The following is a 57,671-nucleotide window of genomic DNA, read 5'->3' on the forward strand; positions in this document are numbered from 1 at the left end:
ATCGCCAAATGATATATTCAAATCTTCCTTGGACTTTTTGTGCTAATTTGGCAGCTAACGAAGTTTTCCCAATTCCACCCATTCCTAAAATTGCTATCACGCGACGGCGTTCTTGGCACAGCCATTGCTCTAATAAAGCAAGCTCATTGGTGCGCCCATAAAACACCGATACATCAACCATTTCTCCCCAATCAATACGTTTGGGATATTTTGGGACTGGTTCTGTTTTTAAATCTGAATCTGCACTTATATAATCGCTTTTGTCTAATTCTAAATTAAACATCATAAACAAGCGCACCAGTGTGCGCTTGTCCACACCTGTTTCACGGGTAAGTACCTTTCTAAAGGTGACAGGAGTTATACCTGCTTGTTCGCTTAATTCTTCTAATGTTGATTTGGAACCATTGTTTTCCTTAAATTCCCATTCAAGCTTGGCATTCTGAAGCTTGTGCCAACCTTCCCTAGTCAATATCAGCCCGCGATGACGTTTGGGTTTCTCCGTTTTCATAATGTTTTAATTAAGAATTGGATGTTGGAGTAGTAAACTTCTAATGCTGGCTTGGGTAAAACACGAGCAGTTGATGAGATTGGTTACAAAGCTAATTAATTTAGAAAAATTACACCGCCTGTCAGTATTTATAAATCTGATTTTATATCACTAAAACTAAAAACCTACAATAGCTGGCAATATTTGAGTAATTTTTAAGTAAAAATTGAGCAATATAATCATCACAATTACTCATCAATTGTGATTGAAATTGTATGTATTAGAAAATTCAATATTTTTTTATTTATTGAGATTAAATAAAAATTTAATATTTTAGTTGGATGTTTTGAATGATTTTTCTTATTTAGAAGATTACATGAAGAATTGTTAAAAGTCAATTGTCAAGCCGATAATAAATATAAATACTAATAGTTAAAAAATTAAGTTATTTCTAAAGACAGCAATAATTTTGTCCCAAATCATGTTTGACATTGAAACTCCCAAAATGTAGTTTCTCAGTTAATAAATCAGGAGTTCAATATTAATTGATTTCAGCACTTATAAGAAAGTTAAATCGTCAGAATTCAGTACCCAGGAGCCAGAAGTCAGAATTGATAAGGAATTTAATCTGATTTATATATTTAGTCACCACATATTATTCAGATTCTTGAATTATTCTGAATTCTGAATTCTGACGGATGTATCCTTACGTTAAATCCACAAGTGATTGTGTATCTTTCAGCTTTCAATTGCGCCTAAAACTTTTAAAGATGCAATAGTTGTTGCGGTTAAACCAGTAACATCAGTAATGTTCATCCCTTCATAAGGTCTTTCATTTCTTAGGGTTTTGAGGCATTCACTGGTACTAACTTGCCATAATTTCACGGTTTCATCTTCGCTGCCACTGACTAAAGTTTGGCTATCTGGACTAAAGGCAACTGATCTGACCCAGTGAGTATGACCAGACAAAGTTTTGACACATTGATAAGATTGGCGGATATCCCACAACTTTAATGTTTGATCTACGCTGCCGCTAGCTAGAAGTTTACCGTCAGGACTAAAAGCAATGGATAAGACCCAACTGGTGTGTCCCTGCAAAACTTGGAGACATTTACCTGTATTCACATCCCAAAGTTTGATGGTTTTGTCTTTACTGCTACTGGCTAATGTCTTTCCGTCTGGACTAAAAGCGACGGATAAGACCCAACTGGTGTGTCCTTGCAAAACTTGGAGACATTCACCTGTATTTACATCCCAAAGCTTGATTGTTTGGTCATCACTACCACTAGCTAAAATTTGACCTTTGGGACTGAAAGCAACTGACCAGACTCCATGAGTATGTGCCAAAGTTTTGACAACTTGACCAGTGTGGACATCCCAAAGCTTGACTGTTTTATCGTCACTACCACTAGCCAGGATGTTTCCGCCTGGGGCAAAGGCGATGGATTTTACCCAGCCAGTATGGCCTTGGAGAATGTTGCAGCATTGACAGGTGGTGCTATCCCACAGTTTCACGAGGCGATCGTAACCGCTGCTTGCTAAGATGTTACCTTGAGGACTAAAGGCTATGGTTCGGACGCGATGGGGGTGGGCTGACAAAGTTTTGTAGCACTTGCCTTCTGTCACATCCCAAAGTTGAATGCTTTGGTGATTGTTGCTGCTAATTATGGTTTGACCGCCAAGGGCAAAGGCAACTGACTGTACTCCGTTGCTGTATCCTTGTAAGTTGATTAAGGCTTGGCCTGTGTTGACATCCCAAAATCTGACGCTGTGGTCTTCACTACCACTGACTAGGGTTTGACCGTCTGGACTGAATACCACCGAACAGACGGAACTTTTGTGTGCTGGCAATGTTTTCAGACATTCTCCTGTGCGCAGATGCCAGAGTTTGATAGTGTGGTCATCGCTACCGCTAGCTAAAATATCACTGTGCGGTGCTAAGGCAACAGTGCTAACTCTGTCGCTATGCCCGTGAAAGGTTCTTAAACATTTGCCTTCTGGAATACTCCAAAGTTTAATCGTCTGGTCTTCACTACCACTCACCAAAAGATGACCGTTGTGATGGAAAGCTAGTGAGTCAACCGAATCTGTATGTCCTTGTAAAGTTGCGAGGCATTTCCCTTTGTGGAAATTCCATAGTTTGATGGTTTTATCGCTACTGGCACTAGCAAGAATTTTACCTTGGGGACTAAACACTACGGATAATATGGAACCTTGATGTGCCTGTAATTGTTGATGGTATTTGCTGTCTGCCATAGTCCACAAGTGTATAACCCAATCGTCGCTACCGATAGCGAGAATATCTCCTTGGGGACTAAAAGCAAGGGATTTGACTCGCTCAGGATGTTCTGTCAAAGTTTTTAGACATTGACCTGTATCTACATCCCAAAGTTTTACGTTCTGGTCATTACCGCCACTGGCAAGAATGGTACTGTTGGGATTAAAGGCGATCGCTTGTACACCATCAATGTGGCCGATACAGGTCAAAAGCTGTTCCTCTGCGGCAAAATCTCGCCACAAGCAAATTTTACCATTTGCATCACTCATGGCTAAGGTTTTGCCATTGGGGCTGAATGCTAAAGCAGAAATGTGACTAAAATCTTTAGTAAAAGTTGATTTGGATAAATCAGCTTTTTGAAAGTTGACTTGCGGTAATCTCACACCCCGCATATCTACTTGCCACACATTAAGATGAGAAAAATCATACCCTTTTAAATCTGTCTTTAAATGCAGCAGCAAATTGAGAATATTTCCACTTGTATATCCAGGTTCTAAGGGTGATTCTTTTTGCAACTTGACTAAAATTGCATTTAAATGTTTTTCTAAGTTTTTTGGGGTCGAGAAAGTAGTTAAAAGTTTATCGATAACTGGCTGAATAATGCCGCTAATTTGAGATTCTCTGATGTAATCTTTAGCTTGAGATTTACTTAAAGCATAATACTTCAGTAGAGAAATATTTTGAGTGGCAATTTCTTGAAATGTTTGCTGAATTAATTTTTTGGTCACATACTCTAGAAGTACAGAGTTTAATGTATAGCATAATCCAGCTTGTTTGTTTGGTGTTGGATGAATTTTATCAACTAAACTACGATTAATTAAAGATTCTAGAGCTTCGATTAATTTGGGTGGTGATACTAATAAATGTAAATCTGCTTGTAAATTGTAGAGTGCCATTGGCTCACGATTAATTGCCAGCCAGTACAAAACTACACGCTCTAAATTAGCTAAACGTTCAAACTGCCGCTCTAAAACAGTAGAAATATCCCGACAAATAGTGATATTTTGCTGCAAAAACTGAGCAATATCACCATTAAAGACATCTTGAATAGTTGCGGTAACTATGTTTAAAGCTAATGGATTTCCACAGTAAATCTCGATCAAAGCTTTTTTTTGTGACTCTGTACCAAACAGACCTTTGAGATCAAAAATCTTTTTGCCGGCTTCGGTTGTCAAGCCTGCTAGTTGTAGGAAACGCACAGGTAATGCTTGTCCTGCTTGTAACCCTAAATCTTTGGGTTTTTCACGAGAAGTTAATAATACAGAACTTTGATGTATAACTTGCCCTAATCTTTGGATGAGTAAACCATAATCTTCATAACCTTTTTGATAACACCCAGCATAAGCTCCAGGTTGCAAAATTGTCTCTAGATTATCTAAGACAATCAGACATCGCTGTTGTTGCAAATATTTAATCAGTTGGGATATTCTGCCCTCAACGGTGTTGGCTAAATCAGTTGTGAATACTTCTTGTTTGGTAAAACACTCAATTAAATTGGCAAGCAATTCAAATAAAGGGGGAGCATGATGAAGCGATCGCCAAATTACATATTCAAAACATCCTTGCACTGTTTGTACTAGTTTAGCAGCTAAAGCTGTTTTACCAATGCCGCCGATTCCCAATAATGCGATGACTCGACAGTGTTCTTGACATAGCCATTGCTCTAAGAGCGTGAGTTCGCTGGTGCGTCCATAAAAAATCGATACATCTATCATCTGTTCCCAATCAACATATTGGGATGATTTTGCAGCTGAAAGCTTTGCTGCATCAGAATTTAACTTGCAATAGTCTTGGGGATTTAGCTCTAAATTAAACGCCATAAATAAGTAAACCAGCGTTCGTTTATCCACTCCTTCTTGATTAGTTAATATCTTTGCAATTGTGTTAGAAGATAACCCAGTGCGTTCACATATTTCTTCGAGTGTGTATTTAGAGCCAGATTTTTCTTGCAGTTCTGCTGCAAGTTTAGCTGTTTGAAGCTTTTGCCAACCTTGGCGAGTGAGTATAACACTACGATTGCGTTTGGATTTGTGCCGATTCATAAACTATGAATACCTACTTTTTTTAGTAAAAGTTCACGATCAGCTTTTGAAAACTAGTACAACAAGGCAAAAGTAAAAAGTCAAAAGTAAAAAGAAAGAATCGTGATACTACAGGCCTTTTAGCAATTTTTGCTGGTCTGTTTATTTACGCCAACCTGTACTAGTAATAACATTGTAACTTTTAACTCCAAATCTCTTGATTGGAACAGGGTGTAGGGGATTCTCATCCCTTCCTGAAAAAGGCGTGGTTTATGACTCGCGCTTTTGTTGGGGCTGTATTTTCCTTACATCCCTAAATCCCACACCCCGCCCCAACAGGGCTTGGTCATAAATTAGGGCTAAAAATATCTTAAGAGGCGATCGCGCTAACAACGCACCACAAAACAAGTGAATAAATACTCACTGAATTTATCACTAGTTGTTTAAATATTTATGCAATTTAGAGGTTTTAGGTTTTGATATGCTTCATAAGCGGGCTTTTCAGCATTTTCTGTCGCCAGTTCCCCAGACAATGGAGCTAAACCAATGCTTTGAGTAATGCTTGGAGCTTGAGTTGGACTTCGGCAAATTCTTTATCGGGATCAGAACCGGCAACGATACCTGCACCTGCGTAAAGTCTAGCGCGATCGCCATCAATTAAAGCTGAACGAATCCCAACAATAAATTCGCAGTTACCTTGAGAGTCTATCCAACCTAAAGGTGCTGCATATAACCCTCGCTCAAAGTTTTCGTAACGGCGAATTTCGGCGCAAGCTACATCTCTCGCTGCACCTGCAACAGCTGGAGTGGGATGTAGTTGAGCGACTATTTTTAATGGATGGACATTCGCCGGCACCATAGCATGAATTGGTGTCCACAAATGTTGGATATTAGATAGCTGGCGTAAACGTGCTGGTAATACCTGGGGTAACAACCCTAACTGTGAGAGGCGTTGAGTAATAAAATCAATCACTAAAGAGTGTTCGTGTCTTTCTTTTTCGCTGTTGAGCAAACGATTGGCATTGGCCGCATCTTCTGTGGGTGTAGTACCGCGTGGTGCAGAGCCAGCTAAAGCATCTGTAATCAACTGTTGATTATGAATACTAATTAATCTTTCTGGGCTTGCTCCAATAAAATTTTGTCCTTTACCATTACTTGTAGAAAAAATATAACAATTAGGATGGATTTTTCTCAGATTATCTAATGATTTATATAAATCAAACTGATGGTTTAACCTAACATCTAAGGCATCAGCGAGGACAATTTTACTTAAATGGCTAGCTTGAATTTTTTCTAAAGCTGAGACAACAGAGCGTTTAAATTCTGTACCTTGAGATACAGATTGCTGACAAAAGCTGGTTGATAGAATATCGAGTTGGGGAGAAAAATAGTCTAAAGAATTAATAAACTCAATTTTATTCCATAAACTCTGCCAAATTTTTTGGACATTTGTGTTGCCAGAGATTAGTATATTGGTTACTAGTGTGCAGTGTTGGTGTTTAACAGAGACTTGCCAACGCGGCAGAAAAATTGTTGCCGAGGGAAATGGATAGTCGGCTTGGTTGTTGTCAGGAAAAAAACTAAAGTAACAAAAAAAGTGCGGCCCAGAAAAATTTTTAGGACTTATATTAAAATTAATTATATTTTTTTGGCAATTTTTGATAAAATATTCAGCTTGATTAAAACGGTCTTGTCCATTAATTTGTAATTTTTCTACAGCGTCAATTGCGGCGATCGCTTCACCTTTACCTCTGTTCTCAAAGTAAAAATTTATTTCATTTGCTTGCGTTAGTTTAGCTAATACAACTAAAGGATCAACCCAATCAAGCTCCAGAGAAATACTGGCAATTTGCCGACAATTATTGTTAAGGCAATTTTGTTGTACTGCTAACAGAAATTGATGAATGTCTTTGTGATTGACAAAGAAGTTGCTGCGACATGGTGAAACTGTCATGGATCTAGCAATAGTAAATTTTTTTTAAGTTATCTTCCTAAAGTGTAATTAAACATGGTCTATTTCTACAGGTAGCATATTCAGTCACCATTTCACCAGAGTATAGTTTGCTGTGTTTAGGGTATTACTAAACTAAGACAAGCTGTCCTCTGTTTTGACCTGCAATTGAAAAATAAGTTTTACTAAGAGAAGTATGAAAAAGCATAAAAAAGTGCTGAGTGCTATTTGCTAAAAACGTTACTGAACAGTATGCTAATTGCTGAGTACAATAGATAAAAATAAGAATTATTAATCGCTTAAATAGAGCAACAATCATCATTATGGTTAAAGTTGTGGAATAATTTAATTAATAATAATTAATTAGCTACTAATTTTGTTAAAAAATGCGCTTAGGCGCAATAAATAATCACAAATAGTAGCAAGATTGAGCGCAGATTCACTAAGAAAAGGTATGACCACCAAGCCAATTTCTCGTTCTAAAAGTAAGCTATGGATGGCGGCCATAAAACCGCCAATGTATAGTGTAGCTATTATGCCGATTTGGATAGGAACAGTAGTAGCTTTTGCGGAAACTAAGATTTTGAATTGGCAAGTATTCTTGACTTTTTTAGCAGCAGCAATCTTAATTTTGGCATGGGAAAATATTAGTAATGATGTTTTTGATTCGGAAACAGGAATTGATAAAAATAAGCATCATTCCTTAGTGAATTTGACAGGTAATAAATCGCTAATATTTTGGCTAGGAAATCTTTGCTTAGTCACAGGCTTGTTGGGTATATTGGCGATTGCTCTTTGGCAAAAAGACCCAACTGTGATTGGGATCATACTTTTTTGCTGTTTTTTGGGCTATATGTACCAAGGGCCGCCGTTTCGCCTGGGATATCAAGGGTTAGGCGAGATTCTGTGCTTTTTTGCCTTCGGCCCTTTAGGAGTAGCAGCCGCCTATTACAGCCAAACTCAAGCTTGGTCGATGAAGAGTTTAGCAGCTTCAGTGATTGTTGGCATTGTTACTAGCTTAATTTTGTTTTGTTCACACTTTCACCAAGTTAAAGATGACATAGCCGCAGGGAAGCGCTCGCCCATTGTTCGTTTAGGGACAGCAAATGGCGCGAAAGTGTTGATTTGGTTTACCGCCAGCATCTATCCTCTAACTTTGTTGTTAGTAATTTTGGGATTTTTCCCCTTTTGGACAATTTTAAGTTGGTTGAGTTTACCTTACGCCGTTAAATTATGTCGTCACGTCCATCAAAATCACAACCATCCAGAAAAAGTTAGCAACTGTAAATTCATTGCTGTGAATGTCCATTTTTGGAGTTGCTTGTTATTAGGTGTGGGATTTTTGCTAGGCGGCTGATGGTTTATCAGTTTGAATTTCGTCCCTATAAACGTAGATTTGCCCAACCATTAACTACTCATCATGGCGTTTGGCATCACCGCGAAGGGATTATCCTCCGCCTAATTGATGTCAGTGGAAATATTGGTTGGGGAGAAATCGCCCCTATTAGCTGGTTTGGTTCCGAAACCTTAGAACAAGCTTTAGATTTTTGTCACCAACTACCCAGAGAAATTACATCGGAGATGATTTTCTCGATATCTGATAATTTAAGTGCTTGTCAATTTGGGTTTGAATCAGCCATTGCAGGATTAAAGAGTGAGGAGAAGGAATTAGCTGCAACGGTTCTTCCTTGTAGTGGCTTACTCTCGGCTGGGGAAGCAGCTTTACAGCAATGGCAAACTTTATGGCAACAAGGTTATCGAACATTTAAATGGAAAATTGGAGTTGATGCGATCGCTACAGAGTTAGCAATATTTGATACACTGTGTCATAGTTTACCCACCTCAGCGAAACTGCGCCTAGATGCGAATGGGGGACTCAGCTACGCACAGGCCGAGTTATGGCTGTGGACTTGCGACAGTATGCAAGCACAATTACCCATAGAAATTGAATTTATCGAACAACCGCTACCAATTAGCGAATTTGCCCAAATGTTGGAGTTGAGTATATCTTACACAACTGCGATCGCCTTAGATGAATCTATCGCCACACTCCAGCAACTCATCACCTGTTATGAAAAAGGCTGGCGAGAAATTTTTGTCATCAAACCAGGAATCATCGGTTCACCATCACGGCTGCGTCAATTTTGCCAACAGCATGAAATTGATGCCGTCTTTTCATCCGTCTTTGAAACTGCCATCGGGAGACAACCTGCACTGCAATTAGCAGCAGAATTATCTCGCAAAAATCGGGCAGTTGGTTTTGGAATTGATCATTTTTTTGCCCAAACAGCCACAGCTAGTCCTCAAAATATATGGAACAGCCTTTAGCTTATCTACAAAACTTACCGCAAAATGATTGGCTAATTTGTGACCACAGCCAACAATTTTCTGCACTAGCAAAACAACTGTATTCAGAATTAACAGAAATCTCCAAAAACCAGAAAACCAACCCCAAAATTATCTTAGCTGAACGCCAACCAGTTAAATTTTTAGCCAGCTTCCTCGCCGCCTGTGCAGCCAATTGTCCAGTCTTTCTTTGTAACCCCGACTGGGGAATACAAGAATGGCAACAAGTATTTGAATTAGTCCAACCAGATATTATTTGGGGAGTAGGGATAGAAAAAGCAGGGGAAAAATATCTGACTCAAAAACACCCCTTTTTACAAGTCAACAGAACCACCCCACACAGTGCGCTGCCTCTTCAACATTCCTGCCAAATTATGATCCCCACAGGTGGTTCATCAGGTAAAATCAAATTTGCCATCCATACATGGCAAACTCTTACAGCATCTGTACAAGGCTTTAAGGAATATTTTCAGTTACAAAAAATTAATTCTTTTTGTGTTTTACCGATATATCATGTCAGTGGCTTAATGCAGTTTATCCGTTCTTTTACAACTAACGGTCAACTAGTCATTCTGCCTTTCAAAGGCTTAGAATCTGCCCAAATACCTTCTATTCATGCATCAGAATTTTTCCTTTCCTTAGTCCCAACGCAGTTAGAAAGCCTATTACAAAATGCAGAATTAACTACATGGTTAGCTCAATTTCAAACTGTGATGTTAGGAGGCGCACCAGCTTGGCAAGAATTATTAGCGAAAGCTCGATTTAACAACATTAGAATAGCACCAACCTATGGCATGACAGAAACTGCCTCGCAAATTGCTACACTCAAACCCGATGATTTTCTCCAAGGTAAAACTAACAGTGGTCGCATCTTACCTCATGCTCAAGTAACAATTTGCAATCAACAAGGCAAAGTTTTAAATGCTAATCAAATTGGCAATATTACCATTCAAGCTAAATCTTTAACCCTTGGTTATTATCCGCATGTTTGGGAAAATCAAGATTATATCCAAGTAGATGATTTAGGCTTTTTAGATGAACAAGGATATTTACACATTATCGGACGCAGCAGTGACAAAATCATTACAGGTGGAGAAAATGTTTATCCACTAGAAATTGAAGCTGCTATCCGTGAAACAAACATGGTTACTGATGTTTGTGTAATTGGCATACCTGATAAACATTGGGGACAAGCGTTAACAGCTATATATGTTTTGCAAGATATAAATACATCTTATTTAGAAATTCAATCTTTACTTAAACATAAACTCAGTAAATTTAAAATACCGAAACATTGGATTTGTCTAGAAAGTTTACCACGCAATTCTCAAGGTAAAGTCAATCGTCAAGCATTGCAAAAAATAGCAACAGAATATCTGAGCGTGACTAAATAATTCAACACAATTTGCAGGGTTGCAATCTTATTAGCACTATTAAGACAGCAAAGGGGCCCGCTTCGGGGCAAAAGAGCAGGGAAGAGGTTACTATCCAATCTGCTCCTGCTCCCTTGCTTGCTTTAGTCCTGGTCTTTAAACAACCACAAAATTGTTTTCGGTGAGTGAAACTCCACTAGATAATTGTGCGAATTGTACCTGACTAAATCCACCAGCACTGCCATCTTGGTCAAAATATAGCGCACCTGTAGTCGAGTCATAAACGAATCGCTGCTCGGTTGTCGTTGCCGATGCTCCTAAAATAAACTGACTAGCTGAGAGTGAACCTGCTAACAAATCACCGCCAAAACCAGTCGCAGATACCTGAATCAATTCATTTGTTGCGTCAAAGTCATAAAGAGTATCAATGCCTTCATTGAAACTATTGAAGACAAAGATATCATCGCCGCCATATCCATAGATGGCATCATTACCAGCACCACCATTGAGGATATCACCAACAACACCACCATAAAGAATGTCATCGCCAGCACCACCATTGAGGGTGTTATCGCCTGACGCACTAAGGGCGGAGAGAGTATCATCGCCATCACCGCCATCTAGCAGGTTCGTACCTGAGGAATAGTTAATAACTAAGTTGTCATCACCAGCACCACCGTTGAGGGTGTTATTCCCTGACCCACCAATTCCTCTATATACTCCAGAGTTGTAGTCGTAGTAGCTGTAGCCAGACACGGAAAGAGTATCATTACCATCACCGCCATCAAGTAGATTATCACCTGTTGAATAGTCAGCATTCAAGTTGTCATCACCAGCACCACCGTTGAGGATGTTATTCCCTGACCCACCGACAAGACTATAATTGTTGTAACCGGAGTAGTAGCTGTAGCTGGAGTAGACATAGCCAGAAGCGGAAAGAGTATCATTACCATCACCGCCATCAAGTAGGTTATTACCTGTTGAATAGTTAGCATTCAAGTTGTCATCACCAGTGCCACCGTTGAGGGTGTTATTCCCTGACCCACCGACAACGCTATAACTATATGAGTTGGTGTAGGAGTTGTAGCTCTTTAAGTAGACGTAGCCAGAAGCGGAGAGAGTATCATCGCCATCACCGCTATCAAGTAGGTTATTACCTATTGAATAGTCAGCATCCAAGTTGTCATCTCCAGCACCACCGTTGAGGGTGTTATTTCCTGACCCACCAAAAATGCTGTAATAATGAACGTATAAGCCGATTTTGGCGTAGACGTAGCCAGAAGCGGAGAGAGTATCATCGCCATCGCCGCCATCAAGTAGGTTATTACCTTTTGAATAGTCAACATTCAACTTGTCATCACCAGCCCCACCGTTGAGCGTGTTATTCCCTGATGTGAGAAATATATCACCATACCAGCGTGGGTTGAGCAAGCCAGAAGCGGAGAGAGTATCATCGCCATCGCCGCCATCAAGTAGGTTATTACCTTTTGAATAGTCAACATTCAACTTGTCATCACCAGCCCCACCGTTGAGCGTGTTATTGCCGGTAGTCGCAGAGCCGCGAAGATATCCGGAGTAGTAGTAATTACCAGAAATGGAGAGAGTATCATTGCCATCGCCACCATCAAGTAGGTTATCACCTGTTGAATAGTTAGCATTTAAGTTGTCATCACCAGCTCCGCCGTTGAGCGTGTTATTGCCGGTAGCCGCAGAGCCGCTACGATAGTTGGACAAAGAGTTTTCGTAGTAACCAGCAGAACCAGAAACGGAGAGAGTATCATTACCATCGTCACCATTAAGTAGGTTATCACCTGTTGAATAGTCAGCATTCAACTTGTCATCACCATCGCCACCGTTGAGCGTGTTATTGCCGGTAGCCCCAGAGGTGCTAACATATCCCTCAAAGTCGTAAAAAAGGGAATCAGAAGCGTAGAGAGTATCATTGCCATCGCCACCATCAAGTAGGTTATCACCTGTTGAGGAGTTAGCATTCAACTGGTCATCACCATCGCCACCATCAAGTAGGTTATCACCTGTTGAGGAATTAGCATTCAACTTGTCATCACCAGCACTGCCATTAAGTAGGTTATCACCTGTTGAGGAATTAGCATTCAACTGGTCATCACCATCGCCACCATCAAGTAGGTTATCACTTGTTGAGGAGTTAGCATTCAACTTGTCATCACCATCGCCACCGTTGAGGGTGTTATTGCCGCCACTACCAGCAACAAGATAGTCATCGTAGGCTGTACCTATGATGTTTAATTGTTCGATATTTTGGTAGCTAACCTGATTTGTACCTGCTGTAATCAAGCCTTGGCTAGTATTTGCATCAAAACTGGAGGTGATTCCACTGATAGCATAGCTATAATCAACAAACAAGTAATCTTCACCAGTTCCTCCATCTACCTTTTGAGTTACCAAGTTGGAGGATGTTGTTGAGTAATTAACATTCAAGTTATCGTCACCAGCACCGCCAACAAGCGTATCATTGCCAAGAGTACCACCAGAGAGGGTATCGTTACCATTAGTCCCAACAATATAGTCATCGTAGGCTGTACCTATGATGTTTAATCGTTCGATATTCCTGTAGCTGACTCGATTTGTACCTGCTGTAATCGAGCCTTGGTTATTGCTGACATTAAAAGTTGAGGTGATTCCTGCATTAGAATTGCTGTAATCAACATATAAGAGATCGTTACCTGTGTCCCCATTCACCGTTTGAGTCACTAAGGAAGAAGGTGCAGTCAACGAGCTACTGATACGGAAATTGTCATCGCCATCGCCGCCATTGAGGGTGTTAGCACCCTGGACTTCATAAGCATATATGTAATCGCTACCACCACCACCAGAAACTGTATTCTTGCCAGTAGAAAAGCTAATCACCAGATAGTCATTACCAGCATCTCCACTTAGGGTGTTATTCCCAGAAGAATAGGAGATATTTAAATTATCATTCTCACTACCTCCCTTGAAGGTATTGTTCCCAGAAGAGTAGGAAGCATTCAGGTTGTCGCTCCCAGCACCACCTTCTAGGGTATCGTTACCTCCGTTACCATTTATAGAATCATCCCCACCAAAGCCTTTAATAAGGTCATTTTCAGTTGTGCCAATGAGCTGATCATTACCATTAGTACCATTGATATTAGCCATGATTTCTACCTAAATAAATGGATTGTTTCAGTGATAGTTAAAGTTTGCCGATAGCAGTCGATACTGCTTTAAGACCCTAACAAACAGCTAAGAATTGAGGCTTTTGACATACTTTGTGTGAGTCTCAAAAAAGCTGTGTGTCAAGTCTTTTTTTCAACCCGAAGTTGTGCAGATTGGATGAATCAAAGTGAAATCCAACTTACATCTAGAGTTAAAAAATAATCATTAGAGAGCTAGTCTGCGCAGTAATTTATGATGTTTTGTGTATTGGATTGATCTGAGCCTTGTCAAGGAAAAGAAAGGCTGCGGTAAACAATACTAATTTGAGTTTATTGGCAACAGACATAGCAGTTCCTACTTCAATTAGGTGAACTACTAGCTTCTAGCTTTTAACTTTTCTAGCCTCTGACATCAAAGAAATGTACCTGATAACAAGGGAAACGCCATAAGTTGATTGTTGACAAGAGCAATCACTGAAGCAGTGTCGAACAAATCAAGCTTTCAGGTACTTACAAAAAATCTCCTCTTAACTGTAATGAGACAATTAATAATGCTTAAGTACAACTTCTGCTGGAAATTGTTGTGTTTAATTTTTTACCACACATATAAAGACTATCTTTAGGGTAGTAGCCTAAAGCAATAAGGATGAGTAAAATCCTTAAACATCTTGTAAAATCAGCAAACAAGTGCTTTAAAGTAAGCTTTTAACTTTGGGGTAGCCCAAAGTTTCCAGAAAATACAGCACTAGTAAATTTACCTAGGTGTAAATGCTGATTGAATGTTTTGTTTATGCGTCAACCAACTTGGGGCCCAATTGTTAAAGACCGAGTTAAGGCGATATGCAACTTATTGTTTCTTTACACAAGGTTTGTGTATGAACAATTGAAAAGAAAATTCCCTCCTTCGAGTCACTGAAGTGAGAAAATCGTTACCAGTGACTGGAATGAGGGAAAAATGTTTTCTAGAGAAGAGTACGCCTTATGTGAGTTAAATGCTGAAACAGCGTACTATCGTTAATCAGGCTAGAGCTTGAGATTTGAGCTAATGCTGAAATCTTGGATATTGCTTGATAATTTTTAATTCACTCTAGAGACAGAAAAACTTCAGGCAACATTTAAACTTCATACAGCACTTGAGTTTGAAGTTTTATTTTCTAACATTATGGTAAAAATTATGTATTTTGCCTGAAAATATTGCGTAGCAAGAATTATAGGCTTTTACTCTGGTGAGAGTGATGAAAGAGCGTTATGTAGTAGTGAATTTTCTTCGCCCCATTAGTTCTAATTTTATGAATGATTGAAGGTGGCGATATTTCCTTCAAACTCAATCAAGCGTGAAGATTTGCTTGTTCTTGCAGCCAAGGATCTACAGGTTGTCCATCTTTGCGGCGCAATTCAATTTCTACAACCATCACTTCTTTAGAGCCAGGAGGAGCAGGTTTTTGATGAAATATAATGTCAAAATCTAAGGGATTTTGATTGCGTTCTTTGAGCCATTCTTGCACTTTGGTTGTGGCGAAAAATGATTGCCCTTGGTCAAACATTCGGGTAATCTGCATTTGTAGCGTGTAGGGATTGATGCGTCCCATTTTCCACCGCCTTTGTAAAGTAATTTAAAGTTAATGTATTGTCTACTCTATGTTATACCTGCTGTTATGTTTTGCGAGTCACAGCATCGCCTCAAAACTGCTGAGTGAAAAAATTGCCTAGTTTACTTGAGCAAAAACACCAATGCGTTTACTCAGTGGTCACAATTGCGGCAAACTAAACATCAGAGCAATTAGGAGAGGAACCTGAATGAGTTGGACTAAAGTTCTTGCCGCTGATGCCCTTGCCCCTGGTGCTAGAGAAGTTGTAAACGTGGGCAAGCGCAAAATTCTCTTGTTGAACCACGAAAATCAGCTATATGCAGTAGATAATGTCTGCCCCCATTTAAAATTGCCGCTGAAGAGTGGGAAAATTGAAGATGGTGCGATCGTTTGTCCTGCCCATCGTAGTGCGTTTGATTTGCAGACTGGTGAGGTAAATACTTGGTGTCCTTGGCCACCTGGAGTCGGTAAAGTATTTTCTCTGATTTCACAACAAAAAACATTACCTGTTTTTCCTGTGCGTGTGGAAGAAGGCAATATTTTGGTTGATATACCAGAATAAGCAATAAACATATATAGGAATCTGGTGTGATTTGGGAAATTATTTGTACAAGCTGGGAGTAGGGAATAGGAAAGAGAATTTTTGGATGTCCCGTATTTTTTTCCAAATCAAATATGAGTCCCACATAGCAATTCTATTTGATTACTGCACCTACTTGTGTAGGCATTTTTTTCTCTGTTACCTGTTCCCTGCTCTAACTCTGAGCCAGATGTGCAAATGAAAAGGGTGTAGGGTGTAGGGAAACCCATATTTAAAAATAGGGGTTTGACAAATCAGGACACTGTATTTCTCGCACTAATTTGTCTGGAAATACATCTAAATTCTTTTTCCATAATTCAAATCAGGGGCTTGTACCTTGTAGGGTGTGGGAGGGGCGTTTTTCCTTGACACCCCACACCCTGTTCTTAGTCATAGTCAAAAAATTGCAACATATTTTAATCATTTCACATAATTTTTTCACCGCTAATTCTCATGAGTAATAAACCAAAAATAATTGTTTTGGATGATGACCCTACAGGTTCGCAAACAGTTCATAGCTGCTTGTTGTTAATGCGGTGGGATGTAGATACTTTACGCATCGGCTTGCGTGATGAGTCACCGATTTTTTTTGTATTAACAAATACGCGTGCTTTGCCACCAGAATCAGCCGCAGCTATCACTAAAGAAGTTTGTCAGAATTTAAAACAAGCAATAGCCGCTGAAGGAATTGGCGATTTTTTAGTGGTTAGTCGTTCTGATTCTACCTTGCGGGGGCATTATCCAATTGAAACTGATGCGATCGCCACGGAACTCGGCCCCTTCGATGCTCATTTTCTTGTTCCAGCATTTTTTGAAGGCGGACGCATCACCCGTGACAGCATCCATTACTTAATCGTTGACGGTGTACCTACCCCAGTCCACGAAACTGAATTTGCCCGTGATTCTGTCTTTGGCTATCATCACAGTTACTTACCCAAGTATGTAGAAGAAAAAACCAAAGGACGCATTCGTGCCGAGTCTGTCACCAGATTTTTACTCAATGATATTCGTGCTGGAAGCTTAGAACGGTTGCTCAAACTGACAGATAATCAGTGTGCCGTCGTTGATGGCGAAACCCAAACTGACCTCAACACCTTTGCTCAAGACTTATTAGCAGCCGCCTCTCAAGGTAAACGCTTTTTATTTCGCAGTGCAGCTAGCATTTTAACAGCCTTAGCCGCCTTACCTCCCCAACCCATCGCCGCCGAAAACATGGCAGAATATGTGCGGCAAGGCAAACCTGGCGCAGTCATTGTGGGTTCCCATGTGAAAAAAACTACTCAACAACTAGAAGCCTTGTTGCAAACCCAGGGGACAGCAGGAATTGAAGTTGAGGTAAAAAGATTACTTGAGCAACCTGAGCAATCCGCTACACTATTAGCCGAAGTCTTAGAAAACATTGACACTGTACATAAAGCTGGCAAAACACCTGTAATTTATACCAGCCGTCAAGAACTTACCTTTGATGATGTTAAAACACGTCTAGATTTTGGCATCAAAGTTTCGAGTTTATTGATGGATATTGTGCGCGGTTTACCTGCGGACATTGGTTTTTTAATTAGCAAAGGTGGAATTACATCAAATGATGTCTTGAGTACAGGTTTAGCCTTAAGAACAGCACGCTTATTAGGACAAATTCTGGCTGGTTGTTCAATGGTAACAACACCATCTGATCACCCGCAATTTGCCAATTTACCAGTCGTCTTGTTCCCTGGGAATGTTGGTGATGCTCAGGCCTTGGCGACAGTTTACAAAAGGTTAATTAAAAAGTATGAAGTGTGAAGTATAAAGTAGAAGATTTTATACTTCATCCTTTATGCTGCAAGTGTCATTTGTCATTAGATGTTGATAAAAAACCTTGGACGATTGACGATTGACTATTGACCAATGGCTAATGACAATCCACAAAAAACAGTGCAATATGTATGCCTAATAGCTGTTTGCATCTGTAGTTAAGAATAATAAATCAAGGTTGATAGAAAATGGTTTGTTCTGGAATACTTCAGAAACATCAGTCTGATGAACATCTCCCAATTTGTGAGCATCGACTGTTAGTGCATCCCCAGGGAAGCAAAGGAAGCGTTTAGATCACTCAGCAAGAAGTCAAAGCATTCTTTGAGGCGGCTTTGACTTCAGTTACTCATAACTTTCTTGGGTGAGAATTGTTGTTGCGTTGTGCAACTAATTTAATATAAGTAATTACCCGGAGTTTCCGTCGTGTTTATGGCTGGTGTTGCATGACTTCTGATTTTGCTATCCCTAATCCAGAGTCAAATTCTGCACTTCCTGAGGCAGAGTCAATCACTCACCTATCGGATGTAGAAATAAATCCTATCGTTGCTGATATTGATCATGAGTTGAATTCTGCCACGAATGAAACAGATCCCCATGCTGTGATTCCTGATGCGGAATTATCATCTGTACTTCTCTATTTAAAGACCAATTCTCCTTCTTTGGTGTTAAATCCAGATTCTGTTCCTCAAGAATTAGAATCAAGCTCTCAACATCAAGATATACAGTTAAATTCTGCCCCTAGGGAATTGGAGTTAACATTGACTAACGACGTAGAAACTAATGCGGAAAACCCAGAGGTAGATTTGAGTGCTGCGCTTTGGGATAATGTACCAGAAATCGATAGTCGGCTGAAAAACAGCATCCAAGTTCAGTTTAAAAATGAAGCTGGCAGATTGTTAGTGATTTTGCCGTCAGAATCTCAATTACCAGCCTCAGACATAGCTTGGGCGGAAATTTGGCAACAATTGAAGGTGCGATTAAACGCAGGCGATCGCTTACGGGTGGCGAATACACCAGTCCATTTGGTTGCCCATGACCGTTTATTAGATGGGCGACAACTGCAAGATTTAGCCGATAGTTTTAGTGAAGTACAACTCCAGCTAAAATCTGTCGCCACTAGTCGCAGACAAACTGCGATCGCGGCTGTGACATCGGGCTATTCCGTAGAACAATTACAGCCCCACACTTCCCTCAATTCCGAAGCCCAAGCCACGGCTACAACCCAAGCAGACGCGCTATATCTGGAAATGACCGTCCGTTCAGGAGTCGAAATTCGGCATCCAGGAACAGTAATTTTGCTAGGAGATGTCAATCCAGGTGGTATCGTAGTTGCAGAAGGAGATATTTTAGTGTGGGGGCGTTTACGTGGAATTGCTCATGCTGGTGCTGGCGGGAACCGTGAGTGCCTGATTATGGCTTTACAAATGGAACCTACTCAATTGCGAATCGCCGATGCTGTAGCCAGAGCGCCAGAAAAGCTACCATCGCAATTTTCTCCCGAAGTGGCACATATCACGCCACAAGGTATTCGCATCGCTAGAGCTACTGATTTTTCTCGAAATCAATTAGCTAGGATTAATCCAGTACCATAAATATTTATTATATAATTCCTGAACCCTCATCGCTCGCAACTCTGAACATGACTCGCATTATTGTGATTACCTCCGGCAAAGGAGGGGTGGGTAAAACTACAGTATCAGCAAACCTAGGAATGGCCCTGGCTAAAATGGGTCGTCAAATTGCCTTGGTTGACGCAGATTTTGGTCTGAGAAATTTGGACTTGCTGTTAGGACTGGAAAACCGCATCGTTTATACAGCCGTAGAAGTTCTTTCTAGAGAGTGTCGCCTAGAACAAGCTTTAGTTAAAGACAAGCGCCAAACCAACCTCGTACTTCTACCAGCAGCCCAAAACCGTTCTAAAGATGCAGTCACCCCCGAACAAATGAAGTTACTGGTGAATGCACTAGCCCAAAAATATCAGTATGTGATTATTGATAGTCCGGCGGGAATTGAAAACGGATTTAAAAATGCGATCGCCCCAGCCAAAGAAGCCTTGATTGTCACCACGCCAGAAATCTCCGCCGTTCGGGATGCTGATCGGGTAGTTGGGTTACTAGAAGCACAAGGCATTAAGCGTGTACACTTAATAATCAACCGAATCAGACCAGCAATGGTACAGGCAAATGATATGATGTCTGTTCAAGATGTTCAAGAACTTCTGGCAATTCCCTTGATTGGCGTGATCCCGGACGATGAGCGTGTGATTGTCTCGACCAATCGCGGCGAACCTTTGGTATTAGGTGATACTCCCTCTTTAGCGGCCCTAGCGGTGGAAAATATTGCTCGCAGATTAGAAGGAGAAACCGTCGAATTCTTGGATCTCGACGCACCCCCAGATAACATCTTCGCCCGGTTGCGTAAGTTGTTGTGGACAAAGATTGTTTAATGTTTCAGTCTCCTGACATCTATTAGCAATGATCATTGAACTTATCGAAAGACTTTTTTCTCGACCTCCAGAAAACAGTCGCAATCAAGTTAAACGTCGCCTACAAGTCGTCATAGCCCACGACCGAGCCGATCTAGATGCTCAGACGTTAGAAAAAATGCGTCAAGAAATTCTAGATATCGTCTGCCGCTACGTGGAAATCGACACTGAAGGCTTAGAATTTTCTTTAGAAAGCAATCAAAGAACAACAGCTTTGATTGCTAATTTACCCATCCGTAGGGTGAAAGATTCTATGTCTTTGTTAGAAAGTGGTGATAAGTCACAGTAAATGACAAAAAGTACTGAGTGTTGAGTACTAAGTAAAAATCATATTAGTCTCTAGTCCCCATTTTCTTTAAAGTGGTGAAGTTTTTGCGTTGAAACTGTTATGTAAAATTATTTAAGCGATCGCCCTCAGCCCATAATATATACAGGCTAAACTCCCAACTATATAAACAAACCAAGTAAGAAAAAAGCCAATAGCCCTCCCTGGTGAAGGGCCATAGGTTTTGATTAAACCCCAAGCATGAGCAATTCGCGCTAAAGTTAGACTCCCTCCCAACAGCCACAATAGCCAAGTTGGTACTTGCATTAGCTCTAAAGCAAGTAAAAACAATAATGCTTGAGGTACATACTCAGCAAAATTTCCATGTGCGCGCACCTTGCGTTGCAGCAAGCCATTATCTTGATTTTGCGGGGTCAATAAATTTTGCGTGCTTTTATCCACAAAAGCCGCCCAAGCACTAGGATTGATTAATGGGTCGGGTTGTTGGGCTACATCTTCATGAGACTCACCATGCCAAACTCGTGTTTTTACCCGTTCAAAGGTCGCAATATAAGAGAGAACAAAAGCTGTTAGACCATTAAGCCCAATAAAAAGGGTGGAGATGGGAACAGAATTTTCGAGCATTTTTCTTGAGTTATAGGGTTATCCAAGGTAGTGAGAACATCGATGAACAGGGTGTAGGGACACCTGCTTTAAAGAAGGAGTTTCAAATATGCAAGTTAAAAAATACTTTTAGGGCATCATACAGCTATTTGCTAACTTATTGACCAAAAAAATTTCCCGCCATCAGCTGTGCCAACAACGGGAAGCAATCGGATTGTTGATAAACTTAACTATCGAGTCGCTACTTGCGGCCCTGCCCAAACTTCCGACACTTTATCCCCGAAAGTGACAGGTTGATCGGAATCTGTGGGATTTACGGTTTTACCATCAGTAGCAACTTGGACTAAAGGCCATTCTTCTTCGCCCATTTCTCCCGCCCGAAACAGCACGCGATCGGGTTGGTTTTTACTCCAACCAAGAAGTACCGCAATCTTTTCATGCTCATCTTCGTTACGGGTAGGAGCGACAGTGTTAGTGTGGTTTTTTTGACGATCCCAAATGACTGCATGGTCTGTAGCATCGCCTGTATTGAATACACCTTCAAACTTGCGTGCTAAAAAGCGATCGCTCTTTTCTGACCAGCTAACAGGAACTAACACGCCAATTTGGCCATTTTCACTGGTCTGTTCTGGCTGTGACCCCTGAGTATGTAATAGCGGATCATTTGTTTGAGAAGTAGAAGCCATCACCCGCAGATTCTTGGTTTGTCTATCTTCCACAAACATCACACTAGTCACACGGCTATTGTACATTTCGGGTTTAATTTCCATTGTCACCCGACTGTAAACAGCATACTTACCATCAGGGGAAATCACAGGCACACTACGGTAATAACGTACACCAGAAATTCCCTTAGAGCCAACAGCCTCTTGAGTGGCTACAATCCATTTCCAAGGAATAGGATGAGGGCTACCGATGGGATCTAATTGCTCGGCTTCCTCCTCGCTGGGTGCGGCCATCGCTGGCGGTTCAGTGGTCGAATCTGGTGCTGACTCTTGGGGAATTGGGGCGATGGCGGGAATTCGATTTGATGCCGATAAACCGACTAGAGCATTTTTGTTTGCCGCAAAATCATGATCCCGCATCAAAGATTCAATTGCCGCAGATGGCAATTTTCCATGAGTTATGGATGCTTGAGGTATAGGAGCTAATTCCACCGCAGCCAAAGGATCGACTGTTTTTAAATCCTTGCTGATGTGATTAGTCGGTATTGAATAATCTGTTACTACTAGAGAATCAATTTTTTGTGCTTCTATAACTGGTTTTTCCCCAACTCCAGCTATTTTTTGGGGTAATAAGCCAGATTTCTCAATAGAGGAGTTGTTAGCACCATCGTGAAACATTCCCGCTAAATCAGACTCAGCTATAGAAGCCGTTTGGTCTGGTACAGTTTCCGATTCTCCGCTTTCAGGAGTAATTTTTGCTACTACTTTGGATTGTTTAGCAGAGGTAGAGTGGCCTGATGCTGCAATTAAAGGAGCAATCAGCATCACTACGACAACAGAATTGAGAAATGGTTGCACACGGAACCATCCTGACAGCAAGAGGGGTTTGAGCATGGTGGACTCTCTAGAAGTGCGGGTGCTGTGTGAGGAGCAATAGAAGCCTATGCAGCGAGAGGAAAGGTGATGACTACAGGTATAACAACAAACTCAAAGTTTGAATGAGTTGCCAAAGATAATTTTTTTAAACTTGCAGAGTGTGACAAAAATTTAGTATCATTACTACACCTTTTGCTTACTAAATACTGTTTATTTGCTTGCAGCAACTATGCCAGCACAAACTGATGCAGATGGACTAACAAATTACTGCATAAAAAGTTGTTTAGCCACCACTAATACTCAACCGCACCAAAAACTGGTACTCGGTTCAAGAGTACTAAACGTATCATGTAGGCTACAGATACAGGCAGCCTAGAGGTAGAGCAAATAGCTGAACTGTTGGGATGGACTTGAGCAGTGAATTACTAAGCCGCAGGAGGCTCCCCTATTTATACCTGCTACAACAGCGCAGACCCCGATAACGGTAGAAGTGAGTGAGGCGTTTTTTTAAAAGCTAGGAAAGCTGACGCACAACACATAATACTCGAAAATTATAGTTAGTATCCACCTTTAGAAAGAAATTGATATCTAACTGTAACAATTGCGAGATCGCAACTTCACTTATAACCGTAATTGAGTAAAAATAGTCAAGCAGGTTAGGTAAACCTAACAAGGCTTATTGTGTATGATATGTAGCTGAATCAGCCTCATAAAAAGGTATCAAGTTAATATCAGTTTATCAAGCTGTTGAGTTAAATTATATCCAGTTTATCAAGAAAATCTGGATTTCGCCAAGAGAATGTGAGGAATAGAAACAGAAAGTTTAAAGATGGTAATTAAAAGTAACTAAGTAAAAAAAGGCAAAAGTAACAAGTGAAAAGTGAAAATAAAGAAATATACGTACAGTAGATTTTGCCGATTTTATCTAGTAGGTTTTGAAGAATATAGCTTTTTTGGCGATTTTAGCAACTCTCAAATCTTGACTAATGAAAATTGTATTTTTTGGTACTCCAGAATTTGCGGTTCCTACTCTCGAAAAATTACTGAACCACCCGGAATTTGAAGTTTTAGCTGTTGTTACCCAACCAGATAAACGTCGGGAACGAGGAAATAAACTAACTCCTTCGCCAGTCAAAACAGTTGCTCTCCATCACAATTTGCCTGTTTGGCAACCCGAAAGAGTCAAAAAAGATGGGGAAACATTGACAAACTTACAAAACACTCATGCTGATGCCTTTGTAGTCGTAGCCTATGGACAGATTTTGTCAAAAAAAATCTTGAATATGCCCAAATTAGGTTGTATTAACGTGCATGGTTCAATTTTACCGAAATATCGCGGTGCGGCTCCGATTCAGTGGTGTATTTATCACGGTGAACCAGAAACAGGAATTACCACGATGTTGATGGATGCTGGGATGGATACAGGGGCGATGTTATTAAAAGCAACCACACCGATTAATTTGTTAGATAATGCTGACAATTTAGCGGCAAGATTAGCCACAATTGGTGGAGATTTATTAATAGAAACTTTGTTAAAGCTCAAGCATCAAGAAATTGAAGCAATTCCTCAAGATAACTCAGAGGCTACGTATGCATCTTTGATTCAAAAGCCAGATTACGAATTAGATTGGTCAAAGAGTGCCATACAGTTACATAATCAAATTCGGGGTTTTTATCCCCATTGTTTTACGACTTTTCGTCAGCAAACTCTCAAAATTACAGCCTCCTTTCCCCTTGGTACTACTTACGTGGCGGAACTACCACCAGAATTAGAAAAGTTACGTCCAAAATTTGCTGAGTTATCCACTATATCTGGGAGTCCAGGTGAAATAGTAAGCATTGCCAAGGGAATAGGAGCGATCGCCCAAACTGGTGAAGGTTTATTATTATTACGAGAAGTTCAGCTAGCAGGTAAACGTCCCCAGTCGGGATGGGATTTTGTTAATGGTATGCGGTTAACAGTAGGGGAAATGCTGAAGTCGGAATTGTGAAGTCTGAAGTCGAAAATAATTCATACTTCATAATTCATGCTTGTTCATAGTAGCGACAGTCTTGACAGGGGCCGTGCGGGTTAACTGCACAGCGCACAATTTCTGAATGGGCGTTAAACACACAAGTAGCATCACCAACTATCCAACGCCCATCTACTAAGCTTTTTTCTGCTGGTCTTTGAGCAGACTGGACGTAAAGGGCGATATTATACAACCGATAACGCCCAGATTTAAATTGATATCTATGGCGACGTTCTAAAACAGCGTAGGTTTTACCTTGAAAATCGAGATAGTTTCCTGGTTGGGGTGTCCAGTCGAGTTGGACTTTACCGAGGGACTGACGCGGGTGCGTCAGAATAACCTCGGTTGGTAGAGAGTCTGGCTCCATAAGTAATGGGTGATATGGTTTACATTATAAAAATAGTATCGCAGGAGCCTACTATTACTAATCCAACTTAGATTATAATTAATGATTCACGTTATTTTGGCTCAGGCGATCGCGCACAGCTACAGCAAGATCGGCAAAGTCACTAAATACGCCATCAACACCTAAATTGAAAAATAGTTCGGCTTCTTTTTCGGGATCACCTAAAAAATCTAAAGGTAAAAAGCAATCTTCATTGCGAAAAGTCCAAATATGTACTTGTAACCCAACTGCATGGGCATCCTGCACTAAATTTGTGGCAGCTTGTAACTTACCTGTACTATCTTTCGGCACTAAAATATCTTTATGAATGCCTATTGCTTGAGCATATTCAGCGATTGATTCTAAACCTGATGTGGTGATTAAATCCGCATAGGTCTGACTTTCACCACGTAAAATCACATCATAAGGTTGACCCGTTAAATTAATCAGTTGGACTAACGGTAAATTAGTTTTCTGTGCTAAATATTGCAAATTTGCGACTTCAAAAGACTGAATAAAAACAGATGCATTTGCGCCTTGATAATCGTTGGTGATGAGAGTAGTAAGTAAATTATCTTCTAAGGGCAAACCTATAGATTGAAAATAACTAGGATGTTTTGTCTCTGGGTAAATCCCAATCTTTCTTCCCAGAGTAGCAGTTTTGTGTTTAGCTAAATCAATAATTTCTTGTAGGGTAGGAATTTCCCACAGCCCATTATATTTTGTATTTGCCAGGCGTATTTGGGGAATCCGTTCTGTGGCTTTGAGAGTTTTAATTTCTGCTAGGGTAAAGTCTTCGGTAAACCAGCCCGTTTTGGTTTCACCATCAATGATTTTAGTAGTGTGTAAATGGGCAAATTCACGATGATGAGCAACATCTGTAGTTTGGGAAATTTCATTTTCGTGACGCGCAATTAAAACCCCATCTTTAGTAGCAACTAAATCGGGTTCAATATAGTCAGCCCCTAAATTAATAGCTAATTCATAGGCGGCTAAGGTATGCTCTGGAAGATAGCCACTAGCACCACGATGGGCAATTACAATAGGGATTTTGGTGTTCAAGGCAAGTGTGCAGTCGGCAACTATTTAAGTCATATATTTGATATTGCCACATTAAACCACCTGGCGGATGCCAATATAGAGGTAACAGCGAGTACTCTAGAGGGGTGTGTCTGATTTATCTAAATTATTTGTGATAATTATCAATTGACTCACAAAATTTAAATATTATCTTTAACTTCTATTCGCCTAGGTATTCCGTAATCAATCCCATGACACAGATTCAAACTGAGGTAAAACGCGTAGAAGAACTACGCCAACTTTTGCAACGAGCTAGTTACGCTTATTATGTTTTAGACGCGCCAATTATGGAAGATGCGGTCTATGACAAGTTTTATCGAGAATTGCAGGATTTGGAAATTCAGTATCCCGAATTAATCGCACCGGATAGTCCGACGCAGCGCGTAGGTGAAAGGCCAGCAACACATTTTACTTCGGTACGGCATCACATCCCCTTGTATAGTTTGGAGAATGCTTTTAATGTTGATGAGTTGCAAGCTTGGGATCAACGGTGGCGGCGACAACTACCTACAATAGACTCGGTAGAATATGTCTCGGAACTGAAAATTGATGGTTCGGCTTTGGCACTTACCTATGAAAATGGAGTTTTGGTTAGGGGTGCGACTAGAGGTGATGGGGTAGCAGGTGAAGACATTACCCAAAATGTGAAAACAATTCGCTCTATTCCTTTACGCTTAAATTTTGGTGCGATTGAACCAATAGAAAGGGTAGAAGTGCGTGGTGAAGCATTTTTACCTTTAGAAGTATTTAAACAAATTAATGAGGAACGCCAAAAAGCAGGTGAACAATTATTTGCGAACCCGCGCAACGCCGCAGCTGGAACACTTCGACAGCTAGACTCGCGTATTGTGGCACAACGACGGCTAGATTTTTTTGCTTATACGCTGCATATTCCGGGGATGGATGATGCGAGTATTGCCAATACTCAGTGGGAAGCGTTGGAATTGCTGCAAAAGATGGGTTTTCGCGTCAACCCCAATCATAAATTGTGTGCCGCCTTGGCGGAAGTTGGTGAATACTACGAGTATTGGGATACGGAACGGCTGAATTTACCCTATATGACGGATGGGGTAGTGGTGAAGTTGAACTCTTTTAAGTTGCAAGAACAGCTGGGGTTCACACAAAAATTTCCGCGGTGGGCGGTGGCGTTGAAATATCCGGCGGAAGAAGCACCGACGCGTGTGGAAAATATTGCGGTGAATGTGGGTAGAACTGGGGCGTTAACACCGTTAGCCCAAATGCGTCCAGTCCAGTTAGCGGGGACAACAGTTTCGCGCGCTACTTTACATAATAGCGATCGCATCGCTCAATTAGACATCCGCATCGGTGATACTGTCATTGTTCGTAAAGCCGGAGAAATCATCCCCGAAGTGGTACGCGTCATTAAAGAATTGCGTCCCGATGACACCGAACCTTTTGTCATGCCTTCTTATTGTCCAGTTTGCGGTCAGTCAGTGGTGCGAGAATCAGGGGAGGCTGTGACTCGTTGTGTAAATGCTTCTTGTGCAGCAATTCTCAAGGGTTCCATTGAACATTGGGTCAGCCGTGATGCTTTAGATATTAAAGGTGTGGGTGAAAAGTTAGTACATCAACTTGTAGATAAAGGTTTAGTCCATTCTGTGGCTGATTTGTATGAGTTGACCGCCGAGAAATTATGTACCTTAGAAAGAATGGGGCAAAAATCGGCAGAAAAATTAGTGATGGCGATCGCTCAATCAAAAAATCAACCTTGGTCTCGGGTATTATATGGTTTAGGCATTCGTCATGTCGGCAGCGTCAATGCCCAACTCATCACCGAAAAGTACCCCACCGTAGAAAAATTAGAGACAGCCAAGCAATCAGATATTGCAGGTATTTATGGCATTGGTGCTGAAATCGCCCAGTCTGTTTATCAGTGGTTTCAGATTGAAGCCAATCAAATTTTAATTGAGCGTTTACAAGCCACAGGTATAAAATTGGCGGCGGAAGAAACATCATTAGTCAGTTCTGGTGAGCAAAAGTTTGCCGGAAAAACTTTTGTAATTACAGGGACACTGCCTACCTTAAAACGAGATGAAGCCAAAGCTTTAATTCAAAAGGCTGGCGGTAAAGTCACTGATTCTGTGAGTAAAAAGACTGACTATTTAGTAGTAGGAGAAGATGCTGGTTCCAAATTAGAAAAAGCCCAAGCCTTAGGCATTTCTCAGATGTCAGAAGCACAACTATTAGAAATATTGGCGGAGGAATAAAAACATCAACCTAAAAACTGCATAAGTAGAGACGTTATATACAACGTCTCTATTCATATCTTGCACGCCTGCGACTGAAGTCGCGGCTACACAGGCAAAACCCGCCTGCGCGGGTTTCAAACCCTAGACTTTTCGTCAGTCCGTGTGGTGCGCCAAGCGCAGCGCAAGCGCGATAGGCGGACGCACGTTTGTATAGCCGCGAATTCCATTCGCTGGGGCTAGGTGCAAGATGTGTGTCTACAAAATTATCTGGACTTTTGAGTTGTATAGTGCGACTATGTAATTCAAGCAATCTATTGTGTGATGTATAAAGTTTTACCTAAACAAACTGCATCAATGTATACCCGTGATGGCACACGTCTAGATGCAGATATCTATCGCCCGGATGCTACGGAAAACTTTCCGGTGTTATTAATGCGACAACCCTATGCTAGAGCGATCGCATCTACTGTTGTCTATGCCCATCCGAGTTGGTATGCTGCCCACGGCTATATTGTCGTGATTCAAGATGTTCGGGGACGCGGTACTTCTGGCGGAGAATTTAAATTATTTGCCCATGAAATTGCTGATGGTGAAGATACCATTTATTGGGCAGCCCATCTACCCGGGAGTAATGGCAAAGTTGGGATGTATGGTTTTTCCTATCAAGGAATGACACAATTATATGCCGCATCTGCTAAACCTACTGCCTTAAAAACCATCTGCCCGGCGATGATTGGCTATGATTTATATACAGATTGGGCTTATGAAGGTGGCGCATTTTGTTTGCAAACAAATCTCGCCTGGGCAATTCAATTAGCCACAGAAACAGCAAGGTTGCGGGGCGATAACACAGCGTATCAAAAATTATTTGCGGCAGCGCGCAATTTACCATTAAATCATCCCGAAATTCTGCAACAGCTGGCCTCTGATTCCTTTTATCATGACTGGGCAACCCGTCCTCAATTAGATAGTTACTGGGCAGAACTATCACCTAAACAGCACTTACAGACGGTTGACTTGCCTATGTTCCATATTGGGGGCTGGTTTGATACTTACCTGCGCGGTACACTGCATTTGTATCAAGATATGCTAGCCCGCAGCACTCAAGCTCAACATTTATTAGTTGGGCCTTGGGCGCATTTACCTTGGGGGCGTAAAGTCGGGGAGATGGATTTTGGTGCAAAAGCCGCCAGCCCTGTAGATAAAATGCAAATTCGTTGGTTTGATCAATTTCTCAAAGATATTGATACAGGCTTGCTGTCGGAGTCGTCTATTTGCCTGTTTGAAATGGGAAGTAATATTTGGCGCACTTTCCCTAACTTAAATATAGCTAATCAGAAATCCTATTTTTTGTCAACTACCGGGTTAGCGACCATCCGTGAAGACTCAGCACTCAGCACTCAGCACTCAGCACTCCTTACTCAAGACGTATTAGTTCACGACCCTTGGCGGCCTGTACCTTCCTTGGGTGGTCATGCCGGCATACCTGCGGGTGTATTTGAGCGATCGCATATCGATTGCCGTGCTGATGTTTTAACTTATACTAGCCAGCCGTTAACCGCAGACTTACATTTATTAGGCAATGTCATCGTAGAAATTGATTGTCGTGCCGATCAACCAAGTTATGATATGTGTGCGGTGTTATCTCAAGTGCAGCCTGATGGACGTGTATTTAACTTGACCCAAGGTTATTTGCATTGTCAACAACAAACACCTCTACCGCTAAAAATTCAATTACAAACTACTTGTGTACGTATTAACAAAGGTAGTGCTTTACGTTTAAGTTTAAGTGCAGCGTGTTTTCCTGCCTATGCCATGAACTCTGGTAATGGCCCCATTATGAGTAGTGATAGTTTACTTCAGGCTCAAATTATCACTTTAACCATCAATTGTGGTGGCGATACAAGTTCTCAAGTACTGTTACCTGTAGTCGAAATTTGAGAAATCAGCTAAATATTACTATCTAATCTTTTTGACTTTGTTCAAAAGTCATTCTAATTAACTTCATAATGGTTTCAAACTGAAATTCCTGAGCCAAATCTAATAAATATTGTTTGATATTGTGATTATTAATGAATGGTTCTGCCATTAAATTTAAAATTAAATCATCACTGCATTGAGCGGCGGCATGATATATGCGGGAAAGCCAAGTATTGGGCATTTGTGATAACCAATTAACTAAGTCTTTTTCGGTAACTAAAGGCTGCACATTATCTGGTAAATTATCTGAGGGAATTTGATTGTCTTCTTGATAAAGATAGTTAACACCTAAATATTCATTGATTTTTTCTAAGATGAGCTTTTCTCGAAACGGTTTGTTAATCAAATCGTGACAACCTGCTGTTAATATTGCTTCTCTTTGTTCTTCAAAGGCATTAGCAGTCAAGGCAATAATAATAGGAGAATTATGAGCAGAGCTTTCTAGATTATTTGTAGATTTAATTACTCGCGTGGCTGCATAACCATCCATGACAGGCATTCGCATATCCATAAAAATTAGGTGGGGTTGCCATTTTTGCCAGAGTGCGATCGCTTCTTTTCCATTTGTTGCTTCCTGGACAGAAAAACCAATTAATTGTAGTAATTTCACGAGTGGCCAACGACTTTCACAGACATCATCCACCACCAAAATTCGATACTCATTTTGTCCTGGTGCTAAACCAATCACCCGATGTTGATTTTTTTGGATCGGAACTTTATGAACAGTCGCTAAACTCACCTCAATATTGAAAGTAAATGTACTCCCCATACCTACACTACTGCTAACAGTAATATCCCCTCCCATCAGTTGCACATATTTGCGACTAATTGCTAAACCTAACCCAGTTCCCTGTTGCGATTTCTTGCCGATTTCAGTTTGTCCAAAAGCTTGAAATAACAAACCCATTTCTTGAGAGTTAATCCCGACACCTGTATCTTGTACTGCAAATATGAGAGAGTAGCAAGGACACTCAGGAGACAATGTTTCTCTTTGTCCATGAACACTTAGCTTGACACTGCCAGTATTGGTAAATTTAATCGCATTCCCCAAAAGGTTGAGTAAAACTTGTCGCAGTTTACTTTCGTCTGTTTGGACATACTGCGGTATTTCTGATGCATATTCAAATATCAATTCTAAACCTTTAGAAATAGCGCGTAAACGCAACATTTCTTGGAGATTATCTAATAATGCTATCAGGTCAAAACTACTGATATTTAATGTAGTTCTACCAGCTTCAATTTTAGACATTTCTAAAATGTCATTAATTAAGTTGAGTAAATGTTCGCCAGCCCGATTAATAATTGCTAAATTTTGCTGATGTTCATAGCAAAGTGTATTGTCGTAGTTCATCACTTGGGCAAAGCCAAGAATAGCATTAAGAGGTGTACGCAATTCGTGACTCATGTTGGCAAGAAACTCACTTTTAGCGCGGTTAGCAGCATCAGCAGCCACGACGGCTTTTTGCAAAGCTTGTGACTGTTGTTGAGTTTGTGTCAGCAATTGCGCTTGCTGCAAGGCTACGCCTAAATGATTGCCAATCTGCACAGCAATGTTAATTTCTCCCGTTTTCCATTGGCGGGAACTGGAATTTTGGAAACTGGCTAATAATCCCCACAGTTGACTACCACAAAAAATTGGCACGATAACATAAGCTTTGGCTTGGAGATGTTCTAATAAGTTGATGTAACACTCATCAAAACCAGCTTCATAAATGTCTGTAACACAGCGAAAACTTGTACCTAGGTTGTAAAAACCTCCTTGGGTGGCTTGTAGATAAGTGTCTTGAATTGTCGGGTTTTTATATCCGATCATCGACACTAGACAGTTACTATGTTCTAAGACGTTTTCTGTGAGTAAGGGATCGAATGTCTGTTTGTCTATGAGTGAATTCCATCCGTCTGTGACTGACTCAGCAACAAATTCACCACTCCAGTCAGGTTGAAAACGATAGACAACAACCCGATCGCAATTGAGAACTTCGCGTAATTCGGCGGTGGTGGCGGCAAAAATTGTCTCTAAATCAAGAGTCTGGCGCATTCGTTGAATGACTTGGGCGATCGCTTTTTCTCGTTCGGCACTTTCGCGCAAGGCTTCTTCGGCGAATTTTCTTTCGGTAATATCTGTAATTGTGCCGACGTGTCCTTTAATTTCTCCGTTTTCATCTAGTTCTGGTACAGCTTGGCAAATCACCCAGATTGTTTTACCATCAGGACGCAAAAAACGATGCTCACACATGAATTGAGATTTGGTGGCTGCTGCCTGAGACCATGTAGCAAAGACAAGCTCGAAATCTTCAGGATGTAGAACTTTTGTCCAACCTGTGCCTAAACCTTCTGTTTGGCTTAAGCCAGTAATTTCACACCAGCGTTGATTAAGATAAACACAATTGCTGAAGCGATCAGTATGATATATCCCTACTGGTGAAGCTTCGGCTAAGGTTTGATAGCGCAAGCGATTTTCTTGTAAGGCTAGTTCAGCACGCTTGCGATCGCTGATTTCTACCACTACTGTACCTACTCCAGAACTGCTACCCACACAAGGAATCGGAAAATAAGAAACTAAGAAATAACGCAGAATTTCTGGGTATTGAGGGGTAGGGGTAGTGATTTCGACATTCAGCATCGGTTGACCAGTCGATAGCACTTGTTGGTATTGTGGTTCTACCAAAACTGCGATTTGGGGTATAACTTCATGTATTTTTTTGCCAATATGCTCTTGTTGGGAAGTGCCATTAATATCTGCTAAAACTTCATTAATCTGCACAAACCGCAATTGATTATCTAAAATGCTCATCCCAACAGGTGCATTACTAAAAAATGCGTTGAAATGAGCTTCTCGTCTTGCTAGTTCTTGTTCTAATGTTTTGCGTTCAGTGATATCTTTATGAGTGCCTGTCATTCGTAGTGGCTGACCGAAATCATCACGTTCGACAATTTTCCCGCGAGATTGTATCCACTTCCATTCACCAGAGGCACAGCACATCCGAAATTCTACTTCATAAACAGCTTTCATATCTTGAAAATGCTCATTTAAAGCAGACATGACGGCTGGTAAATCTTGTGGGTGGACTAGTTGCTCAAAGGATTGTAGATTATCTTCCAGTTCGTTTTCTGCATAGCCTAGCATTTGACACCACTGCCAATCACGGTAAATTTTGCCAGTTTGAATATTCCAATCCCACAAACCTAAGTTGCTGGCTGCTAGGGCTAGTTGCAATCTTTCTTCACTTATTCTGTGGGCAGCTTCGATGAGTTTGCGTTGAATTAAACTACCCAACTGAGTAGCCACAGTCCCCACTAACATCAACAAACGCTTATCAACGGCGACACAAGTGCGTTTAAAAAAAACTAATACAGCTAAAACTTCGCCATCTGCCACAATTGGCACAGCAAAGCCAGCTTTTAAGCCGACTTTAGCAGCAGCTGGCGATCGCCAAAAAGTTGGATGGGCAGTTGCAGAAACATCTGCAATCCATTCTGGTTGCTTTGTTTGCCAAACTCTTCCTGGTAAAGCCTCTCCTGGGGCAAATTTCATGGTTTGGCTAGCTTGACAAAATGCTTCTAAACCGCTTTCGGCTTCGTACCAGCTTAAACTATGCTCTAAAACCTGACCATCATCACTCAACAACCATGCTTCACCAAAATCCCAGCTAATCGAGTGGCAGATTAAGCGCAATACTAGTTTTAAAGCACTTTTCACATCAACTGTGCGGGTAATAGCTTGTGATGTTAACAGCAACAATCTGCTTTCATTTTCTGCTTGCTTACGTTCCGTAATATCTTTTGCTGTACCTAAAAAATACTTCTGCCCATCAATTTCAATCAGTTCGGCACTTAACAGCATTGTTTTGATTTCCCCATTAGCGGTACGGAAATCAACTTCATAGTTGCGTAGAGCTTTGGTTTGTGGCAAGATTTTAGCCAGCAAAACAGATTCTTCCGGATTAGCCCAAATATTTAATTCTTCGGCTGTACAACCAATTACCTGACTGCGAGCATAACCAAACAATCGACAAAAACTATCGTTAACTTCGATATAATGCCCTTGAGGAAAGGTAGACAAAGCAATCGGGTCAGGAGAGGATCTAAAAGCCGAAGCTAACTTTTCTTCCGAAGCGCGGCGTGCGGCTTCGGCTCGTTGACGTTCGCGTGCCTCTAGTGCTAAGGAAATTAAATTGCACAAAGAACGCGTAAAGTTTTGGTCTTCCAGTGTCCAAGAACGCACCTTACCTAAGGCTTCTAGACACAAAACACCTACTGTTTTTCCGCCCAATCGCACAGGGGTATCTAAGATAGAACTGATGTTTAAGGCTAAGTAAGGTTGAGAAAATTCTTGGGTGCGCGGGTCTGTGTGGGCATCCTCCACTGCTATGACTTCTTCTTGCTGTAAAGCTTGAAAATATTGAGGATAGTCGACAACTGATAGGGAACGTCCTTGAGTGTGTTTGTGGTGAAGTTGCTCAAATAAATCAACACACTGAATATGAGTAGCCTTGGTGTTATATAGCCAGATGCTGGCTCTTTCTACTTCGATATTTTTTGTAGCAGCTTCTGTAATTGCTTGAAAGGCCGCTGTGAGGTTGCCTTGATAAAATACTGGATTTTTTGCTAGTTCTGTTAATACTAAGTTATGGTTGCGGAGTTTGATAGTAATGGCTGTTAAGGCTTGTTCAATCCGTTTGTATTCTGTAATGTTACTAGCTGTACCTGTGACTCCTATGACTTGATTATTTTCATTACGTAAAGCGATCGCTTGCACAACCAGATAAATTAGACTACCATCTTTCGCCACGCAAGTAATTTCAAACCGAAAAACTGACTCTCCCTGAAGTAGTTGCTGGAAAATTTCTTGCAGATTGTCTAATTCTTTACTCACGACAAAATCTACCCAGTGACAGCCGATCATTTCGGCGATTTCGTAGCCATAAACTTGTTGGGTAGCCGCTTTCACAAAGGTAATTTTACCTTTGATATCAACTGACCAAATAATGTCTTGGGATGTCTCGACTAAATGACGATATTTTTTTTCGCTATTTTTTAAGGCAGCTTCTACTAATAAGCGTTCTTGAATCTCCTGCTGTAGTTGTAGATTTTGTTGATTGAGTGCTGCGCAAGCTTGTTTTTCTTGTTCTAATAACTGTGTTTGGTAGGAAGCAAATTTTAATGGTGCGGTGATAGATTCACATCTTTCAACTGATTTGAAATCACAGTTTCTTTGTTTATCGTACTGATGCCAAACAATAATTTCATTAGTTATAGGCTGATTGATTGGGTGTTGGTTGAATTGAATGTGACTTTTGATTCTGACTAAAATTTCCTCAGTGCATAATGGTTTACTAATATAGTCAACAGCACCTAGTTGAAAAAATTTATGTTTTTCTGTTAAATTTTCTATTGGACTCAAAAAAATTATGGGAATATGTTGAGTATGGGGATTAGTTTGCAGCCACTGACAAATGGCATAACTATCCATGTTTGGTAATAAAATATCAACTAAAATTAAATCAGGTTGTGCTTTAATTACTGCATTAATAGCATTTTTAGCAGACGTAAATTTTTCTACCAGATAATTTTGAGCTTCAAGAATTTGAGAGAGCAAAATTAAATCTTCTTGATGATCATCAACTAAGAGAATCTTTATTTGTTTATTAAACATTTTGTTATTATTAAAGTTCACAAGTTGATCAAATTACTAGTTGATATTTAAAACACCCATTAAACTTTCTAGATTTTGTGTCTGATTTTCTGGTCTATATGAAAAAAATTGTCACTACACCAGAATTTTTTCAATTGCATTAGATGGCATATTAGCGATAATAATATATGTACTGAAGTCAGAGTGTTATTAATAAATATAACGTAACCCGAAATATTTACGTAAATGCCTATAATCTCTTCATCTAGCTCAAATTATCGAGAAGTACTTTTTTAGTATATGAGCAAGCGACATTCAGAGTTTGTTGAGAGCAACTTTGATTGACGCAGAGTTGACTCTTCACAAATTCCTCATCTTTGAGTGTTAAATTTTGGTGTGAGATTGACTCTGGAGGATCGCCGATGCCGATTAATGTAAACTCAATCCAGTTTCGTCAAATTAATTGCAGCGCATCCATCAACTTACATTGACAATTAATTTACTCAATAACTTGGCTGACAAAATTCCTAGAGGAATGATCTATGAAAACGCAAAATCAAGGGTTTGGCGAAGCAAGCGAGCAGGGGTAAGCTCAAGTCGAGCCAGGAACCAAAATTGTAGCCGCTAACTTTCCTCAACCCAGTTTCAACAGAGAATCATTGTGCGTCAATCCTATCCCAGTCATATCTCAATTGCATCGTTATAGTTTCACTAAGAAAAAACAGATGGAAACTAAACCAATTCTTCCGGAAATTCCCCCTGGCCACCTCAACATTATGGGCTACGTTGACGAATCAGAAGTGAATGGCCCTGGTTGTCGTGCTGTGATTTGGGTGCAAGGTTGTCTGCGTGAGTGTCCTGGTTGTTTTAATCTTGAGTCTTGGCCATTTGAGATTAAGCAACTCATTTCTGTAGATAGCCTGGCTGAACAAATCCTCAGTAAACCGAAAAATACGGGTGTTACCTTCTCTGGTGGCGAACCGTTTTGGCAAGCACCTGCACTAGCAGCCTTGGCAAAAAAACTCAAAGCGGCTGGACTAAATGTTATGTCTTTTAGTGGGTTCACCCTCAAACAACTGCAATCTGAATCTGCACCTCCTGGTTCGCAAGCATTATTAGAACAACTAGATATTTTAATTGATGGCCCCTTTGTAGAATCTTTAGCAATTAATTCGCCTAATTCTCCTGTTTCTTCTAGCAATCAACGAGTGAATGTCTTTAACCCCGCTTTAGCCGACCAAATTACTTGGGCTAGTGACCAAATAGAAATCCATATTCTCAAGGATGGTAGCCGTATTGTTACTGGCTATAGAGGACGGCTGGAGTTAAGTGATTAATGTTTTGTTTGACACTCCCTCGACTGTTTAAATTTCGCTACGCTCATTTAAACGAAAAGTCGGGGGATTCTTCAGAGTCCACACACGAACTCTGAATGGCGTAGTCCTCTTTTGTTCAAAAACTAAATATGAGTCTTATAGTAATAATTTAAGTTATTCATAATTTTATTCAGCAGATTTCAAAACTAACTTAAAAATCTACTAAGGTCAAATTCTTCATCTATAGGTTCTTTATGATCTTTTTCGGCAATTAAGAATAAAAGAATACGCTCTGAATAATCTACTGCTCCACGTAATTCAGTTTGTAAAATTTCTAGCCCGCCATTGGCGTATTCTTCAAAAATTTGGGTACGTTTATCTTCATATTCTTCCTCACGGGAAGAAAGAATTTCTATATCTTGTGTTTCATTAATTGCCAACAATTTAATAATAAGTTCGTGTCCCAGAGAAACAAAGTTTTCTTGGGGAATGGGATAAGGTTCTCTTTTATTCGTCTCACCTAAAGGTATACGCTTTTTATATTTCACACCCAAGGCTGCGGCAAACACCATCACTTCTACATAGGTTTGAAAAGGCCCTGTGGTATCTTTTGATGCGACTAAAGATTTGACTAACTCGGCTTTATCTTTTGCAACCTTGATTCTATTCGCAGCCATTGATTTGAAGATTTACGTTGTAGCTATGATAACCGAAAGCTAAAAGCGATCGCATCTTATAGCAATCCTAAATGAGTCGTGAAAAACATAGATATAGAAACGTAGACGCGTAAGCGGCTTGCCGCAGGCTACCGCCAAGAACGCCAAGGACGCAAAGGTAAGAAAGAAGAAAAAGATATAGAAATTTTACAAATGATTTAGGACTGCTATATATCTTCAATATATATAAATTAGCCCAAAAACACATCTTCATATATTAAAGATAGAGGAAACCGAAAATCTACCGTCTGTAAATAAACCTCATCACCTTCTTCGTAAGATTGTAACTCCCAAATTCCTTTTTCATTTAGCTGAAAATAATCTAAACTAATTTTTTCTCCATCAATCAGGACATATTCTTGTAAAGTTTCAATACGGCGATATTGTTTGAATTTAGTACCTCTGTCGTAAGCTTCGGTACTAGGAGAAAGAACTTCTACAATTAAACAAGGATACTGAAGAAATTTAATCGCTTGTCTATCGCGTTCATCACAGCTTACTACAACATCAGGGTAGTAAAAAGGCCCATTCTCAGATACAGCTACTTTTGCATCAGACATAAATGCACGACATAAACCGCCCCGTAGATGAGTTTTTAATGCTGATGCTAAGTTGAGAGCGATACTAGTATGAGGTAACGTTCCCCCAGTCATGGAGAAAACTTCACCATTGACATATTCATATTTAATATTTTGGCGTTCTTCCCATTCTAAATATTCTTGAGGAGACAGATAATTTGTGTCTGGACTCGCAACCATAACCTACTCCCTTTTTCTTAACTGTAACCCTTCACCGCCAAAACCAGTGGCGTTGTAAAATCAGGGTGATAGGAAAAGTTTAGCTGAATTAGTCACTGATGCGATCGCCTTCCCAATATCCGTAAAATCTTATTTTGATATCTGCGCTAGATTAAATCTGCACAGAATTGGAAGTATTCAAGATAAATGAGCGATGTTACCTAGAAAACATCGCTATATTTGGTAACAGTTGATAAGACTCGCTTTTAATTAAAATAGAACATCCCAAGTAAATCAAGACAAAGGGAAAAACTTTGCGGGCATGGCGTGTTAAAATCGGAGCCATGAGGGGATTACGGACTAAATAGTAAGATAAAAAACACCAGACTCCCACTGCGCAATAGCAAATACTAATAATTACAGCTAAATTGGGCAGATTACTACTAGCAAACAATGGTACATAGATGCCGATATTGTTACCGCCATTAGCAATAGTTACTGCGGAGACACGATAAGTTTGGCGATCGCGTAAGATATTCCATAAGGACTTTTTACGGCGTTTATCTGTGTTAGAAGCGTGAAAGTCAATTGAAACATCCTGCACTGTTTCTTCTTGCTGTTCTTTAGTCAATAAATGGTTAATGCCAATAGCAATTGGTAAGAAACCGAGTAAGCCCACCCAAGAGGCTGGTAAAATCAAACCACCAAAAAAACCAGGCAGGCTAGCAATTACTAAAAATGTGAACCCTAAAATTTCACCAATGATAATATTTTGCGGGCGAAAGGTGCGATTGACTTTACCAAAAAAAGCTGTCAAATATAAATTGTCGTCAAACGTAGTTGCAAAAGCAACGGAAATGCCAATAATTATTGTACTAGTTAACCAATTCATAATTTATTACCTAAGGTAAACTAAGCCACTAAAACCTCTAAGGTTATGTGGGAATTGCCATCAATGAAGTTGATATTTTGTGTCAGCAAGGAACCTTAGCTGTGTATGAAGTAAATATTATGGCTAGCACCTAGATAGAAGCAAATAGTCTTTTTTCTTAAAACGATAAATAAAATTTATCAATTAAAAACTCAGGAGTCAGAAGCCAGAATTCAGTATGGGTATTATGTGCAAAGTAGTAGATACCCAAATTATTTAAGAAATCGGGTATCTTGTTGTTTAAGAATGATTGAAGATTGCTATAGATTATGTAGCTACAATCAATTACCAATTGCGTTCAACAGCAATCACTTCCGTATATTCAAACTCGTTAGGACTTTGCTTGACTAAAGGATATCTTTCTCCGTTTAATTCAACATAATCTTGCTCACAATCTGGTTTTGAGGAATAGTAAACTAGCACATATTCTCTCCCAATTCTATCGCCTATTTCGGCTTCAACTTCACCACGCCATTGAGTTTTAGTCACTAAAATTATTAGTTGATTTGCTAATTGGGGTAGTGTTTGAGCGATGCGGCGACGGTAAGTTTCATCTAAACTGCCAAAGGGTGAATCCATGATAATGGGAAAAGTGCTGCTATTAGGTATTGTTAAGATTTTGCGCTTTTCGCTCCATTCACGGACTCTATCAATAATGCTGGCAATAAAAGATAAACTGAGAATTTGATTTTCGCCTGTAGATGCTGCAACAAGTGATTCTATCCCTGCTGTATTTTCTACCAAAGTTAATTCATATTTATCGCTAATTTTAGGTAAATACGGTGCGAAAGATATTGCTGTAAATATTTCTTGTAAGCGTTTTTCTAACTGTAAGCGAAACTGTTTTTCTTGGCGGTTTCTGACTTCAGTTAACCTTTCAATTGCATCTTGAGTGGCGTTAATGCGTCTTTGGGCTAGTAACTGCTTTTCTTCGTTAAGTTTTTGTTTAGCTATTTGTTTAACTAAAACATCAATTTCAGCTTTTAAGTGGATAATTTGCTGTTGATTTGCACCTTGTTCTCTGTGCAGTTCATCAATTTTACTTTCAATTTCATCTAAGCGTTTTTGCAAACTGCTAATTTCTTCGTTAGCATCTTTACGCAAGCGTTCATGAATATTATCTAATTCACTTTCTATTTGAGAAATATTTTGACGTAACTGATTAATTCTGGCTTGTTCTCTGTCTACTTCTTCCCAAAAAGCCAATGCTTGTTTGTCGATTTCGTCTACTTGCGCGCTCATACGAATTGCTGTTTCTTCAACAATTGAAGAACCTGCTTGATTTAACCAGAGGCTGACATTTGTATGGCTATGATTTCCCTCATTTAATTCTGCACCACAAATACAGCGTTTACCTTTGAGTAGTTCATTAATAAATTCTCGGGAAATTCCAGCAGTTAATTCGCCGCGTTGTTTTAAATCATGGAGAATTGTCCGAAATTGAGTTGTCGTCTCGGATAATAAAACTGTATAACCGCGCGCCGAAATTATTTTCTTCAGTGCTTCTTTAGTTTGTCGCCAAGATTCTTGATAAGATGCTTTTTGATTTTCTAATTCTTGTCGCCTTTCTTGTAGTTCTTTAGCTGCACTTAGTTCACGTAAATGATTACCTGTTTCTTTTTTAAAGGTTTGCTGATATTCTAACTCTTGTTTGATTTCGGTTTGTCGTGTATTGATCGTGGAAATTTCTTGTTCTAGTTTTTCTTGTTCTTTTAAAAGCTTTTTAATTTCGGAGTCACCGATAGCTTTTAACTCATTTTCTAAGCTTTTTTTAGCTTCACCTAGATGTTTGATGGAACGATTAATAACTTCCACACCTAAGAAAATTTTAATGGCTTCAGCAATTTCGGCTTTTTTGTCAGTACGGACTATTTCTTCGATTCTTTCACCATCAAAAAAGAAGTATTGATGTAAACTGGCCGGTAAAATCTGTCCAATTATTTCTTCTGGTTTTTGCAAGGGGAAATACCATCTCCCATCATCCCCAGCAACTTGCATGAATAATTCAGTTTTGAGTAAATCGAAGTCAGTTTTATCTTTATAAATCCGACATTGGCGTTTGGCGTTGTAGCGTTTACCTTCGTGTTCCCAGGTTACTTCTACCCAACATTCTACTGATTGTCCGGTTTTAGCTTCGGCGATCGCCCGTTTATTGACTAACTGTTCGGTTGAGGCAAAAGCAGCACTAAACTTCTCATATAATACCCATGTAAAGGCATTAAGTAAACTGGTTTTTCCGGCTCCATTATTGCCATGAATAATTGTGGTGTTGAGAATGTCTCCCCCAGCTAAAACTATCTCGGGAGTTCTGCCATAAAAAGAGCGAAAGTTACACAGTTTAATAGAAGTTAGCTTCATTGTACTGCTTCCTTCACAATCTTCAAAATATCATCGTTAATGGGGCTATTACTTTTTTTATCTAGCCTACTTTTTTCGAGATGCCATACTTCCTCAATGATTTTTCTGACTTCTGCTGGCGCACTCGTAATTGGCTCTTGCACATCATCGATATTTGGCTCTGGCAACATCTCGGTTTGGCAATAACTTATGCTTTATTTTAGCTATCTCTAGCATTAATTTTACAACTGCAATGCCAGTCTTACTCTTATCTTTAACTTAGGGTAATGATGGCAGAAAAATTTTAATTTATTCTGACAAAATTGATTGTTACTTTGTAGAATTTACTGATATACTAAATCTAGGTTGAGTTTATATTATAATGGGATGTATTTGCTTTTAAAAATTTTACTAACATCCCATTATGATATATATTATTCTTTCATATTAAGTGCAGATATTTTTAGATAGCAAACAAAATTTTACAGTGTTATTTTGATGCAGAACCAATTGTCTGGATAAAACCTCCGCGCACCTCCGCGCTAACCTTCGCGTGCCTTTGCGTTAAACAAAGTTATAACTTACCACAGCTTCACACATCTAATAGCCCATAACGCTTTTGTAAGTCTAACAACTTCATTCTTGCTTCACCTGCGTTGTCTGCTAAATCGGCAAATTCAACAAACCGCCGCAGTTCTTTTCGTAATAGATTACGTTCTACTTCTATAGTCTCCCTATCTAAATCTGGCGGTAAAACAATCATGTCATAGATGGTGGCACGTTCTTTACTAGGATGAGGGCGCAAAACTCTGCCTCGTCGCTGAATAAATTGGCGAGGATTACCAGAGCTTGATAAAATCACCGCAGTTTTAATTGCTGGAATATCCACTCCCTCATCTAAACAGCGAATTGCGACTAAACCTTGTAATTCTCCGCTTTCAAATTGACGGCGTAAAACTTCTCTTTCAGCTAAAGGAGTTTGGGCGGTATAGGTACTAACTTTGTAGCCTAAATCTACACCAAGAATTTTAGCAACGGCTTTGAGTTGTCGCAGAGATGAACGTCCTGTTTCTAAAGAACCATCACTGCAATAAAAAAGTGTGTGAGTAGTTTCCCGGCGTGTTGCCATTAGTTGACGTAAGGCAGTTAATTTATTTGACGCTGCGCCAATTAATCTCGCCCGTTGCATTAATAACGGCTTAATATCTTCGTTGTCTTCAAAGTTTGGTGAGTCGCCAGTTTTACGTTCTTTATATAATAGCGATCGCCCGATTCTTTTAGTTAACTTTAAATAAGCGATACTTTCTGCTTCTGTTAATTCTACTAAAATCGGATAATACAAATAATGTACCAAAGCCCCACTAGCGATCGCATCCCTTAAAGTAAACTCTGGTTGCAAAACTGGGCCAAAATAATCAAATAAAGATTGCGTACCGCCATCATCAAAATATCTTTCTGGTGTGGCAGATAAAGCGAGGCGCAACCCAACTCGGCGGGGTAAGCTTTCTTCTAGTTTGGGCGCGCCTAAATTATGGGCTTCATCACCAATAATTAAAGTTTTTGGTGGTAAATATTTAAGTTGTGATTGCAAGCCATCATTAATTAATGTGGAATTAGTCGTGATGACAGTAACAAAATTTTGAGAACCGGAACGCAAATTATATAGTTGCGTTGAAAGTTGACTTTGCCAACTACGCACATTCTCAAAAGCTAATATCGGTTGTAAATTAAATTTTTCGCATTCGCGCGCCCATTGGGTAACAAGATGACGATAGGGACACACAACCAACAGCACTTGCAGGTTAATTTGCTGATATAATTCGCAAGCGATCGCTAATGCAGTGATAGTTTTACCACTACCAGTTGCCATTTTCAGCGTACCTCTGCCATTATTCGCAAACCAGTTAGTTACAGCTTGTCGCTGATATTGGCGCAATTGCAGAGATATCGGTATTCTTGGACATCCTGGTAATGGTTGGTGATGGTAACTACCGCTACCTTCCCGCGCAAATGGTTTTTTTAGTCGAAAAGCAGGTAGTTGCTGCACCGAGTTTTGCGTCAGGTACATAAAAAATCAAAAACAAAGTTGTTGATGTGAAGTCTGAAGTCTGAAGTCTGAAATTTAAATTTCTTCTATAGCAATCTTATTTGAGTTATAGACATTATCGAACTGCCAACAGAAGAAAGCGAAAAGTTTCCTACTTCATACTTCATACTTCATACTTCAGTTATATCCCCGCCAAACGCCGACGAGAGAACCTTGCACCTGCACTTGCATAGCGGAAACTTCAATCGGGTTATACTTTTGGTTGGCGGGTTTTAAAGTGACGCGATCGCCACTCCGATAAAAACGCTTTAATGTAGTACCATACCCATCAACTCTTGCAGCAACAATTGTGCCATTTTTTAACTGATCTGGTTCTGGTACGGGCAACAAAAATACCAAATCACCATCAGCAATTAAATCTTCAATCATACTGTCCCCTGTTACCCGCAAAGCATAGGTTTGTGCAGGTAACGAGAAATTAGAAAAGTCTAAATAATCTACAGCATCATTATAAGGTTCAATTAAACCCCCAGCCGCAATACTGCCTAAAATTGGTACACCTTGCTTAACAGGATGTAAAATCCGAATTGTTCTGGCTTTGCCTTCAGTCCATTCAATGTAGCCTTTATTTCGTAAATGTTCTAAACGGCTTTGAATAGGCGCAGGCGATTTGAGATTCATCGCTTGCATCATTTGGCGAATTGAAGGAGAATGCTGGTGTGAGCGGATATATTCTGCCAGCCATTCATATAATTCTTGTTGAGCTTCTGTTAGACGTTCCATAGTAATAAAATAGGGAAGTAAATACAAATGTCCCTAGAACATTAGTACTACAAAAAATCCCAGATAACAAGATGAAAATAAAAATATCAAAGGCAAAAGAAAGCAAAATTTTGATTCTTTTGCCTTTGATTTTTTCAGTTTTTCCTGTTCACTCTGCCCCTAAAATACTCGCCAGTAAGGCTTTTTGTGCGTGCAGCCGATTTTCTGCCTGATCCCAAACGCGAGAGTGAGAACCTTCAATTACTTCTTCCGTAATTTCTTCACCACGATGGGCGGGTAAGCAGTGTAAAACAATTGCATCTTTGTTAGCCAAGCTCAACAATTGATCAGAAATTTGATAGGGTTGAAAAATTGGCATTCGATCATCAGCTTCTTGTTCTTGTCCCATACTTGCCCAAACATCGGTATAAAGTACAGTTGCTTCCTTTGCGGCTAATTCTGGGTCATTAGTTAAAAATACTTGGGTTTTATCGCCAGCGATCGCCCGTGCTTGTTCTACAATTTTGGCATCAGGTTCAAATCCTTGAGGAGTCGCAACTCTCACATTCATTCCCGCCAAAGCGCAACCTAACATCAAAGAATTCGCTACATTATTGCCATCGCCGACATAAGTTAAAGTCAAACCAGCCAAATCACCAAAGCATTCTTGAATCGTCAATAAATCAGCTAATATTTGACAAGGATGTTCCGCATCAGTCAGCGCATTAATTACCGGAATTTTGGCATAGTTGGCAAAAATTTCTAAATCTTGTTGGGCAAAAGTCCGAATTGCCAAAATATCTAAATATCTATCTAGCACCCGTGCCGTATCTTGGATAGGTTCGCCGCGACTTACTTGCGTCACATTCGGATGCAAATCAATTACCTGTCCACCTAATTGATACATCGCCACTGTAAAACTAACACGAGTGCGAGTTGAAGCTTTAGAAAACAACAAACCCAACACCTTATTACAGTGCAACTTCAACTTTTGAGACTTAAGTTGACCAGCTAATTCCAAAATTTCTTGAAGTTCCGTTGGACTGAAGTCCGCCAGACTTAATACATCTCGTCCGATTAACACTGCCATGTGTTTCAGTTGTAAAGAACAATTATCTATTGCTGTTTCTTTACCCAGCCGTGTCAAAAAAAACGCAGTTTAGCACTGCATTTTATCTTTTTGCGTCCAGCCCAGGATTTTAAGTTAGCTTTTGCTATGAATATTAATTTATCAACTTTATTGGTGATTGAATTCAATATTTTTTTGCTAGCGAAATCTCCACTAGCAATTTCTTCAACCTTGGTGTTATGGACTGTTGACAAAGCCCCGTTGGGGCGGGGTGTGAGGGTTGGGAATAAGCTGATGTGCTTTCAAACTGCACATTCTCTGGTTGTGGCTGTCATTAGTCATTAGTCCTTTGTAATTTACAAATAACTAATGACCCATGACCAAGGACAAAAAACTAACCAAACCGCCCATTTACATAATCTGCGGTCTTTTTATTGGCAGGATTATTAAAGATTACTTCGGTTTTATTAAATTCAATCAACTCACCCAAATACATAAACGCCGTATAATCAGAAACCCTTGCGGCTTGCTGCATACTATGAGTCACAATCAAAATCGTCACTGTTTGTTTTAATTGAGCAATCAATTCCTCAATACTAGCCGTAGCTATGGGGTCTAAAGCCGATGTCGGTTCATCAAATAGTACCATCTCCGGTTCAGTGGCTAAAGCACGGGCAATACATAAGCGTTGCTGTTGTCCACCAGACAAATTAAAAGCCAAATCTTGCAAGCGATCCTTAACTTCATCCCACAAAGCCGCGTTGCGTAAAGCTGTTTCTACCTTTTCATCAATTACAGCACGTTTTGATTCACCCCGTACCCGCAAACCATAAGCCACATTTTCATAAATTGACTTGGGAAAAGGATTCGGTCTTTGAAACACCATACTAATCCGCATCCGCACTTCAATGGGGTCAACTTTATGACTTAATAAGTTAATCCCGTCTGGTTTTAAAGTAATTTCTCCTTGATAACGATTTCCCGGATACAAATCGTGCATCCGATTAAAACAGCGTAGCAAAGTAGTTTTCCCACATCCCGAAGGGCCAATCAGTGCCGTTACTTGCTTTTCACCTATTGGCAAATGAATATCTTTAAGGGCGTGGACTTTGCCACCATAGTAAAAATTGAGATAATCAACAGAAGCTTTTAAAGAAGGCTCTACCATTTGATTTTTTGACGTAAACGATAACGGATATAAATTGCTACGGCATTCATGATGAGAGTTATCGCAATTAATACGATACCTGCGGCGGCGGCGTTCACTTGAAATTCGGCTTGGGGACGAGACACCCAATCAAACATTTGTATTGGTAGGACTGTGAAGGGGGCTAACAACCAAGCAAAGGAAATGTAGGGAAACTGTGCTGTGATGGGTGGGTCTGGTAAAAAAGCAATAAATGTCAGTGCGCCAATAGTGATGAGAGGCGCAGTTTCCCCAATGGCGCGTGCTAAGGCGACAATAATACCTGTGAGAATTGTGCCTGTAGAATATGGCAAAGCATGATCCCAAATCATTTGCCATTTAGAAGCCCCAGCCGCATAAGCCGCTTCGCGGATACTGTTAGGAATGGCGCGGAGGGCTTCACGGGTAGTGACAATTACTACTGGCAAAATCAACAAGGACAAGGTTAACCCAGCACTCAGGATGCTTTGACCCAGATTTAACCCATAAACAAAAACGCCCAAAGCTAAAAGCCCGTAAATGATAGAAGGAACGCCAGCTAAGTTAGTAACGTTAATTTCAATCAAATCGGATAGCCAATTTTTGCGGGCGTATTCTTCTAGGTAAATTCCTGAGGCAATACCGATGGGAATTGCTGCCAATGCTGTAACTAGCATAACTAAAACAGTACCGACCCAAGCTGAAAAAATACCTGCTTGTTCTGCCCTGCGACTGGGAAATGAGGTGAGAAATTCCCAAGATAAACGCGGCCAGCCATCGCTAAATAAGTCAAAGATTAATGCCAGTAAAGTAATAATGCCGACTAACATCGACAACAAGCCAATGATATTAAAAATATATTGCGATCGCTTGTTGCGATTAATAATTTTGCGAATGTAGGGAATATTTTGACTGACCATCTTAATAAATTTCTCGATACCGCTTGCTGAGAAAATGCCCGACAATGTTGAACACCAAAGTTATCAGCATCAAAGTGAGTCCCACCGCAAAAATCGTCTCGTACTCCAAACTGCCGTGGGGTAAATCGCCCAAACTCACCGATACTATATAAGCTGTCATGGTTGCGGCTGGTTCCATTGGGTTAAAGGTCAAATTAGGCTGTCCACCCGCCGCAATAGCCACCACCATCGTTTCCCCCACCGCCCGCGAAATTCCTAATATGTAAGCAGCAGAAATCCCAGAAATTGCCGCAGGTAACACCACCCGCAAAGCTGTCTGTAAGCGCGTCGCCCCCGTTGCATACGAACCCTCCCGTAAATGTGTTGGTACAGCACGCATCGCATCTTCGCTCAAAGAACTCACATAAGGGATAATCATCACCCCGATGACTAACCCCGCACTCAACATATTAAAACCAGGTAAATCAGGCAAAAATACTTGCAGTAACGGTGTGACAAACAACAGCGCAAAGTAACCGTAAACTACTGTCGGAATACCTGCAAGTAATTCTAATGCTGGCTTGACGACTTCTCTAACTAAGGGGGGCGCAAATTCACTTAAGTAAATGGCAATAATCGTACCTAAAGGTACAGCGACAAATAAAGCGACGGCGGTTGTGGTTAAAGTTCCAGCTACTAAAGGCCAAATGCCAAAATGCTTATCATCAAATAATGGTGTCCATTGAGTATCTGTTAAAAATTCCCACAAAGACACTTGGCGAAAAAATCTGACAGACTCGTAAAGTAAGATACCAACAATAGCTACTGTTGTTGCCACCGAAGAAAGGGCAGCTAAAAATAAAACAGATTCAATTGCCCGTTCTCGCACATTGCGAAATAGCTTAAAAGAAAATCGAGATGTGGTTGCAATGCTCATACCAGGGATGCGTAGACTTTTAGCGGCTTGTCGTAGACATCGCACTATACATTTAATAGATAAAGAGAGGTAGAGTACCTCCCTTTACAAAGTGATCAATTTTGGTCTAACTATTGGGCTTCACGACGCAACAAGTCGTCAATTTTTAGCCCTACAGCTTCTTTACCGCCAAAAACAGTGCCGAATCTCTTTTTGCTGAAGTGACTTTGGGCGGTAGTATATGCTGAACTTGGCAAAGCTACATATCTCACTTCTTTAGAGAATTTAGCGGCATTTTGCAAATAGTATTGAACAAACTGCTTCACCTCTGGTTTGTCAATAGACTTAGAACTGACGTAGATAAATAAAGGCCGTGACAGAGGAGAGTAACTACCATTTCTCACAGTAGTTTCTGAAGGTAATACACCGTTAATTGGTACGGCTTTTAATCTTTTTTGGTTCTCTGCATAGTAGGCATAACCAAAGTAGCCAATGGCGTTCTTATCACGGGATACACCCTGTACCAAAACGTTATCATCTTCACTGGCTGTGTAGTCACCACGGCTGGACTTGGCTTTACCAACAATAGCTTCGGTGAAATAATCAAAGGTTCCTGAGTTGGTTCCAGGGCCAAATAACTTCAGTGGTGCGCTAGGAAATCCTTGACGCACTTGACTCCAGTTATTAACTTTACCCTGTGCGCCTGGTTCCCAGATTTTCTTAAGTTCGGCAACTGATAAATTCTTTGCCCAATTGTTTTGGGGGTTAACCACAACAGTAATCGCATCATAAGCTACTGGTAATTCTATGTAGCGAATGCCTGCGGCTTTACAAGTATCAATTTCTTTTTGCAGAATTGGACGAGAAGCATTTGAGATATCTGTCTCACCCCGACAGAATTTTTTGAAACCACCACCAGTTCCAGAAACACCAACTGTCACTCTAACTCTGCCTCTTTGGGATTTTTGGAATTCTTCGGCGGCTGCTTCAGTGATGGGGAAAACTGTACTAGAACCGTCAATGGCAATAGTTTTTACGCTTTGGGATTGAACCGCAGACATTGATAATCCCAAAGTAGTGCTTACCATTGCGATCGCACCTAATACTGTCAAGCCATTTAGCTTCAAGTTAATTTTACTCACAACAACGTTCCTCTTTTGTCTGATGCTCGATCGCTCTACAAAGACAAGAATGTTGCTCAGTTTGATAACTAGTGAGCATCTTGTCTTTACTGTAAAAAAAATGACACCATCAGGTAATAATGAAATTAATTTTTGGTTATATCTTGGTTAATTTTTTAGCTAAATTTTGGCTATGTACTGCTATTAAACAGCAAAAAGTTTAGTATTTACCCAGAGATAAATTCTTGAAAAATTCCTGCAATAAACGATATCTTGCATCTTAGGTGGGAATCTTTTGCATTTTGAGATATCGATATAAAATCATCACTATATTTCTACAAATCATACTTTGAGCATTTAATAATACTTAAGTAAGCTTTTCTATTCGGGTATCAAAACTTGATAACAAGCTAATTAAATGAAGTATGGTGCAACTATACACTTATTCACCAACAAACTGACTCAAACTAATATAGAGTTATGTTTGTTAATTTGATGCAGCCTAGCTTTTAGCTTCTCTAATATGGCGATCGCTACATAAAAGATTCCACTTAATTTCTCAAACAGTCAGCATCATTTCAGCGATTAACATTATGCTTTAACAGATTTATCTGAATTTCAGAAAATAAAAATATTGTTTTTATGAAAAGTGTAATCACAATTTTAAGCGTAATTTAATTATTTAAATCAATTGAAATTTTATGCTAAATATTTAATAAATACCTGATAAAAACCTGGAAAATCACAAAAAACTGTGGTAGCATATTTTACAAAACTTATTAAAGTATATAAATAAATTTTTGCTTAAAAAATATACAGTCATTTAATAACAGTATATTTGCTGTATAACAAAGTAATAAATATTGAACATATTAGATCAACAGCAGCGTAGTAACACAGAGCTATAGATTTTCATGATTGCCCTCCGTTCATTTACATACTCATTTCAGCAATGAATAAACTCATTCCAGCAATCAAGGTTAAAAATCTCAGCCTTTACTACAACACCCAAAAAATCCTCGAAGGGGTGTCAATGGATATTTACCAGGACAAAGTAACGGCAATTATTGGCCCTAGCGGTTGTGGTAAATCTACCTTTATTAAATGCCTCAATCGGATGAATGAATTAGAAGCCCAAGTCCAAGTTGAAGGCAGAGTAGAATTTTATAACCAAAATATTTATGAACGGCGAATCAATTTAAACCGCTTACGTCGCCAAGTCAGCATAGTACTGCCCAAACCTAATCTCTTTCCCATGAGTGTGTATGATAATGTTGCCTATGGGGTAAAAATTTTAGGATGGCGACCAAAAGTCGAGTTAGATGAAATTGTTGAATCTGCGATTAAAGCTGCTGACCTGTGGGAAGAAGTAAAAAATAAATTGCATAAATCTGCTTTAGAGCTTTCTGGCGGACAACAGCAACGGCTTTGTATAGCTCGTGCTTTAGCAGTTAAACCCAAAGTCCTACTAATGGATGAGCCTTGTTTTGGTCTTGACCCTATCGCCAGTATGAAAGTAGAAAGCTTAATTCAGAGTTTACGCTTGCGATCGGATTTAACAATGGTAATTATCAGTCATAATTTACAGCAAGTTACCCGTGTATCTGATTTCACAGCCTTTTTTCAAACCAACGAAAACCGCATTGGACAGATGGTCGAATTTGGCGTTACTAAAAAAATCTTTTCTAACGCTCTTGATGCACGCACCCGTGAATATGTCCTAGCGCGCCTCGGTTGTGGCAAATAAATCAACTCAAGATATCAACAACCTGGATTAATTCGCTTAGTATCGTAATTCTAAATTGTTTGTGAACGCCTTCTTTCCTATCTCCCTTTGTGTACTTAGCGTACTTTGTGGTTCATTATCATAATTCTTGTTCACGCCTTATCTGGATTGAAACGCTGATTAAATATCTAAATTTTTGTATATACATTCATCGAAATTATTTTATCTTATTAGAAATTATTAATATAGCTTGACAAAGCTAGCAAAACTCTAGTATCCCTTTTAGGGAGTTTTACGGTTATCAGATGCTTAATCACCCAGATATAACATGGGTGTTTTACTTCCTTAGACGTGAATTTAACAATCTGAGCCAGATTGCCATACAGTAATTTATGAGCTATGCCACCCAAACTGAGTTAAATGGCTCAGATACTATCACCAATATCAAGCCATTTGAGCCAACACAGCACGATTTTGTTAACAAAACCGAGATAGCAGTATTGCTATTAGATGCAGAAAATTTACAAATTAATACTGAAACGGAAAAGTTGCTCACCACAGTTTGCAACTGTCCAATTCAAATCAAAATTGCCTTTGCCAATTGGTGTCGTATGGGCAAATTAGATATAGAATTACATGGGCGTGGTTATGATTTAATTCATGTACCTGCGGGTAAAGACAATGCCGACGGCAAAATGATTGCTCTTGGCTCATCTATTCATGAAAGATACCCAAAGGTTAAGGAAGTTTTAGTTTGTTCTTCAGATAAAGTTATGACTAATCTATGCAACCATCTACAACAACATGGATTAGTGGTATATCAAGTCAGCAAGCAAGGTGAAGATATTACAGTACTGAATAGTTCTACAGGTCAACTTGTCAGACAGGTTGCTAATTCTGTCATAGAAATACCAACGATCGCACAGTTTATTCACCAAATCAAAGAATTAATTAAAGCTGAACAAAAACATACTAAAAATACTTGGATTCAGCTAAATACTATTTCTCAAAATTATAAAAACAAGTACAATTTAACAATTAGCCAAATAGCGGCTAAACACTTTCCCGGGAAAAAAGCCAGAGAAATTTTTACTAACCATCCTCAAGAATTTGTCCTGCATCAAATTGCTCAAGATGCCGCAGTCTATATCACGCTTTTTGATATCAATTTAGAACAGGCAGAAAAACAACAAGATGATGCAAAATTAAGCAATAATCAATCATTGGTATTGCCTAACATGGCTACCAAAGTAGATTTAGAACAAGCACTCAAGCAGATTATTAATGAATTAACTAACCATACTCCCGGAAGCTACATTAACATTGGGCCTTTAGGCAGCCAATTTAAAGAGCAGTATGGTAAACCAATTACCGAACAAATTAAAAGTTTGCAATTAAGCGGTAATTTTCTGAAATTTTTGCAATCCTGTAAATCCTTTCAACTCAGAAAATCAACGAAAGGATGGGAGATAGCGATTAAATAATTTCTCCCCTATGCCCTTGCTTCTCTAGGTTTGATGTTGTAGTATGCTTACATAATTCTTGCTTAGGAAGGACTTGATAATCTAGCAAAAAAGGCAAAATTTAAACATAGATAAGCTCTAGTGCTAGATTTTCAGGATTTATGGAAATTGCTCACGTTCACTTCTATGTAGAAAATGCCACACTGTGGCGAGATTGGTTTGTCAACTATCTAGGATTTATCGCCGTACCTAGCAAGATAAATTCATCTCACACCCACACAGAAATAGTCCAAAGTGGCACTATCTGTTTTTTACTGTCTTCGCCGTTATTACCTCATAGTCCAGTAGCCCAGTTTCTACACCAACATCCTCCCGGTGTGGCGGACATTGCTTTTAGTGTCCCAAATGTAGAAGCTGCGATCGCACAAGCAGCAGCACACGGAGCTACAATCTTAGAACCTATCCAACAATACCCAGGCTATAAATGCGGCAAAATTGCGGCTTGGGGTAGTATGACTCACACCTTCATCGAAAAAGACCAAGCTAGCCCCTTACAAAGTCAGCATCGCCCTATTTTTACCGCCATAGATCACATCGTTTTAAACGTTACAGTTGGTGATTTAGAGCGAGCAGTCACTTGGTACACAAACATTTTAAACTTGCAACCAAAACAAGCCTTTAAAATTCAAACCGATCGCTCCGCTTTGCACAGCCAAGTAATGGTTTCTCACCAAGGTAGCGTCCAATTACCAATTAACGAGCCAGCTTCTGGCAATTCTCAAATTCAAGAGTTCCTCGATATCAACCGCGGCCCGGGAATTCAGCATATCGCCTTACGCACATCAAATCTCGTCAGTGCGATCGCCAAATTGCGTAGTCGGGGCTTATCTTTACTATCTGTTCCCCAAACCTACTATACCCAACTCCAAAAACGGCCAGAATTTCCCCTATCCTCTTTAGAACTTGCAGCGATCGCTCAACAAGAAATCTTAGTTGATTGGCAAGTAAATACTCACAACGCTTTACTGTTACAAATCTTTACACAACCTATTTTTAGCCAGCCGACATTTTTCTTTGAATTTATTGAACGCCGTTTTCAAGCCCAAGGTTTTGGCGAAGGTAACTTCCGCGCCTTGTTTGAAGCCATTGAAAGCGAACAAATCAAACGGGGTACTCTTTCTTAGTATTGAGATGAAGTATGAAGTGTGAAGTATGAAGTGTGAAATTTCATTCTTCTGCCTTCTAGTTGGCCATTGATTGATGACTAATGATACACAAGTAAGTTAATCTTAAGAAAAATTAACATTTAAATTCCGCCGATGCTAAGACTATTTACAGACTTTGACGGCCCCATTGTTGATGTTTCTGAACGATACTATCGTGTTTATCAATTTTGTTTAGCAAAAACCCAACGTCCAGGCCAAGCGGTACGCCAATTAAGTAAACAAGAATTTTGGCAATTGAAAAGAGCGCGTGTTCCTGAAGCACAAATCGCTTTAAAATCTGGACTGGAAGAGGCGCAAGCACAAGAATTCTCTCAGCTACGGCGGAAAACAGTACATACAAAAGAATATTTTGACTATGACACCTTAATGCCGGGTGCTGTCGAAACATTGGTGAAGATTCAAGAGGCTGGAATTGATTTAGCTGTCATGACAATGCGGCGGGTATGGGAATTAGACTTTGCCTTTAAAAAATTTGATTTGGATAGGTTTTTTCCCGAAAATCGCTGTTATTGTCTAGCCAACGACTATGTTAAAACCCGTGATATCGAAGATAAACCATTGTTAATGGCCAAAGCTTTAAAAGAACTGTCTCCCATCGCCGATACTTGGATGGTAGGGGATACAGAAGCCGATATCACAGCCGCGAAAAAACACAATATTAAAGCCATTGCGGTAGAATCTGGTATCCGCGATCGCGCTCAAATAGAACTGTATCATCCTGATTACATAGTTCCTAACTTAAGCTCTGCTTTTGCTTTGATTGTTGAGAATCGAACCTTAGTACTCAAGTAATCCAGAATAGACACAACAAAATAGGTAGCAACTTGAAAAAACAAATTGCTACCTATTTTTAATTTAAAAACCTTCAATTTAACGTAAAAAGCTGCTGATCAGCCATAACAATATAAATGTAAACACCGTAGAGAATTGGTCTGTAGTCAACTTCAGCAAGCTAAATTGGGGTAACAACCAATTAGCCAGCAAGCCACCCACAATTAAGCCCACAATCAGACCAATCAGTGTTAACAGAACGGCTCTGCCAAACCTACCTTCTTTGCGATTCAGAAAGTAAACACTGACACCTACACCTACCACTAACGCTAGCTGTAGAATTTGATCACCGCTAGCAGGATAAAAAATCCCAATAGCACTCAAACCTGAATACCAAGCACCTGGTAAAAGTATCTCTGCCGCTGTTGGCTGATCTATGATTCTTTGGAGCCATGCAGGTGACTGTTCACGAGGCGTTGAGACTTCTTTCGGAGGAAATGGTACTCGCAGTTCTGGAAACCTGATACGTTCAGGAACTTTGATTTTGCCTTCCTGACGCATCCTCAGCCGATCCATTAAAATCGCATCGTAAGCTGCTTCAATGAGTTCCACATTTTTGCTATCGCCACTGTATTGCTCCAATAGGCGATTGCGAGCATCCTGAATTTCATCAAAGCTAGCATCCTCGGACACCCCAAGTTTTTCGTAGGGATTTTGATCGCTCATGGGAGTTTATACTTCAGCCTTAGTCAGCAGCGGTATTTGGCTTTAGGAAAAACAACTTTTATAGTTTTGCCTAAATTAAACTAATGTTACGAGCAACTAATATGCTCTACCAGGATAGTAGCACGGGTAAGTTAGACTGACCTGGAAATTTTAACTATAGCAACTTTAACATATTGCTAGAACTCCGTGTATCCCCTCATGTCGTTGGTGAGTAAGGGCTTTACTCTAGAATTTAAACTAAGACTACTTAAATCTTAATTTTTTATGAAAAAATTAAATTTTATGTTTCAAATCTGGCAATTTACCGTACCTTGAGCCAATTTCCATAAATTAGCTTCATAATCACTGGTGGTGTCTATAAGCATATCAATATTAAAATTGAAAAGCTTTAAATTACCACGTAATTGGGAGTAGGAAATTTTCCTAGGTTACGGAGCTACTGTGGCTAATGCCAGATTATTTGGTAACTGGGTATTAAGTTGACAATTAAAATACCTGCGATTAGAGTGCAGGTAACGCCAGTAAAATTCTCTGGCTTTAATTGAATAAAATCCTGATTAAGCCATTATTTTTGGATAAGCAGGAAAATTACTGACTTCCCAGCCTTGTAGATTCTTGAACAATCCCAAGTGGAAACTGCGTTTACGCAATTTTTCTGTTAATCTTACGAATTTTTGTGCAAAGTGATGGTCATGGCTCCTGCCAAGATTCTTGTAGTTGATGATGACCCTGCGGTTCGGAACTTAATTCAACGCTTTTTGATTAAGCAGAACTATCAGGTAGAGGCGGCTGAGGACGGTAAAACTGCCTTAGCGCTGTTCGAGCAATTTAATCCCGATTTGGTGATTTTAGATGTAAATTTACCAGACGTTATCGGGTTCAACCTCTGCCAAGAGATGCAAAGTCGCAATGGTGTGTTTGTTCTCATGCTCACTAGCCGTGCGGATGAAGCTGACAAGATTCGCGGCTTTGCCAAAGGTGCTGATGACTATCTCACCAAACCATTTGGTTTAGGAGAGCTAGAAGTCAGAGTTGCGGCCATCTTGAGGCGACAACGAGTGGTCACTACAGCGGAACAAAAACGCCTAGTATTTGAAAAGCTGATGATTGACCCCGTGCGACGGGAAGTTACATTAAACAACCAGCCAGTGCCTTTAACAGCATTGGAATTTGACTTGCTGCATTTTTTAGCCAGCCATCCTGGGCGAGTTTGGCGTAGAGCCGAACTCATTCAAGAGGTATGGGACTATGAATATGTTGGCGACCAGAGGGTTGTAGATGTGCATATCGGTCAAATTCGTAAAAAAATTGAAGCCGATGCTAGCCAACCAGCATTAATTCAAACAGTACGCGGTGTAGGTTATAAATTTGAATGTCCTACTCATTCTCCGCAGTTAGAAACCAACCCTTGAATTCACAGCTCCTAGTCTAGAATTTTCTAACTAGGACAAACTTAAAATTTAGATTACTTTCGCTACAACTTGCTCATCATACCTAAATTGTAGCAAGGGGCTAGTCAAGCATAGAAACCAGCACCCTTTTTGCTACTTAATTTTTTCCTAACGCTGGCTTAAGGCTATATTTCGTACCAGCGTAAGTTTTGATTGTCAGTAAAAATACGATAATTTGCTGTGCAGAATCATCTGTTGGTGTTAGTGGTGATGATGTCTTGCCCGGTAAACAAATTCATCTATTGGACACGCCAAGCTTGTCCGTACTTAGTGAGACATAACTCAGAACAGCAAAGCTAAAATCAACATATTGGAGTGTTTAACTGCTGAAATTGTTATCTAACAGCGGTTCCGGGCATTGTATGATTAGCAGTTATGGAACAGTGTTTCTAAATAAACACGAGCAGCACGGCGATCGCTGTCCCCGTTTTGGAGTAAGAAAAGTGATAATGCAGCTGTCAACACCCGATTTTGATCCCAGTCTGGATGAGTTTCTAAATAAGT

42 protein-coding genes (2 of these 42 cut by a window edge) are annotated in these 57,671 nt (G+C 40.0%); 18 read left to right on the forward strand and 24 right to left on the reverse strand.

The genetic code is table 11. From position 1 onward, the window contains the following. The 3 genes from H6G69_RS03790 to H6G69_RS03800 form a co-directional block, all read right to left on the reverse strand. On the reverse strand, nucleotides 1-508 hold the beginning of the coding sequence (locus H6G69_RS03790) for an NB-ARC domain-containing protein (protein ID WP_190681787.1). The gene continues 3,047 nt to the left of window position 1, outside the view; 508 of the gene's 3,555 nt are visible here — the first part of the coding sequence; its start codon is at nucleotides 506-508; its stop codon lies beyond the left edge, outside the window. A gap of 717 nt (nucleotides 509-1,225) precedes the next feature. Continuing rightward, on the reverse strand, nucleotides 1,226-4,807 hold the full coding sequence (locus H6G69_RS03795; RefSeq protein ID WP_190681791.1) for an NB-ARC domain-containing protein: 3,582 nt from the start codon (nucleotides 4,805-4,807) through the stop codon (nucleotides 1,226-1,228). Nucleotides 4,808-5,324: 517 nt separating this feature from the next. Further along, complete coding sequence (locus H6G69_RS03800; protein ID WP_190681793.1) at nucleotides 5,325-6,740, reverse strand: isochorismate synthase MenF; 1,416 nt, start codon at nucleotides 6,738-6,740, stop codon at nucleotides 5,325-5,327. A gap of 451 nt (nucleotides 6,741-7,191) precedes the next feature. On the opposite strand from H6G69_RS03800, the gene menA reads away from it, so the two are divergent. Genes menA through H6G69_RS03815 form a run of 3 tightly spaced genes read left to right on the forward strand, consistent with a single transcriptional unit; the run spans nucleotide 7,192 to nucleotide 10,477 of the window. Beyond that, on the forward strand, nucleotides 7,192-8,094 hold the full coding sequence (menA, locus tag H6G69_RS03805; protein WP_190681796.1) for a 2-carboxy-1,4-naphthoquinone phytyltransferase: 903 nt from the start codon (nucleotides 7,192-7,194) through the stop codon (nucleotides 8,092-8,094). Further along, on the forward strand, nucleotides 8,094-9,065 hold the full coding sequence (locus H6G69_RS03810; protein WP_190681799.1) for an o-succinylbenzoate synthase: 972 nt from the start codon (nucleotides 8,094-8,096) through the stop codon (nucleotides 9,063-9,065). The genes menA and H6G69_RS03810 overlap by 1 nt, the downstream gene beginning before the upstream one ends. Next, entirely contained in the window at nucleotides 9,050-10,477 is a 1,428-nt protein-coding gene (locus H6G69_RS03815) for a 2-succinylbenzoate--CoA ligase (RefSeq protein WP_190681802.1), read from the forward strand. Before H6G69_RS03810 ends, H6G69_RS03815 begins: the two co-directional genes overlap by 16 nt. A 135-nt stretch (nucleotides 10,478-10,612) precedes the next feature. Here H6G69_RS03815 and H6G69_RS03820 read toward each other — a convergent pair whose 3' ends face one another. Both H6G69_RS03820 and H6G69_RS03825 read right to left on the reverse strand, forming a co-directional pair. Continuing rightward, entirely contained in the window at nucleotides 10,613-13,609 is a 2,997-nt protein-coding gene (locus tag H6G69_RS03820) for a calcium-binding protein (protein WP_190681805.1), read from the reverse strand. Between the two features lie 1,327 nt (nucleotides 13,610-14,936). Continuing rightward, on the reverse strand, nucleotides 14,937-15,197 hold the full coding sequence (locus tag H6G69_RS03825; RefSeq protein ID WP_190681807.1) for a hypothetical protein: 261 nt from the start codon (nucleotides 15,195-15,197) through the stop codon (nucleotides 14,937-14,939). Between the two features lie 208 nt (nucleotides 15,198-15,405). Here H6G69_RS03825 and H6G69_RS03830 point away from each other — a divergent pair, with 208 nt between their 5' ends. The 5 genes from H6G69_RS03830 to minE all read left to right on the forward strand — a co-directional run bounded on the left by H6G69_RS03830 (nucleotide 15,406) and on the right by minE (nucleotide 20,345). After that, complete coding sequence (locus H6G69_RS03830) at nucleotides 15,406-15,759, forward strand: Rieske (2Fe-2S) protein (protein ID WP_190681810.1); 354 nt, start codon at nucleotides 15,406-15,408, stop codon at nucleotides 15,757-15,759. A gap of 471 nt (nucleotides 15,760-16,230) precedes the next feature. After that, the gene (locus tag H6G69_RS03835; RefSeq protein WP_190681813.1) at nucleotides 16,231-17,559 is read left to right on the forward strand and encodes a four-carbon acid sugar kinase family protein; all 1,329 of its coding nucleotides are present in this window, start codon (nucleotides 16,231-16,233) and stop codon (nucleotides 17,557-17,559) included. A gap of 455 nt (nucleotides 17,560-18,014) precedes the next feature. Then, nucleotides 18,015-19,163, forward strand: coding sequence for a septum site-determining protein MinC (gene minC / locus H6G69_RS03840; RefSeq protein ID WP_190681816.1), 1,149 nt, complete (start codon nucleotides 18,015-18,017; stop codon nucleotides 19,161-19,163). 47 nt (nucleotides 19,164-19,210) lie between these two features. Next, the gene (minD, locus tag H6G69_RS03845; RefSeq protein ID WP_062287403.1) at nucleotides 19,211-20,017 is read left to right on the forward strand and encodes a septum site-determining protein MinD; all 807 of its coding nucleotides are present in this window, start codon (nucleotides 19,211-19,213) and stop codon (nucleotides 20,015-20,017) included. A gap of 28 nt (nucleotides 20,018-20,045) precedes the next feature. Continuing rightward, nucleotides 20,046-20,345, forward strand: a complete 300-nt coding sequence (gene minE, locus H6G69_RS03850; protein WP_190681819.1) for a cell division topological specificity factor MinE — start codon at nucleotides 20,046-20,048, stop codon at nucleotides 20,343-20,345. A gap of 111 nt (nucleotides 20,346-20,456) precedes the next feature. On the opposite strand, the gene H6G69_RS03855 is transcribed toward minE, so the two are convergent. Both H6G69_RS03855 and H6G69_RS03860 read right to left on the reverse strand, forming a co-directional pair. Continuing rightward, a complete protein-coding gene (locus H6G69_RS03855; protein ID WP_190681822.1) occupies nucleotides 20,457-20,966 on the reverse strand; it encodes an MAPEG family protein in 510 nt (169 codons plus the stop codon). A 209-nt stretch (nucleotides 20,967-21,175) separates the two neighbouring features. Continuing rightward, nucleotides 21,176-22,504, reverse strand: a complete 1,329-nt coding sequence (locus H6G69_RS03860) for a hypothetical protein (RefSeq protein WP_190681825.1) — start codon at nucleotides 22,502-22,504, stop codon at nucleotides 21,176-21,178. Between the two features lie 968 nt (nucleotides 22,505-23,472). On the opposite strand from H6G69_RS03860, the gene fmt reads away from it, so the two are divergent. Further along, nucleotides 23,473-24,477 (forward strand): methionyl-tRNA formyltransferase, encoded by a 1,005-nt coding sequence (gene fmt, locus H6G69_RS03865; protein ID WP_190681828.1) that lies wholly within the window; start codon nucleotides 23,473-23,475, stop codon nucleotides 24,475-24,477. 34 nt (nucleotides 24,478-24,511) lie between these two features. Here fmt and H6G69_RS03870 read toward each other — a convergent pair whose 3' ends face one another. Both H6G69_RS03870 and H6G69_RS03875 read right to left on the reverse strand, forming a co-directional pair. Then, nucleotides 24,512-24,865, reverse strand: coding sequence for a DUF6464 family protein (locus H6G69_RS03870; protein WP_190681830.1), 354 nt, complete (start codon nucleotides 24,863-24,865; stop codon nucleotides 24,512-24,514). A 78-nt stretch (nucleotides 24,866-24,943) separates the two neighbouring features. Further along, complete coding sequence (locus H6G69_RS03875; protein WP_190681833.1) at nucleotides 24,944-25,945, reverse strand: glycerophosphodiester phosphodiesterase; 1,002 nt, start codon at nucleotides 25,943-25,945, stop codon at nucleotides 24,944-24,946. Nucleotides 25,946-26,154: 209 nt separating this feature from the next. On the opposite strand from H6G69_RS03875, the gene ligA reads away from it, so the two are divergent. Together ligA and H6G69_RS03885 are read left to right on the forward strand one after the other, a co-directional pair. After that, a complete protein-coding gene (gene ligA / locus H6G69_RS03880) occupies nucleotides 26,155-28,191 on the forward strand; it encodes an NAD-dependent DNA ligase LigA (protein WP_190681836.1) in 2,037 nt (678 codons plus the stop codon). A 303-nt stretch (nucleotides 28,192-28,494) separates the two neighbouring features. Then, nucleotides 28,495-30,114 carry a CocE/NonD family hydrolase gene (locus tag H6G69_RS03885; RefSeq protein WP_190681839.1) on the forward strand — a complete coding sequence of 540 codons (1,620 nt, stop codon included), beginning with the start codon at nucleotides 28,495-28,497 and terminating at the stop codon, nucleotides 30,112-30,114. Nucleotides 30,115-30,136: 22 nt separating this feature from the next. On the opposite strand, the gene H6G69_RS03890 is transcribed toward H6G69_RS03885, so the two are convergent. After that, entirely contained in the window at nucleotides 30,137-35,809 is a 5,673-nt protein-coding gene (locus H6G69_RS03890; protein ID WP_190681842.1) for a PAS domain S-box protein, read from the reverse strand. 704 nt (nucleotides 35,810-36,513) lie between these two features. Here H6G69_RS03890 and H6G69_RS03895 point away from each other — a divergent pair. After that, nucleotides 36,514-37,125 (forward strand): 4Fe-4S single cluster domain-containing protein, encoded by a 612-nt coding sequence (locus H6G69_RS03895; protein WP_190681845.1) that lies wholly within the window; start codon nucleotides 36,514-36,516, stop codon nucleotides 37,123-37,125. Nucleotides 37,126-37,310: 185 nt separating this feature from the next. Here H6G69_RS03895 and H6G69_RS03900 read toward each other — a convergent pair whose 3' ends face one another. The 8 genes from H6G69_RS03900 to argF form a co-directional block, all read right to left on the reverse strand. Beyond that, complete coding sequence (locus H6G69_RS03900; protein ID WP_190681848.1) at nucleotides 37,311-37,781, reverse strand: DNA phosphorothioation-associated protein 4; 471 nt, start codon at nucleotides 37,779-37,781, stop codon at nucleotides 37,311-37,313. A gap of 230 nt (nucleotides 37,782-38,011) precedes the next feature. After that, nucleotides 38,012-38,578, reverse strand: coding sequence for a Uma2 family endonuclease (locus H6G69_RS03905; protein WP_190681852.1), 567 nt, complete (start codon nucleotides 38,576-38,578; stop codon nucleotides 38,012-38,014). Between the two features lie 196 nt (nucleotides 38,579-38,774). Then, the gene (locus H6G69_RS03910; protein ID WP_190681855.1) at nucleotides 38,775-39,449 is read right to left on the reverse strand and encodes a cadmium resistance transporter; all 675 of its coding nucleotides are present in this window, start codon (nucleotides 39,447-39,449) and stop codon (nucleotides 38,775-38,777) included. A gap of 324 nt (nucleotides 39,450-39,773) precedes the next feature. After that, a complete protein-coding gene (locus tag H6G69_RS03915) occupies nucleotides 39,774-41,846 on the reverse strand; it encodes an AAA family ATPase (protein WP_190681857.1) in 2,073 nt (690 codons plus the stop codon). After that, complete coding sequence (locus H6G69_RS03920) at nucleotides 41,843-42,016, reverse strand: hypothetical protein (RefSeq protein ID WP_190681860.1); 174 nt, start codon at nucleotides 42,014-42,016, stop codon at nucleotides 41,843-41,845. Before H6G69_RS03920 ends, H6G69_RS03915 begins: the two co-directional genes overlap by 4 nt. A 401-nt stretch (nucleotides 42,017-42,417) precedes the next feature. After that, the gene (locus tag H6G69_RS03925; protein ID WP_190681863.1) at nucleotides 42,418-43,893 is read right to left on the reverse strand and encodes a DNA phosphorothioation system restriction enzyme; all 1,476 of its coding nucleotides are present in this window, start codon (nucleotides 43,891-43,893) and stop codon (nucleotides 42,418-42,420) included. Nucleotides 43,894-44,049: 156 nt separating this feature from the next. Beyond that, nucleotides 44,050-44,655 (reverse strand): transcriptional repressor LexA, encoded by a 606-nt coding sequence (lexA, locus tag H6G69_RS03930; protein ID WP_190681866.1) that lies wholly within the window; start codon nucleotides 44,653-44,655, stop codon nucleotides 44,050-44,052. Between the two features lie 148 nt (nucleotides 44,656-44,803). Further along, nucleotides 44,804-45,724, reverse strand: coding sequence for an ornithine carbamoyltransferase (gene argF / locus H6G69_RS03935; protein WP_190681869.1), 921 nt, complete (start codon nucleotides 45,722-45,724; stop codon nucleotides 44,804-44,806). Between the two features lie 126 nt (nucleotides 45,725-45,850). On the opposite strand from argF, the gene H6G69_RS03940 reads away from it, so the two are divergent. Next, the gene (locus H6G69_RS03940; RefSeq protein WP_190681872.1) at nucleotides 45,851-46,048 is read left to right on the forward strand and encodes a hypothetical protein; all 198 of its coding nucleotides are present in this window, start codon (nucleotides 45,851-45,853) and stop codon (nucleotides 46,046-46,048) included. A gap of 49 nt (nucleotides 46,049-46,097) precedes the next feature. On the opposite strand, the gene pstB is transcribed toward H6G69_RS03940, so the two are convergent. The 4 genes from pstB to H6G69_RS03960 all read right to left on the reverse strand — a co-directional run bounded on the left by pstB (nucleotide 46,098) and on the right by H6G69_RS03960 (nucleotide 49,825). Continuing rightward, nucleotides 46,098-46,871 (reverse strand): phosphate ABC transporter ATP-binding protein PstB, encoded by a 774-nt coding sequence (gene pstB / locus H6G69_RS03945; protein ID WP_190681875.1) that lies wholly within the window; start codon nucleotides 46,869-46,871, stop codon nucleotides 46,098-46,100. After that, nucleotides 46,865-47,788 (reverse strand): phosphate ABC transporter permease PstA, encoded by a 924-nt coding sequence (gene pstA / locus H6G69_RS03950; RefSeq protein ID WP_190681877.1) that lies wholly within the window; start codon nucleotides 47,786-47,788, stop codon nucleotides 46,865-46,867. Before pstA ends, pstB begins: the two co-directional genes overlap by 7 nt. Nucleotide 47,789: 1 nt before the next feature. Next, entirely contained in the window at nucleotides 47,790-48,704 is a 915-nt protein-coding gene (gene pstC, locus H6G69_RS03955; RefSeq protein WP_190682053.1) for a phosphate ABC transporter permease subunit PstC, read from the reverse strand. 110 nt (nucleotides 48,705-48,814) lie between these two features. Continuing rightward, the gene (locus H6G69_RS03960) at nucleotides 48,815-49,825 is read right to left on the reverse strand and encodes a PstS family phosphate ABC transporter substrate-binding protein (RefSeq protein WP_190681880.1); all 1,011 of its coding nucleotides are present in this window, start codon (nucleotides 49,823-49,825) and stop codon (nucleotides 48,815-48,817) included. 931 nt (nucleotides 49,826-50,756) lie between these two features. On the opposite strand from H6G69_RS03960, the gene H6G69_RS03965 reads away from it, so the two are divergent. The 4 genes from H6G69_RS03965 (at nucleotide 50,757) to H6G69_RS03980 (ending at nucleotide 55,011) form a co-directional block, all read left to right on the forward strand. Next, nucleotides 50,757-51,551: a phosphate ABC transporter ATP-binding protein gene (locus tag H6G69_RS03965; RefSeq protein WP_190681884.1), complete on the forward strand. Its 795-nt coding sequence runs from the start codon at nucleotides 50,757-50,759 to the stop codon at nucleotides 51,549-51,551. Nucleotides 51,552-51,922: 371 nt separating this feature from the next. Then, nucleotides 51,923-53,014, forward strand: a complete 1,092-nt coding sequence (locus H6G69_RS03970) for an NYN domain-containing protein (protein ID WP_190681887.1) — start codon at nucleotides 51,923-51,925, stop codon at nucleotides 53,012-53,014. A 140-nt stretch (nucleotides 53,015-53,154) separates the two neighbouring features. Beyond that, nucleotides 53,155-54,177, forward strand: coding sequence for a 4-hydroxyphenylpyruvate dioxygenase (gene hppD, locus H6G69_RS03975; RefSeq protein WP_190681890.1), 1,023 nt, complete (start codon nucleotides 53,155-53,157; stop codon nucleotides 54,175-54,177). Between the two features lie 135 nt (nucleotides 54,178-54,312). Beyond that, a complete protein-coding gene (locus tag H6G69_RS03980) occupies nucleotides 54,313-55,011 on the forward strand; it encodes an HAD family hydrolase (protein WP_190681893.1) in 699 nt (232 codons plus the stop codon). Between the two features lie 78 nt (nucleotides 55,012-55,089). Here the strand turns inward: H6G69_RS03980 and H6G69_RS03985 are convergent, their stop codons facing one another. Further along, nucleotides 55,090-55,716: a CPP1-like family protein gene (locus H6G69_RS03985; RefSeq protein ID WP_190681896.1), complete on the reverse strand. Its 627-nt coding sequence runs from the start codon at nucleotides 55,714-55,716 to the stop codon at nucleotides 55,090-55,092. 692 nt (nucleotides 55,717-56,408) lie between these two features. Here H6G69_RS03985 and H6G69_RS03990 point away from each other — a divergent pair. After that, nucleotides 56,409-57,128, forward strand: a complete 720-nt coding sequence (locus tag H6G69_RS03990; RefSeq protein WP_190681899.1) for a response regulator transcription factor — start codon at nucleotides 56,409-56,411, stop codon at nucleotides 57,126-57,128. Between the two features lie 405 nt (nucleotides 57,129-57,533). Here the strand turns inward: H6G69_RS03990 and H6G69_RS03995 are convergent, their stop codons facing one another. Continuing rightward, nucleotides 57,534-57,671: the 3' portion of a DUF2811 domain-containing protein gene (locus H6G69_RS03995; RefSeq protein ID WP_103138224.1), read on the reverse strand. Its footprint extends 60 nt past the window's final position; 138 of the gene's 198 nt are visible here — the last part of the coding sequence; the start codon falls outside the window, past its right edge; it ends in the stop codon at nucleotides 57,534-57,536.

This window comes from Nostoc sp. FACHB-110 (genome assembly GCF_014697425.1).
GTDB lineage: Bacteria > Cyanobacteriota > Cyanobacteriia > Cyanobacteriales > Nostocaceae > Nostoc_B.

What these genes read in the sequence shown, in the direction of transcription:
- H6G69_RS03870 (WP_190681830.1), bottom strand. Translation starts at nt 24,865, where the DNA reads ATGGAGCCAGACTCTCTACCAACCGAGGTTATTCTGACGCACCCGCGT.
- H6G69_RS03985 (WP_190681896.1), bottom strand. Translation starts at nt 55,716, where the DNA reads ATGAGCGATCAAAATCCCTACGAAAAACTTGGGGTGTCCGAGGATGCT.
- minD (WP_062287403.1), top strand. Translation starts at nt 19,211, where the DNA reads ATGACTCGCATTATTGTGATTACCTCCGGCAAAGGAGGGGTGGGTAAA.
- H6G69_RS03970 (WP_190681887.1), top strand. Translation starts at nt 51,923, where the DNA reads ATGAGCTATGCCACCCAAACTGAGTTAAATGGCTCAGATACTATCACC.
- H6G69_RS03905 (WP_190681852.1), bottom strand. Translation starts at nt 38,578, where the DNA reads ATGGTTGCGAGTCCAGACACAAATTATCTGTCTCCTCAAGAATATTTA.
- H6G69_RS03910 (WP_190681855.1), bottom strand. Translation starts at nt 39,449, where the DNA reads ATGAATTGGTTAACTAGTACAATAATTATTGGCATTTCCGTTGCTTTT.
- H6G69_RS03800 (WP_190681793.1), bottom strand. Translation starts at nt 6,740, where the DNA reads ATGACAGTTTCACCATGTCGCAGCAACTTCTTTGTCAATCACAAAGAC.
- H6G69_RS03820 (WP_190681805.1), bottom strand. Translation starts at nt 13,609, where the DNA reads ATGGCTAATATCAATGGTACTAATGGTAATGATCAGCTCATTGGCACA.
- argF (WP_190681869.1), bottom strand. Translation starts at nt 45,724, where the DNA reads ATGGCAGTGTTAATCGGACGAGATGTATTAAGTCTGGCGGACTTCAGT.
- H6G69_RS03890 (WP_190681842.1), bottom strand. Translation starts at nt 35,809, where the DNA reads ATGTTTAATAAACAAATAAAGATTCTCTTAGTTGATGATCATCAAGAA.
- H6G69_RS03915 (WP_190681857.1), bottom strand. Translation starts at nt 41,846, where the DNA reads ATGAAGCTAACTTCTATTAAACTGTGTAACTTTCGCTCTTTTTATGGC.
- H6G69_RS03830 (WP_190681810.1), top strand. Translation starts at nt 15,406, where the DNA reads ATGAGTTGGACTAAAGTTCTTGCCGCTGATGCCCTTGCCCCTGGTGCT.
- H6G69_RS03885 (WP_190681839.1), top strand. Translation starts at nt 28,495, where the DNA reads ATGTATAAAGTTTTACCTAAACAAACTGCATCAATGTATACCCGTGAT.
- H6G69_RS03925 (WP_190681863.1), bottom strand. Translation starts at nt 43,893, where the DNA reads ATGTACCTGACGCAAAACTCGGTGCAGCAACTACCTGCTTTTCGACTA.
- H6G69_RS03835 (WP_190681813.1), top strand. Translation starts at nt 16,231, where the DNA reads ATGAGTAATAAACCAAAAATAATTGTTTTGGATGATGACCCTACAGGT.
- pstC (WP_190682053.1), bottom strand. Translation starts at nt 48,704, where the DNA reads ATGAGCATTGCAACCACATCTCGATTTTCTTTTAAGCTATTTCGCAAT.
- H6G69_RS03895 (WP_190681845.1), top strand. Translation starts at nt 36,514, where the DNA reads ATGGAAACTAAACCAATTCTTCCGGAAATTCCCCCTGGCCACCTCAAC.
- menA (WP_190681796.1), top strand. Translation starts at nt 7,192, where the DNA reads ATGACCACCAAGCCAATTTCTCGTTCTAAAAGTAAGCTATGGATGGCG.
- hppD (WP_190681890.1), top strand. Translation starts at nt 53,155, where the DNA reads ATGGAAATTGCTCACGTTCACTTCTATGTAGAAAATGCCACACTGTGG.
- minE (WP_190681819.1), top strand. Translation starts at nt 20,046, where the DNA reads ATGATCATTGAACTTATCGAAAGACTTTTTTCTCGACCTCCAGAAAAC.
- H6G69_RS03810 (WP_190681799.1), top strand. Translation starts at nt 8,094, where the DNA reads ATGGTTTATCAGTTTGAATTTCGTCCCTATAAACGTAGATTTGCCCAA.
- H6G69_RS03815 (WP_190681802.1), top strand. Translation starts at nt 9,050, where the DNA reads ATGGAACAGCCTTTAGCTTATCTACAAAACTTACCGCAAAATGATTGG.
- H6G69_RS03855 (WP_190681822.1), bottom strand. Translation starts at nt 20,966, where the DNA reads ATGCTCGAAAATTCTGTTCCCATCTCCACCCTTTTTATTGGGCTTAAT.
- H6G69_RS03795 (WP_190681791.1), bottom strand. Translation starts at nt 4,807, where the DNA reads ATGAATCGGCACAAATCCAAACGCAATCGTAGTGTTATACTCACTCGC.
- H6G69_RS03965 (WP_190681884.1), top strand. Translation starts at nt 50,757, where the DNA reads ATGAATAAACTCATTCCAGCAATCAAGGTTAAAAATCTCAGCCTTTAC.
- ligA (WP_190681836.1), top strand. Translation starts at nt 26,155, where the DNA reads ATGACACAGATTCAAACTGAGGTAAAACGCGTAGAAGAACTACGCCAA.
- pstB (WP_190681875.1), bottom strand. Translation starts at nt 46,871, where the DNA reads ATGGTAGAGCCTTCTTTAAAAGCTTCTGTTGATTATCTCAATTTTTAC.
- H6G69_RS03990 (WP_190681899.1), top strand. Translation starts at nt 56,409, where the DNA reads ATGGCTCCTGCCAAGATTCTTGTAGTTGATGATGACCCTGCGGTTCGG.
- fmt (WP_190681828.1), top strand. Translation starts at nt 23,473, where the DNA reads ATGAAAATTGTATTTTTTGGTACTCCAGAATTTGCGGTTCCTACTCTC.
- H6G69_RS03980 (WP_190681893.1), top strand. Translation starts at nt 54,313, where the DNA reads ATGCTAAGACTATTTACAGACTTTGACGGCCCCATTGTTGATGTTTCT.
- H6G69_RS03920 (WP_190681860.1), bottom strand. Translation starts at nt 42,016, where the DNA reads ATGTTGCCAGAGCCAAATATCGATGATGTGCAAGAGCCAATTACGAGT.
- H6G69_RS03825 (WP_190681807.1), bottom strand. Translation starts at nt 15,197, where the DNA reads ATGGGACGCATCAATCCCTACACGCTACAAATGCAGATTACCCGAATG.
- pstA (WP_190681877.1), bottom strand. Translation starts at nt 47,788, where the DNA reads ATGGTCAGTCAAAATATTCCCTACATTCGCAAAATTATTAATCGCAAC.
- minC (WP_190681816.1), top strand. Translation starts at nt 18,015, where the DNA reads ATGACTTCTGATTTTGCTATCCCTAATCCAGAGTCAAATTCTGCACTT.
- H6G69_RS03940 (WP_190681872.1), top strand. Translation starts at nt 45,851, where the DNA reads ATGAATATTAATTTATCAACTTTATTGGTGATTGAATTCAATATTTTT.
- H6G69_RS03860 (WP_190681825.1), bottom strand. Translation starts at nt 22,504, where the DNA reads ATGCTCAAACCCCTCTTGCTGTCAGGATGGTTCCGTGTGCAACCATTT.
- H6G69_RS03900 (WP_190681848.1), bottom strand. Translation starts at nt 37,781, where the DNA reads ATGGCTGCGAATAGAATCAAGGTTGCAAAAGATAAAGCCGAGTTAGTC.
- lexA (WP_190681866.1), bottom strand. Translation starts at nt 44,655, where the DNA reads ATGGAACGTCTAACAGAAGCTCAACAAGAATTATATGAATGGCTGGCA.